Here is a 57,671-nt window from a genome sequence, read left to right as displayed (position 1 = left end):
AGCAACGATCGTTAGTTCATCAAGCACTTTCTTTACCTCAGGTGAGTTACTTTGACCAAGGTTTTTAAGAATGTTCAATAACGCGACAGTTCCTGTTTTTTCATTTCCATGAATTTCACTTTGAATAAGAACGACTTTGTCACCATGACCGACAGTCACTTTTTGAATGGAACGACCCTGATTCGTTTTTCCGGCCACTTCTACATTGACTTTCCCTGCACTCGCTTGCTCAAGTTGATTTAATTCTTTTACAAGTTCGTCATAATTTAGGAATGCTTCGGTAGAAAGATTCGTTCCGCCTGTCGGATTTGGTCCTCTTTCTGCTAAGCCGACATTTGGGCCAAGTAATGCTGCTGCCACTACTGTTGAACTTAAAACCTTTAAAAATTTCCTTTTCACATTCATTTTCCTATTCTGAAAATATATAATATTCAGAAATGTATTCTTCGCTTTCTAATCGTTTTCCTGTTAGATAAATTAAAACACCCAAAAAGACCTATGTATTTCAGATTCAAGTGATTACATATTTCTTCTGGACATAGTGAAGTCCCCATTAAGTGTGAGTGCATCATCTACGGATTATCCCGTAGCCTTTTACACTTTAAACATGAGTGGGGACTCTATCAATTTCAGCTTTTTTTGGTGTTATTAGCTTGATAATGAACTACATGTTCAACGAATTGTTTTGTGACCTTCCCCTGATATTCTAAATAATCCAAATGGCCGATGATTTCTGACATGACGAGCGGGAATTCTGTTATATACTTTTGTTTGTAAAACTCCTTTGCCAGATCATTGCCTGTAGAAATTCCGGATTCTATCAAGGTCAGGATCTTTTGTGATTTCCTCTCTATGCTGTTGAGTCTTTTTTCAATCGTATGACCAGGTTGTTCAATGATGTTGCCATGACCAGGAAAGAGGAGATTCACCCGTAATGCTAAACATCTTTTTAATGAATCGATATGATCTACAAGAGTCAGCATTCTATTACCGTTTTCATCAGGTTCGATCAAGGCATTGCTTGAGATATGTTCAATCAATAAATCACCGGCAAGAAGCCTTTTCCCGTCTTGGTCAAGGAAAGCAATTTGATCCGGGGCATGCCCGGGAAATTCGATCACTTCAAAATTCAGCCATTGTTTTTCCGTAATTGCGATGATGTTACCATTCAGTTTTTGATCTTTATTATTATCGACCGCGTTGAATAGGTAAGCCACTTGTTTATCTCCAAGTTCACCACAGCCCATCTCAAGGTAAAGCTGTTTATAAAATTCAATTCTCATATTTAAGAATTCAGGGTCCCTTTTTAAACGGGGAATGGATTTAGAATGGGCATAGACGGGAATCGGATGGAGTTCGGTAATCCGGTTGACCAAACCGACATGGTCTCCATGGTGATGGGTTAACAAAATTTCCGTGATGTCCCCAAGTGTAAATCCATTTTCGTTTAATGTTAGATGCAGTGCATTCCAACAAACGTCATCATTCATCCCTGCATCGACTAATGTTAAAGATTCATCCTGTTTAACTAAATAAAAGTTTATACTTTTTAAAGATAAAGCGCTTGGAGCTATAATTGGATAAATTTTAAATGTTGTATTCGTTTTCATGAACGTCCCATATCCTCCTAAATCGAGATAAACTTCATCTGGAAAATTGCGATATTACTAATGACCGAATAGATGTAAAGGGTTATTATTCTATGATTGGTTGAATGAACTGAAACTGTCAAGCGGAAGCTTCCAGGCAATCAAGAAATTTAATAGTAAGATTGATTGGAAATGGATGGTCTATTTATCTAGTTTATTTTAAAATTGAATAAACAAGCCAGCCATTTAGCCAATATTCTTTAAATTTAATTATTGTGTAATGAAAACTGAATGTGTTCCATGAAACGTAATGGTATGGGAGGTTATGGTTTGAAGCCAAAAATTTATATTACAAGGAAATTGCCAGAACAAATCATTAAGGGTCTTAGTCGGAATTATGATGTCAGGATGTGGGATCAAGAGGATATACCGGTCCCTAGAGAAGTCCTTGTAGAAGAAATGAAAGAAGTCGAGGGGCTGCTTTGCTTATTGACGGAACAAATCGATGAGTCACTGATTGAACAGGCACCTAATCTGAAAATCATCGCGAATATGGCAGTGGGCCATAATAATATTGATGTTCAAAGTGCAACAAAACGGGGCATCATGGTAACGAACACACCAGGGGTTTTAACGGAAACGACAGCTGATTTAACCTTCGGCTTACTGCTTGCAACGGCAAGGAGGATGATGGAGGCAGAAGACTATTTAAGGAGTGGAAAGTGGGAAACATGGTCACCCATGCAGCTGACAGGACAAGATGTACACGGTGCAACGCTGGGTATCATCGGGTTAGGCAGGATTGGGGAAGCCCTTGCAAAAAGAGCTAAGGGATTTGATATGAACTTAGTTTATTTTAATCGAAGCCGTAAATATGAACAGGAAAAAGAATTAGGAATCGAATATCAGCCCCTTGAAAAATTGCTCCAAATCTCGGATTTCGTTTGTGTCATGCTGCCGCTCACAGCGGAAACGGCTTATATGATTGGCAAGGAGCAGCTGGAATTGATGAAAGGGACGGCTGTGCTCATTAATACCGCAAGAGGCGGAATTATCGATGAAAAAGCGTTGTACCAGGCGCTGGAAAATCGAGAGATTTGGGCGGCTGGATTGGATGTATTCGAAGAAGAGCCCGTCCCTCTGGACCACCCGCTGCTAACTTTGCCCAATGTGGTTACATTACCGCATATCGGAAGTGCTAGCATTGCCACAAGAATGAAAATGGCAACTCTTGCTGTACAAAACTTGGTGGACGGATTATCTGGTGATACTCCCCGTAATTTAGTATTGTTGAATAAATCAAAATGACGCTAAAAATGGGGTTCGGATTGTTTCACCGTTTTTTACTCTCAGACTTTTCTCCAAGTTTGCTATAGTATGAATGACTCTGAAATGGGGTCATTTTTTTATGGGGAATGTTGGCCCTTTAATAGTTTTTCTTTGGTTCGTAGTATGCTCAAATGATATTTCCTGTAGAAGGTTTCGGAGTTTTGATGCACCTGTGCTTAACTGAGTGCCGAAAGGAAGAATCCCATTCAAGTGAAGCATACTTATCGTAAATTGATCCGATCTTTTGTAAAATAAAGAAAGTCGAGTTTTTTTTAGGAAAAACAATTAGTTGAAAGGGATAGGGGTAATAATGATTGAAATGAAAGAAACGATATCATCAGGCAACGAAATGACTAAATCCAAAAGGCTGTTGATGGCTCTTATGCTAGGGTCTTTTGCAGCGATTGGACCACTGTCACTTGATATGTATTTACCGGGTCTCCCCACACTGGCAGAGGATCTGAAAAGCGGTACGTCCTTAGCGCAGCTGAGCTTGACTGCCTGTTTGTTAGGATTGGCTTTGGGCCAAATTTATTTAGGGCCGCTAAGTGATGCAAAAGGAAGGCGTTCACCGTTAATCATATCCTTATCCATTTATTGCATTTCATCTCTGTTATGCGCTTTTGCTCCAACCATTGAATTGCTATTATTATTACGTTTTATCCAAGGTATTGCGGGAGCGGGAGGCATTGTCATTTCAAGGGCCATAGTTCGTGACCTTTTTTCAGGAACGGATTTGACCAAGTTCTTCTCATTGTTAATGCTGGTGAATGGGGCGGCACCGATATTGGCTCCGGTTTTTGGCGGTCAGCTTTTGCAGTTCACTTCTTGGCGGGGAGTTTTCATTGTCATTTCAGTATTAAGTATCATTATGGTTGCGGCTGCATTTTTTGGGATAAAGGAAACTTTATCGTTCAATCACAGGAGTGCCGGAGGGGTAAATGATACGATCAGGACTTTTGGGAACTTATTGAAGGATCGTGTGTTTATGGGCTATGCTTTTGCACAAGGATTCATAAGTGCCGCAATGTTCGCTTATATTTCCGGATCGCCTTTTGTTCTCCAGAACATTTATGGTGTTTCCCCACAGATCTTCAGCCTGATTTTTGCAATAAACGGGGTTGGGATCATCATCGCTTCACAAGTTGCCGGGAAGCTGGCAGGGAAAGTTAAAGAAGAAAGATTGCTTCAAATGGGGTTATGCCTAGCTTTGTTTGGGGGGATATTGCTTCTTGCCTCAGTCCTTCTCGAAATGGGCTTGGCAGGAACCTTGGCCGCTTTATTCCTCTCTGTCTCCAGCGTCGGTATTGTCGGTACAACGAGTTTTTCTTTAGCGATGCAAAATCAGAAAAAAACAGCAGGCAGTGCTTCGGCTTTAATTGGCTTGCTTCCCTTCATATTAGGATCACTAATGGCTCCCTTGGTGGGGTTAGGTTCAGGTGATTCGCCCTTGCCGATGGGAATTGTGATGGTAAGTTGTCATGTCATCGCGATGTGCGCTTATTTACTCCTTGCCCGTCGCGGGTTAAGGCGAATTGCTTAAAAAGGAAAAGCTGAAATCCTGATGTGGATTTCAGCTTTTTGCCTTTTTGGATCATAATAGTGATTCTGCTCCATCGATATAGACTTCCGTGCCCGTAACATGGGAGGACATGTCTGATGCTAGGAACAATACGAGATCACCAGCTTGTCCGGCAGTCCCCGCTTTCCTCGCCAGGGGCTGGGAGCCTTCAGGATATTCAATGGGAATCCTGATTTTTTTAAGGTTTTCTTCTTCCGGGAATGTGTTATCGTCAATGCTCGTATCGATGGAACCGGGACAAATGGTATTTACCCTGATCTTATATCTTGCCAATTCGAGTGCGGCCATTTTACCGAAAGCGACTTGACCGGCTTTGGATGAACTATAAGCGGAAAAACCAAAATTCTTGAAATAACGGTTTCCGTTGATGGAGCTGTTGATCACGATGCTGCCACCCGTTTCCTTCATGTAAGGAATGGCGTATTTGATGGTTAGAAAGGTGCCTTTGAGGTTGATGGTATGTGTCGTATCCCAATCTTCTGGCTTTATGTCTTCTATAGGGGCAATCACTCCGTTGATGCCTGCGTTTGCAAATACAAAATCAATTTTCCCAAAATGTTCATGGGCTGTTTTGTAGGCAAGTTCAACTTGCTCAGCCTTGGAAACATCCGTTTTAATGATTAATGCCTCTCGCCCAAGGTTTTCCACTTCTTCCTTCACTTTTTCGGCATTTTCGACTGTACGGTCAAAAAAGATGATGTTCGCGCCGTTTTCAGCTAGTTTCAGTGCGGCCCCCCGGCCAATTCCCGATCCTCCGCCGGTAATGATGGCAACTTTGTTTTTCATTAATTCTGTCATAAACTTCACACGCTCCTTTTTAGTCTTCTTTCCCATTTAGGGAGTATGTAGAAACATCATGGCAGTGGTAATATAGAAAAATTATAAACGAATATTGCCTAAAAAATCCAATTTAAACAGTTGCGAGTGTTCATAAAACTTTGTTTTTCAGTGAAATGTCTGTATATTGAGGACATGATTAAGTTAGCTTGAAAGGGGATAGGATGTTGATAAGATTAGGGGTAATAGGTACAAATTGGATCACGGAACGATTTTTGGAGGCTGCAAAGCATGTAGAGGGTTTATCGTTAACCGCCGTGTATTCACGTACAGAGGAGAAAGCGAAGGAATTTGCCAATAAATACGAAGTACATACGACCTTTACGAATTTAGAAGCAATGGCCAGCAGCGATGAAATCGACGCTGTATATATAGCAAGCCCTAACTCTCATCATAGCAGGCAAGCCGTGTTATTTTTACAAAACAAGAAACATGTATTATGTGAAAAACCAATGGCCTCGAATGCGGCTGAAGTAAGGGAAATGATTGAGGCGGCAAAACAAAATGATGTGCTATTGATGGAAGCGATGAAATCGACCATCATGCCGAATTTCGAAAGTATAAAGAACAATCTGGATAAAATCGGGAAGATAAGGCGTTTCTCAGGAAGTTTTTGTCAATACTCATCACGCTATGATTCATATAAACAAGGAACTGTGCTGAATGCATTCAATCCTGAATTCTCCAGTGGTTCTTTAATGGATCTAGGCATTTACGTCATCTATCCACTTGTTGTACTGTTCGGTAAACCGAATAAGGTGCAGGCATCAGGAACGATGCTCGAATCAGGAGTTGATGGGCAGGGTACGATTCTCCTTTCCTATGATGAAATGGAGGCAGTCGTCATGTTTTCCAAAATTACTGAATCCAATTTGCCATCGGAAATTCAAGGTGAACATGGAAGCATCATCATTCAGAAAATTTCAGGACCGCAAACGGTGGATATTCAGTATCGGGATGGAACCACTGAAAATATTTCCGTTAAACAGGATATGCCTTCCATGTATTATGAAGCGAAAGAATTTGTTGATTTGATACAGCAGGGGAAAATGGAATCAGATATAAATTCATATTCGAATTCACTGTTGACTATGGAAATCATGGATGAAGCAAGAAGGCAAATCGGCATCGTCTTTCCTTCAGACCGTGGACAAGGCCGGTCATGAAGGGGAAAAATGAAGGTTACTGATAACCCTTAATTGGGTAGAACTCAGTACAGGGAAAATTTTATTGTTGGGGGAATGGAAATGAAGTGCAAAATAAATCGCAATGCAGCAAAGGTCTTACAAAAGATGCTCAGCACTGAAGAAGCCGAAGGGAAAATGATCCGTGTTTATATCACACATATGCATGGCGATCATGCCCATTATGACATGAAGCTTGATACACCGGCAGAATATGATGAAATCGTCAAAACAGATAAAGATATCGATATTCTGCTTGATTCACGTGAAGAATTTCTGGATGGTGTCTGGATTAAATATTTTTATGTTCCTGAAGAAGGCTTTGAAATCACGAATCCTTCAAAAGAACCGCATGGACATCATCACCACTAATAGTAAAGGGGGAGGATTGGCATGAATCAAAAATACGAAAAAATCTTTCAACCATATATATTTCCATCAGGGGTAGAAGTGAAAAATCGTATCATGATGGCTCCTATGACCACTTATTCTTCGGATGACCAAGGCGTTGTAACCGATGATGAACTGGCCTATTACGCGGAGCGCTCGGCTGGTGTAGGTGCGGTGGTCACGGCATGTGCCTATGTATCTGCTGGAGGCAAGGGATTCCCAGGCCAACTTGGTGCAGATGACGATTTCTTTATCCCATCCTTGAGAAAACTAGCTGAATCGATTCAGTCCAACGGGTCAAAAGCGATCCTGCAAATATATCATGGAGGCCGGCAAAGTCCGCCGGAATTATTGCCTGATAACCAACCTGTTTCTGCAAGTGCCATTGCTTCCAGCGAGGAAGCACCTGTACCGCGGGAAATGAATGAAGATGAAATACAAGACGTTATTAAGGCATTTGGCGAAGCGACAAGAAGGGCCATCGAAGCAGGATTCGATGGTGTGGAAATCCATGGTGCCAATACTTACTTGCTTCAGCAATTCTTCTCGCCACACTCGAACCGCCGTACAGATAACTGGGGTGGAACACTGGGAAAACGGTTGATTTTCCCGCTTACCATTGTGAATGAAGTCGAGAGAACGGTTGCCGAGCATGCGAAAAAACCGTTTATCATCGGCTACCGCCTTTCTCCTGAAGAAGGCAGCAATCCTGGAATCACTTTAGATGATACGATCCAATTCGTTGATAGATTAGCGAATCAAAACCTGGATTATCTACATATATCGGTAGGTCACTTCTGGAATGGCTCATTCCGTGAGAGTGATAGGACAAAGTCGCGCATCGTTAAAATTTACGAAAAAGTAGGTAATCGTATCCCGGTGGTCGGTGTAGGTTCACTGCATACACCCGATGAAGTTGCAGAAGCCATGGAAACGGGTGTCCCTTTTATCGCCTTAGGCCGTGAACTTCTAATGGAACCGCATTGGATTGAAAAAATCAGGTCTGGAAAAGAAGCGGAAATACGGACTACCCTCTCAAAAAAAGATCAGTATGAACTGGTCATTCCTGATCCGCTTTGGGAAAAGCTGATTGGGATAAAAGGTTGGCTCCCTGTTGTGGAATGATTGCCTTAAATATATGTGTAACCCGTCCTCCTTAGGTGGACGGGTTTTTGCATAGGTTCATATTAAACTATAAAACAATCATCTTCAGCTAGAAAAAGAGAGGTTGTTTCAGCAGAATTTTCGATTTAATCATTCCCTGATAGTAAATACTATCTTTAAGGCTTATGTTATACGAGAATTAAAAATTTATATTTGTACCAATGAATAAAATATATTATTATCAATTTAATAAGCAGGTATGAAAAGGGAGGGTTTTTAATGAAATTTCCACACGATTTTTTATTCGGAGCAGCTTCTGCTTCTTTTCAAATAGAAGGAGCATGGGATGAAGATGGTAAAGGTATAACGAATTGGGATGTTTTTTCAAAGATTCCGGGGAAAACATTTGAAGGTACAAATGGGGATGTAGCGATAGACCATTATCATCGTTACAAAGAAGATATTAAATTAATGGCAGAGATGGGACTTGAATCATATCGCTTCTCCATTTCATGGGCCCGTATTTTGCCAACAGGTGATGGGGAAGTCAATGAAAAAGGCTTGGAATTTTATAATAATGTGATTAATGAGTGCTTAAAATATGGGATTGTCCCATTTGTTACGCTGTATCATTGGGATTTGCCTTTGACGCTTGAACAAGATGGGGGATGGACGAATAAGCGAACGGCTGAAGCATTCGTCAAGTATGCAGAGATTTGTTTTCGTGCATTCGGAGACCGTGTCAAACATTGGATCACGTTTAATGAAACGGTTATGTTTTGCGGTTTAGGGTATTTAAAAGGAGCGCACCCGCCTGGAATCCAAAACGATGAAAATAAATACTTTCAAGCGACACATTATGTTTTTTATGCACATGCGAAAGCGGTAGAGGTATACAAGGCACTGAATCATTACGGTGAAATTGGGATTACCCATGTATTCCTGCCAGCTTATAGTATTGATGACAAACATGAGAATGTATTAGCTGCTCGGCATGCCAATGAATATGAAACCTTTTGGTATTATGACCCAATTTTAAAAGGTGAATATCCAGCTTATGTGGTTGAGCAATTAAAGGAGAGAGGCTGGACACCAAGTTGGACAGAAGAGGAACTGGATACGCTAAAAAGGAATGCGGAGAAAAATGATTTTATTGGACTCAATTATTACCAGCCCATTCGGGTGGAAAAAAACCTGGAAGCCGTTTCAAACATGGAGCATTCAAGAGAAACCTCTACTCTGGCTCCGGGGAATCCGTCTTTTGATGGCTTTTATCGGACCGTGAAAATGGAAGATAAAACCTATACAAAATGGGGCTGGGAAATCTCACCTGAAGGATTTTTAGATGGGCTGCATATGTTAAAAGAACGTTACGGCGATATTAAAATGTATGTTACAGAAAACGGACTTGGTGATGAGGATCCGATTATCGATGGTGAAGTAGTAGATGTTCCGCGCATTAAGTATATTGAGGAACACTTAAAAGTGATTAAACGTGCAATCAAAGAAGGTATCCATTTAAAAGGATATTACGCATGGTCTGTCATTGACCTTTTAAGTTGGTTAAACGGGTATAAGAAGCAATACGGATTTATTTACGTGGATCATCATGATCAGTTAAAACGGAAAAAGAAGCTGTCGTTTCATTGGTATAAGCATATTATCGAGACGAGAGGAAAAGAGCTGTAAACTGAAAGGAAACCTCTTGATCTTAATCAAGAGGTTTTATCAGACCGTAGACAAACTCAATGAAAATCGAGCATGTCTACGATTTTTTATATTGTTTTTAGACTTTGGACGTTGATTTCCGTTCCAGGCACTCGCTTTCCGCTTGCAGTCCGTGAGCCTCCTCGGCTTTCGCCTGCGGGGTCTCCCAAGACGCGCTATTCCCGTAGGAGTCTCGCACCTTTCTCTCCAATCAACTTTGTTATAGCATATAATTAGAAACCAAACCTGAGGAGTTGAAGGTGTTGGTTTGGGAACATGATTTGATGAAAGATAAGTTTTCCGTCTACAAACCGTGGGTCCCGGTCTTCATGATTGGGCCTATAGTTTTTTTATGGCTTGCAAAATTTGGCGTTGATTTCCGCTCCAGGCACTCGCTTTCGCTTGCGGTCCGCCCTTGGCTTGCGCCTGTGGGGCCCTGTACACGCTTTTCCCGCAGGAGTCTCGCACACCCGCTCCAATCAACTTAACTTTAGATAGAACTACTTTTGTCTACAAACTCAGAAGACCTCTTTATTTTAATCAAGAGGTTTTGTGTATAGGGCAGAGCATGTTTTGAGCAATCTCAAAACATGCTTTTTTCATTGTTAATCAAGATTTCCGGTATGGGGAATTAGTCCAAAGTTCAAACCTCCTGATTCGTAGTCTGAATCTCCGGCTTCGAATTAACTAGACTGGAAAAATGGTCCCGGATTGTAATGTTAATGTAAAAATATGCAACAAGTTGTAAACAAATGTTAACGTTACTAACAATGTACAGTTTTACGTTTTACTGTATAATGTTGAAGCGTGGTCGAGACCATGTCAAATAACCTTACAAAAGGAGATTATAATATATGACGATTATTTCTTAATTTTGAAAAGTCCCCCGCTTGGTATGTCCCGTTGAAAAAAGCCTACAATAATTAGATTATTTCCGAACAAGTAACTCCCTCAAAAATGAAAGAATGTCATTTTCGTGATGATGCTAGATTCCAATCTTAAAAAACGACTAAGGATGTGAGTTTGAAAAAGATGATAAAAGATTCTAGATTTCAAGGATATAACATGAAGGGTTTTCAAAAAGACGTGACGGCAGGATTGGTCGTAGGGGTTGTAGCCATTCCTTTAGGGCTGGCTTTTGCAATTGCTTCAGGCGTCGAACCGATATATGGGTTATATACGACCATCATCGCTGGTATTCTCATTTCGATCTTGGGTGGATCCAAATATCAAATTGGAGGGCCGACCGGGGCGTTCGTTCCTTTATTATTTGGAATCGTTATGCAATATGGGTATGAAAGCCTGCTTATTGCCGGGTTTTTAGCGGGGATAATGTTAGTCCTGATGGGTCTTCTTAAGTTAGGCAATTTGATGAAGTTCATTCCCCGTCCCGTCATCATTGGATTTACAACAGGAATTGCGATAATAATCTTTTCAGGTCAAATTGCCAATTTCTTTGGTATGAAAGTGGAAAAACATGAAGCGTTCATGGATAACATGAAGGAGCTGGTGATTAAAGCAGACACGATCAATCTATACAGTGTGATCGTTGCGATCATATGCTTTGTCGTCATACTGCTGGCACCTAGGTTTGTGCCACGAGTGCCAGGACCGCTTCTGGGTCTGCTAATATCAACATTGGCAGCTTACCTTTTATTTCCCGATAAAGTGGCTACGATTGGTTCCACGTATGGAGCGATTCCGAGAGGTTTTCCGGAATTCCAAGTGCCGGAACTTTCAGTGGAAGTGATTATCACACTCCTTCCCGTTGCTTTTACAATTGCCTTGCTAGGCGGTGTCGAGTCATTGTTATCCGCTACCGTGGCGGATAACATGGGGGGTACCAAGCATGATAGTAACAAAGAGTTGGTTGGGCAAGGAATTGCGAACATCGCGACCCCATTTTTCGGCGGGATACCTGCAACAGGAGCAATCGCCAGGACCGCTACCAATATAAAAAGCGGGGCAGCCTCCCCGATGTCCGGAGTCATTCACGGAATTGTCGTTTTACTGGTTTTGCTGGTGCTTTCCCCATATGCAGCGCATATTCCTTTGGCTAGCATGGCACCCATATTGATGTTTGTTGCCTGGAATATGAGTGAAAGAAAGGAATTCGCTCATGTATTGAAAACGAAGACGGCGGATTCTGCGGTTTTGCTAGTCACCTTCCTCATCACTGTCTTCACTGATTTAATCATGGGAGTGGGAATCGGCTTATTGATTGCATTCATCACCTTCATTGCAAAAATGAGCCAAACGTTAAAGGTGAGGGAAAGAAGTCATGAAATTACCGAGATTGTTCCAATTGATAACTCGGATTCAAAGATCAATGTGTATAACTTGGAAGGACCCCTTTTCTTTGGTTCGATAGACGTCCTGGAGTCATCGATATTGGCTAACTTGGATAATAAGACGAAAGTGTTGGTATTAAGCATGCGCCGGGTAACATACATGGACACTTCAGCAGAGGCGGCACTATTGGCGATCGTTAACCGCATTCGGAAATATAAAGGGAAATTGATCATTTCCGGAATTCAGCAGCAACCAAAGGAATTGTTACTCAGCACTGGGTTGTATCATAAAATAGAAAAACAGCACTTTTTTAAATCGAAGGAAGATGCCCTGTATTTTGCCAAGAAGCAGCTGAAGGGCAATTCGGGTAAAGTAGTCTAATAGTTTCATCTCGAAGTCACCTTTTTGGATAGATATGTTATAGTAACGTTAACAGTAGATTTTTTAAAGAAGGTGACTATCTGGGTGAATGTATATCGGATTGGCCAGATTGCTGAACTTGCGAATGTTTCGAGAAGAACCATTGACTATTACACACAATTAGGAATGCTGAACTATGAAAAAATGGGGTCAAGATATCGGTATTACACAGAAGATGCTTTAAATCGTCTTCAAATGATTAATCGGTATAAAGAACAGAATATGCCTTTGACTGAAATCAAGGAACGGTTACAAGTCTTGTCTGAAACCACTGTTGATTCTGAGCAAGTGCTCTTGATGGTGGACAAGCTATCTACAGACCTTAAAGGACTGGAGAATGAATTGCTGGAATTAAAGCCTTTATTGGAACAGCTCGATGAACAGCAATTAACATATGCTGCACAGCAGCTTTCCGTCCGGGGCAGCTCTTTATTGAGCATCCTTGCCATGCTTGCCTAAGATTTTTGCCGAGTTCAACAAAAAAAGACCTGATTGGGTCTTTTTTTGTTGAACGGTTCATTGAAAACTATTATTTAAAATAACAATTCAAACTCCTGAGGATAACCGGAGCTTTATATACGATGGCATTCCTTTTTTTTGGATGAACGGACTCCATAGATCTTTTTTCGATAAAGATGAAGGATATAAGGGAATGGAAAAAGAAGAACTTACATATCTACTACTATATGAAGAGGTGAATGGGAATGATTGGATCGATAGTTACGACGGTAAAAGGACATCTTCAAGGTACAATGGAAAACGATATATGCGTTTGGCGTGGAGTCAGGTATGCGAAAGCGCCGACTGATGGTCTGCGTTTCCGTTCACCGGAGCCGGTTGATAAGTGGAGCGGTGTCCTGGATGCAGTGGATTTTGGCCCGATTCCCCCGCAGCCGATGGACCGGGCGGAAAGGACAGGAATGAACGGAAATGAAAAAATGGATGAGGATTGCTTGTTCCTGAATATTTGGTCGCCTAGAGCTGATGATAAAAAACGCCCGGTCATGGTGTGGATTCCTGGAGGAGCATATATAACGGGAGCTGGATCCCTTGATATGTACAATGGACACTTACTGGCTAAAAATGGAGATGTAGTCGTGGTAAGCATCAACTATAGGCTGGGGGCACTGGGATATCTGGATTTTACCGAGTTTGCAGGTGAAGGGGAAATATTTGAAAACAATTTAGGTTTACGTGATCAAGTTGCGTCTTTGAAATGGGTTAAAGAAAATATAGAAGCTTTTGGCGGCGACCCTGATAATGTTACGATTTTTGGTGAATCGGCTGGTGGTAATGCGGTGACGACTTTACTTACTGTACCTTCAGCGAGGGGTCTTTTTAAGCAGGCCATTGCAGAAAGTCCTGCTCCGACATCTGTTTACGGAAAAGGATTTGCGCGCCAATTCAGTGAAAGGTTCCTTGAGATATTGGGCATTAGAAAGGGTGAAATCCACCGGTTAAAAACACTTCCGGTTCAAGAGATTGTCGCTGCCTCCCACCAACTCTTACAGAAAAATTCACAGGAAATGCCGGGTTCACTAGCATTTGGACCAGTCGTAGATGGCGACTTCCTGCCCGATTATCCACTAGATTCGATTCGATCGGGAAGAGCAGATGGAATACCCTTGCTTATAGGAACAAATAGGGACGAAGCGACATTATTCGATCTGATGGACCCCCCGTTAATCCCAACTAATACGGCGATGATTCATAAAATGTTCGAAAATACTGATCCGAAGGCGAAAGAGCGAATTACGAATGCTTATTCAAACTACCCAGAAAAGGAAGCTTTACTAGGCATTGGCCGTGATGCGACTTTCCATATTCCATCGGTTTGGTATGCGGAGGCATACAGCCGCTTTGAAAAAACATGGATGTATCGTTTTGATTATAAAACGGCGGCCGTGCGCATAAGTAAATTAGGGACGACACATGGTATGGAAATCCCTTTTGCTTTCCAGACTTTCGACTCGGCATTCGGGAAACGGATTGTTTCATATGGTTCAAGGTCAGCTGCCCTAAAGGTTTCCCATAGAATGCAGGGCCATTGGGTCAACTTTGCGAAATATGGAAACCCCAACCCCCCGGAAGGTGAAATTTGGCCGAAATATGATGAAACCAACCACTACACAATGATTTTTGATAAAAAGGATTATATTGAAAAAGATCCTGACGGAATGATAAGGTTGGCATGGGAAGGGGTAGGGATTTACAAATGAAAAAAATGGATTGGAAGGAAGTGGGGATAGAACAAGTTCGGAAGAAATACTTGAGGCTGACTCAATGTCTTATGGATTTAATAAAATCGGAATTAACGGCATATGGATTTGAAATTGGGAGCCCAAGGCATGAATCAAAAAGGGGCGGTCATATCATCCTTGAACATCCAGAAGCTGCGAGAATATGTAAAGCATTGTAACAAGAGGCCATCATACCCGATTATCGTGAACCGAATATGATTCGTATAGCACCTGTCGCTCTGTATACCTCTTTTCAGGAAGCATATGAAACTGTACAAGTACTTAAGGAGGTAATGGACGGCAGAATATATGAAAACTATGAAAATAAAAGGGAAATCATTGCCTAGAATGGGAGAAACATATGGAGGAAAATAAGCTGCAACGTGAATTATCATCGAATCAAATCACTATGATAGCCATGGGGTGTGCAATTGGCACCGGGTTATTTTTGGGCAGCGGCCTTGCGATTTCAACGGCTGGTCCTAGTGTACTTATCAGCTATGCAATAGGTGCATTCATTGTCCTTCTGCTTATGGGATGTTTGGCGGAAATGACTGTAGCCTACCCAACATCGGGATCCTTTGGAACGATTGCGGAAAAATATATAAGTCCATTTGCGGGTTTTGTTGTGAGGTATTCCTATTGGATAGCGAATGTTCTTGCCATTGGTGTCGAAGTGAGTGCCATCGCTGTTTATATGAAATATTGGTTTCCGGATGTGCCTGGAAGCATTTGGATTTTCCTTTTTGCTGCACTGCTAATCTATGTAAATGCGACGAGTGTCAATACGTTCGGCAATTTTGAGTATGTATTTTCAATGATCAAGATAAGCGCCATTGTCATATTCATTCTACTGGGGGCCTATGTAGTGATTGGCGCCGAACCTCCAAGCGGGATCGGTGTAGAGAACTATGCCAATGATGGAGGTTTTATGCCTTTCGGATTTTGGGGGCTCTGGGTTGCCATATTCGTTTCGCTCTTCAGCTTTTTAGGAACTGAGCTGATTGCGGTGACGGCGGGGGAAGCAAAGGACCCGGATATAGCCGTACCTAAAGCTTTGAAGGCAACTGTCTTCAGGCTTGCCACTTTTTATGTACTGACTATCGGGATCATGTTAATGATTGTTCCCTGGCAAGCTGCCGGGATTGATAAGAGCCCATTTGTTAAGGTAATGGAAACCCTGAATGTTCCCGGGGCATCTGGGATAATGAATTTCATTATTTTAACCGCTGCTTTATCTGCAATGAATAGTCAATTATATGCCTCCACCAGAATGATATTTTCATTATCCGAGCAACATCAGGCTCCAGCCCTATTTCAAAAAGTGAGCAGGAAAGGTGTCCCGCTAAGGGCCCTTCTCATATCCACTTTAGGAATATTTCTTGCTGCAGGAGTAAAAGTCCTGCTTCCGGATACTTCATATGCATTCATGATGGGGATATCGATGTTCGGAGCGATTCTAACCTGGTTCATGGTGTTCATATCCCATTTATATTTCAGGAAGAGGTGGGAGAAATCTGGGGGCCGCAAATTACCGGTTAAAATGTATGGATTTCCATATCTAACGATTCTTGGTGCACTTCTTTTGTTGGCTTTGACGGTATCCACCTGGTTCACTGGCCCATTTAAAATCGTGCTACAGTTTGGGATTCCTTGGCTGTTCTTTCTTTGCATCGTTTATTTATTGATGTCGAAAGTCAGAAGAAAGTAAAGGGAAAGAGGGATAGTATGGATAAGGGTCCAGGAGATGAACATCGTTTGGAAGAAAGTATGGTAACTGATTTTAAAAAAGAAATGTCCTATGAGGACTACCTGCATTTAAATCAAATATTATCAAGTCAGCACCGGCTTTCCGGCCATCACGATGAAATGCTGTTCATCATCATTCACCAAACAAGTGAATTATGGATGAAATTGATCCTCCATGAATTGACTGCGGCAACTGATCATATTGTGACAGGTCATTTGGAGCCTTCCTTTAAGATGCTATCCAGAGTGGCCAGAATTCAACAGCAACTAGTTCAATCCTGGAATGTGCTTTCGACCTTGACGCCATCCGATTATATGGAATTCCGGGAGAAACTAGGAAAATCTTCAGGGTTTCAATCATTTCAGAACAGGTTGATAGAATTTGCGATGGGTCAAAAGAATTCGCAAATATTGGCCGTTTTCCGTCATCAGCCCGAGCTTTATGAGTCGATGATGGCAGCCTTGAATAAACCTAGTATTTATGATGCGGCTATAAGGGCTTTGGCTGCAAGGGGGCTACCCATTGATCAATCGGTATTGAACAGGGACTGTTCAGTAATTTATCAGGAAAATGCAAGTGTTGAAAACGCGTGGCTGACCGTTTACCGTGATGTAAATAACTACTGGGATTTGTATGAGCTGGCCGAAAAACTCGTTGATATTGGAAGTCAACAACAATTCTGGAGATTCAATCATATGAGCACCGTAGAACGTATCATCGGCAATAAAAAGGGAACTGGCGGATCGTCCGGTGTAAGTTATCTGAAGAAAGTGGTCGAACAGCCATTTTTTCCTGAGCTATGGACATTAAGGACCAAACTGTAAGGAAGGGTGAACACATGAATCAATGGTTAGATATTTCACAGCTTCTAAATGAAAATACGCATATTGGCCAGGAGATACGCAATATTCATATCGGCTGAATTCATCAATGGCTGAAGGGTCTTCCCTCGATATAGGAGAAATCCGGATGAGTACACATTTAGGAACTCATATTGATGCTCCCTATCATTTTGATGAGAATGGAAAAAAAATCATCGAACTCGATCTTGATTTATATATTGGCACTGCTTCCGTAGTAAAGGTGGATGAAGCTGAAAGCATTGGCATTAAAGCTTTTGAAGGCATCGAATTGACAGGGGTCCGGCGGTTGTTGGTGGCAACAGGTCAATGGAAGGACCTTAGCCGTTTTCCGGAATGGATTCCGCCGGTTGAACCAGATTTAGCTCCCTTCCTTGCAAATAAAGGGGTTAGGCTCCTTGGGCTTGATTTACCTTCAGTCGACTGTCTCGACAGCAAAGAATTGCCTGCCCACAATAAACTGTCAGGCTGTGGAATTCATATCCTCGAAGGGCTGGTCCTTGATGGACTGTTAGCCTGGGCTGTACGATTTGGCTGCATTGCCGCTGGGATTGGAAGCAGGGGACGGGAGCCCGGTCAGGGCCGTGGTGAAAAAGAAAGGCTGAGGAGGGGAATAATAGGATGGGTAAAATTGGGGTTTACGGATCTTCCTTCGATCCGGTAACGAATGTGCATTTATGGACAGCATCCACCATTGCGCATCGTGCTAAGCTGGACAAGGTGATTTTTTTACCTTGCGCAAATGGCCGTATCGATAAACAGATGAAAACAAGCAATGAACACCGTTGGCAAATGCTCAAGCTGGCAATAGGGGGCAACCCGATATTCGAAGTCAGTGATTATGAAATTAATGAACGTGCCGGAACGAGTAAACAATATACTTGGTATACGATGGAATATTTTAAATCACGATTTCCAAAAGACGAAGTTTACTTCATAATGGGTGCAGATTTACTTGAAGATATTGATAATCAGGAGTTGCCGGTACACTTACGATGGAAATTCAGGGAAAAATTGATTGCCAATCATAAATTCATCGTCATGGCTCGGGATGGAATCGATATGCTGAAAATCATATCCAAAAGTCCATTGCTAAGGAATTATGATGATGGCAATACATTTCACCTTATTGATAAAGGCCTTTCCATGGAAATCAGTTCTACATATATAAGGGATGAATTCGCAATGGGAGGGGAACCACGATATTTACTGCCTGATCAGTGTTATCAGTATATCGTGGAAAACAAGCTTTATCAAAAATCATCAAATGTATAGGTATTAAAAAGGGCTCGATCTCCCTGGTGGATCGAGCCCTTCGTGTTTAGGGGATTTTTTCAACCTGCAAAACATGAATGAATTTAATTAAAGGGACATGCAATACCTAGTTGACAACTTGGTAAACTTTGTTTTATGGTAAGGATATACAAAAAACAAAATACTTGCTGATCAGAGAACTGAAGGCATACTATCTCCCATAAAATAAATGAAGGGAAATAGTATGCCTTTTTTGCTGTAAAAAAAGGGGGAAGCTCATGAAAAAGTTGATGTTATTGACAAGTTTGATTTTAGCCTTCGGTGTACTTGCTGGATGCAACTCGGAAAAAACGAAAGGGGACGGAACATCGAAGTCAGTAGAGCTTTTGAACGTGTCATATGATCCGACAAGGGAATTGTACCAGGAATTCAATGAAGCGTTCGTGAAGCACTGGAAAGAAGAATCAGGTCAGGATGTAACGATACAACAATCACATGGCGGATCTGGTAAACAGGGCAGGGCTGTCATTGACGGATTGGAGGCGGATGTCGTTACATTGGCGTTAGCATATGATATTGATGCCATTTATGAAGCTAGTAACCTATTAGCGAAGGATTGGCAAAAACGTTTACCACAGAACTCGACACCATATACATCAACGATTGTGTTTTTGGTGAAAAAGGATAACCCTAGAGGCATTAAAGATTGGGATGATCTTACTAAAAAGGATGTATCTGTCATTACACCGAACCCAAAGACAAGCGGAGGGGCAAGATGGAATTACCTGGCTGCCTGGGCTTATGCGGAGAAAAATTTCGATAATGACGAAACAAAAGTGAAGGATTTCATGAAAAAACTTTATCAGAATGTTGAAGTCCTGGATTCAGGGGCCCGCGGTGCAACGACCACTTTTGTGGAAAGGGGAATCGGTGACGTACTGATCGCTTGGGAGAATGAAGCCTATTTAACACTGGAAGAATTCGGTGATGACAAATATGAAATCGTCAACCCTTCAATCAGTATATTAGCAGAGCCACCGGTAGCTGTTATCGATGAAGTGGTCGAGAAAAAAGGAACAAAGGAGGTGGCCGAAGCCTACCTGAAATATCTGTATACGGATGCCGGTCAGGAAATTGCCGCGAAAAACTTCTATCGTCCAAGGGATGAGAAGGTCCTCGCTGAATATGGAGACCAATTTGCCAATATCGATATGGTGACTGTTGATGATACATTTGGCGGTTGGAAAAGTGCCCAGGAAACACATTTTAATGATGGTGGCACATTCGACGAGATTTACCAACAGCAATAAGCATGAAGGAGAAGGTGTGGCTTTAGCATCTTCTCCTTCATAAATCAGAAAAAGGGTTGAGGCGAAGCGATGAATATAGTGACTGAAGGTAAACAAACGAAAAAGAGGACCATACCCGGTTTTGGATTGACGATGGGTTTTACGCTGCTGTATCTCACCATCATCGTTTTGATCCCGTTATCGATGGTTTTTCTAAACACATTTTCAATGGGGTTCCAGGATTTCTGGGCGACCATAACTGAACCGAGGGTTCTCGCTTCTTATAAATTGAGTTTCTTGACAGCGTTAACTGCGGCCATTGTTAACGCAGTTTTTGGTGTATTGATTGCCTGGGTGCTTACTCGTTATGAGTTTCCCGGCAAAAGGATCATCGATGGACTGGTTGATTTGCCTTTTGCCCTCCCGACTGCCGTTGCAGGGATTACGTTGACCACCTTGTATTCACCGAACGGATGGATCGGGCAATTCTTCAGCTTTAAAGTCGCTTTCACACCCGCAGGGATCATCATCGCCCTTATATTTATCGGTCTGCCATTCGTGGTGCGGATGGTTCAACCGGTGCTTGAAAATATCGAAAAAGGGATGGAAGAAGCGTCTGCCTCTTTAGGGGCGAATCGAATGCAGACATTCATTAAAATCATCTTCCCGGAATTGATCCCAGCGATATTGACGGGTTTTGCCCTTTCTTTTGCGAGGGCCCTTGGAGAATATGGATCCGTTGTCTTCATTGCCGGAAATATGCCATTTAAAACCGAAATTTCCCCGCTGATCATCATGACAAAGCTTGAACAGTATGATTATGAAGGTGCAACTGCTGTTGCAGCCGTCATGCTCATTATTACATTTATAATTTTGTTCACCATCAATATCTTACAATGGTGGACCGGCAAAAGATATTCAGGGAAGTAGGGGGGATATGATGGAACATGATAATTCAGTGGTTGCAAAAGCGAATCACCCAGTCATTATCACGAGAAACGCAACTAAAGAGCCTAAATCCATACAGTGGATCCTCATTTCCATTGTATTGCTATTTCTTACTTTGTTTTTAGTGGTACCATTAATCGCAATCTTTGTAAAAGCCTTTGAAAAAGGTGCCGAAGCGTATTTTGCGGCCATCGCCCATCCTGATGCCGTGGCTGCGATTAAGTTAACATTGATCGTTGTCCTCATCACCTTGCCGCTCAATGCCATATTTGGAGTGGTTGCCGCTTGGACCATAACAAAATATGATTTCAAGGGAAAAAACTTCTTAATTACATTGATAGATTTGCCTTTTTCCGTATCACCGGTCATTGCCGGGTTGATTTTTGTCCTTCTGTTCGGCTTACATGGAACACTTGGTCCACTGCTGCAATCACTTGACATTAAAGTGATCTTTTCAATACCAGGGATTGTCATTGCCTCCATTTTCATTACCTTCCCATTCATTGCACGCGAATTGATCCCGCTCATGCAAAGTCAGGGGACGTCTGAAGAAGAGGCCTCACTCACGCTGGGTGCGGGAGGGTTCAAGACATTTTGGTATGTGACGCTTCCCAATATAAAATGGGGACTTCTATATGGAATCATCCTTTGCAATGCCAGAATAATTGGGGAGTTTGGAGCTGTATCGGTCGTATCGGGACATATACGGGGCATGACCAATACGATGCCGCTTCACATTGAAATCTTATACAATGAATATCAATTTTCGGCCGCTTTTGCGGTTGCATCCCTGATGTCCATCTTTGCAATCATAACGTTGATCATTAAAAGCTTCATAGAGTGGAAAACGGACTTTAAATCAACCAAAGCGAGATAGGAGGAATGAAATGAGTATCATCATAGAAAATGTTACAAAATATTACGGGTCCTATCAAGCACTCCGGAACATCGATCTGGAAATAAAGAGCGGTGAACTCGTAGCCCTGCTTGGCCCTTCCGGATCGGGGAAAACGTCATTACTGCGTATCATCGCAGGCCTTGAGCAGGCTGAGAAAGGAAAAATCCTTTTTAATGAAGAGAATTATACGCACAAGCATGTAAAAGATCGAAATGTGGGTTTCGTCTTTCAGCATTATGCCCTTTTTCGTAATATGACGATTTTTGATAATATCGCCTATGGATTAAAGGTTCGCCCAAGAAAAACAAGGCCCAGTAAAGAAGTTATCGAACAAAAGGTTACCGAATTGCTTCAACTCGTCAAGTTGGAAGGATATAAAGAACGTTATCCATCGCAATTATCAGGCGGCCAGCGCCAACGTGTCGCATTGGCAAGGGCACTTGCCGTTGAACCGAATATCCTCTTGCTTGATGAACCATTCGGGGCATTGGATGCCAAGGTGCGCAAAGAACTTCGTCGTTGGCTAAGAAGACTTCATGATGAATTCAATGTTACAAGTGTGTTCGTGACTCATGATCAAGAAGAGGCGATGGATGTTGCTGATCGGGTCGTAATCATGAATGAAGGGAAAATTGAACAGATTGGAACCCCGGAAGAAGTATATGATCACCCTGAAAATCCCTTTGTTTATGATTTTCTAGGCAGTGTCAATCTATTCAAGGGCAACGTGCATAAAGGGAAATTGGTTACTGGCAATGTAGAAATGAATGCCCCAGGCAGTGAAGATGGAGCGGGCACTGGTTATGTAAGGGCCCATAACTTTATCATAGAAAGAGAACCAGCGGAAAAGGATTCGATCGCATCCATAGTTGACCACATCCATACAATTGGCCCCATCGTCCGGATAGAAGTCATTCGTCAGGATACAAACGAACCGCTGGAAATCGAACTGACGAAGGAACAATATTTGAATCTGGAAATAAGCAAAGGGGAAAAGGTATTCGTCCGACCGAAAGAATTGAAAGTTTTTGTCGACTTTATGGCTGGAATTTAAGGGTGGGTCGGATCTTGACGAAAAAACCGCTGAAAGCGGTTTTTTTTATGGGATTGTTAGTGGCCCTTCCTGTAGGAAGGGTAAATGGGCTGAAATCTGTTCCAAAAGGGCTACCGTACATTCATAGGTGGTGAGTTTTTGCCTGCCGATAGTCCATGGTCCCTTGGTGGTAAACACTAGATAGAAAGTCTTGCATCAAAATGCGAAGGTGATTATGTAAGATATTGGATGTTTTATCACGTAAAAAGTCGAATCTTTATGTTTAATGTTAAAATTGAAATATAATTGTAATATTATTATTACGTATTTGACAAAATCTGATGATATACTACGACTTAGATGAAAACATAGTAGAGTTTAAGCAATGTATTTAATATTATCTCAACCTTAGAAGATTACATAAATAGTAAAAAAATAGAGAAGAGTTCCCAGCAATTTATTTTGACTAATCATTTTTCATAGAGAAAAAGAAGTGGGTCGATGGAAATGCAAGGGGAGGAAAGCAGGGGAAATGAGTTTGAAGAAAAAACTTATCGTATTGAACACGACAATTATGCTTGGATTAGGAAGCGCTTTTGCCATACCGTCTGTAAAAGCTGAATCTATCACGGATATTCAATCGCAACGTACAGGAATACAATCAGATATTTCAGAGGCAGAACAAGTTATTCAGCAATTGAAAAAAGAACAATCGAAAATGAATGCCCAAATTGCCCAGATCGAATCGGCAATGAAAGAAAATGACGAAAAAATCAAAGATACTAAACTAGAAATTAAAGACACCGAAAAAGACATAGAATCTTTAAAGAAAGAAATTAAAGCGTTGGAAGAAAGAATCGCAAAACGCGAGGAAGTCTTGAAAGAGCGCGCACTTTCTTTCCAAGAGAGCGGCGGGGACGTTGAGTACCTAGAAGTTGTTTTAGGCTCTAAAAGCTTTGGTGAATTCGTTAATCGTGTTGGAGCGGTAGCCACTATCGTGGAAGCTGACCAACAGATTCTTAGCGAGCAGGAAGCGGATAAAGCTGACCTAGAGAAAAAACAAGCGACCGTTGAGAAGAAATTGCAAAGCCTTAAAGATATGGAAGTAGAGCTTAAAGGCATGCAATCGCAAATTGAAGATCAAAAAGCTGAAACTGTCAATATGAAGGCTAAGATCGAAAAGAAAGAATCGGAAACAGAAGCGCTTAAACAATCTTTAGAGAATAAAGATGCTGGTCTAGAAGCACAAATAGCTTCCATTCGTGAAAATATCAAAAAAGAGGAAGAACGTAAAGCATCGGAAAAAGCAGATCTTGACCGTGCTGCTGAAGAAGTGAATTCTTCTAATGCTTCCAGTGAAGAATCATCAAGTTCTTCTAGCGAAGAATCATCAAGTTCTTCCAAAGAAGAGGCTTCAGCAAAAAGTCCTTCTAAAGCTGAATCATCTTCAAATTCATCTAAAAACAGTTCTGCTGCTAAACCTGCAGCAAGTAAAACCGAAACATCAAGTAAGCCAAGCAGTGCAAATACAGGCTCTGCCATTACAGCAGGTTATAAATATATCGGTAACTCCACATATAAATTTGGAGGCGGAAGAACAGCATCCGATATCGCTAACGGTCTTTTCGATTGTTCAGGATTCGTTGCATGGGCTTATAAACAAGCTGGTGTGAACCTTCCAGCCAGTACGGATGCATTGAAAGGTGCAGGACGTCAAGTATCCAGCAGTCAAAAACAACCTGGAGATTTAGTGTTCTTCAATACCTATAAAACGGATGGGCATGTCGGTATTTATGTCGGCGGCGGCAAATTTATCGGTTCCCAAAGTTCAACAGGTGTTGCAATTGCCAATATGGATAGCGGATATTGGGCAAGTAAGTTCAACGGCCGTGTCGTTCGTGTAAACTAATAGTACAAAAATAAGCAGGGGAGAAAATCCCCTGCTTATTTTTTTGAAAAAAATCGAAAAAAATGAAACTTATTTTGAATTTCAACGTAAATACTATAAGATAAAACAAGGATAGGTGATGTGGACTTTCAATTAATCTGGGAAAAGATATAATGAAACAACATTCCATACTATTAAACGGAGGCAAAAAAACATGATGAAAAAATTTATGGCTGCATTACTTACAATTACACTAGCATTCTCGCCAGTCGGCACTTATGTATTCCAGGATCATGCGGAGTCAGTCGATGCTAGGGGTTACAAGTCCGGAAAAAGAAGCTTTAACAGCAACAACAATAATAATTCGAATTTCCAAAATAAAGAAACGAAAAAATCCGATGCCACTACTGCCAATAAAGCCAAGAGTGGAAACACATTCGCAAAAGGCGGATTAATGAAAGGACTTATGCTAGGAGGATTGGCAGGTTTACTTTTTGGTAGCCTATTTGCCAATATGGGAATGCTTGGTTCTATACTTGGTCTATTAATCAACGTGTTGGCGGTTGTAGTATTAATCGTTGTAATCCGTAAGATATTCACATACTTCAAAGATAAGAAGAAGAAAGAAGATCCAAACCCATGGAGAGGCTAAAGATTTCCGAACAAGATATCATCAATGCGGTTTGTGTTTACATTGCCCGTAAAAAGCAGGTACAACCTAATGAGGTGGAAGTGGAATTAATGTATGATGATGATTATGGCTTTTCGGCGGAAGCGTTTGTCGATGGCCGGAAACAAGTGTTAATCACCATCAACTTGATAGAAGCGCTTCGTTTATGGCTGGATGAATATATGAATAAAGATCCATACTCAGGTATTGAACTTGTTTTGGATGATGATGAAGGTATAGTGGCTTTGGTAAGTGAAAGTAATAGATAAGTAAAAAAGGATGCCGTAACGGCATCCTTTTTTTATTTAAAAAGTTACAAGTCGTCCGGGAGAAGGAAAAGGATAAAAGGAAAATAGAAAATAGCAAAGCAAATTAAGCAAAATTCTCGATTACACATACTATTTCAAACTTAGAAAGAGTAAGGATGAAATATATTTTCCATTTGTTGCAAAAAATGGTCTGTGGAAGTAGGATGGATATATGTTCAAGTCAAAGGAGGAGAAAAAGTGAAAGGGTATATAGAAGATATCACTTTTTTAAATGAAAAGGCCATAAAGTTCGGCAATGAAAAAGTGGAAGCGATACTTGTGCCATCTTTAGGAAGCAATCTGCTTTCATTGAAATACAAGCATAAGGATATTGATTTGCTGCGAACTCCGGATAGTGTGGAGGAGTATAAAAAAGCTTCCATTTTATACGGAATGCCAATCCTGTTTCCTCCTAATCGAATTGAAGATGGTCAATTTACATATAAGGGGACTTCGTATAAGTTTCCAATCAATGAAAAGGAAAAATCCAATCATATTCATGGGTTTTTGCATGACATGCCGTGGGAAGTCCGCAAAAAGGAAGTGAACGGGAAAGAAATCGTCATTAATACTGAATTTTCAAGCAGTGAATTTGATCTAAAAGAGAGTTTTCCACAAGATATCACTGTGAATATGTCTTTATCTTTAAGGGCTGAAACATTGGAAATAAAATTGGAAATCACCAACAAGGGCATTGAACCCTTTCCGTGGGGAGCAGGTTATCATACTGTATTCAATTTTCCATTTGGACCAGGGGGGAAATTGGAGGAGTGCAGAATATCTCTTCCCGTCAATAAACATTGGCAGTTGAATGCAAGGTCGTTGCCCACTGGTGTAATTCATGAAACGTCCAATACATTGGAAATCCAAAACGGTATGAGCTTGGACGGCCGGCAATTTGATGACTTATTTGGCTATGATAAGGAAAGAAATCCGGAAAACGAGTGCATTCTCACTGATCAAGAGGCTGGCATACAAGTCATCTATCAAGGCGATCAACATTTTAAGTTTTGGGTATTGTTCAATCAGGAGGGGTTCGTTTGTCCTGAACCATATACTTGGGTAACGAATGCTCCTAATTTGGATTTGCCTGCAAAATTGACTGGATTGAGGGAGTTATGCTCAGGGGAAACGGTACAGCTGAAAACCACGTTGATTGTGAAAGATATATAAAAAACACCTAGGCATTTAAAAATGCCTAGGTGTTCAAGGTTATGCTTTTTTTCTCATCCAGAGTGGGTATAGGATGATTCCGAATACATATAAGGCAATGCCAAGTATGAATGTATTCATATCGGCTGTACCTGTCTTGATGACCCAGATCGAGTAGATTAACGCCAAGATTGTAATAATGCCATCACGTACCCTTGAGCCTTTCATGATGTCATAGGTTTCCCCGGTCATGACCAGTTTCAATTGATACAGAACGGATGCAAGATACGGGATCAAGTAAGCAAGTGTAGCGACGATCATCGAAAATTTATAAGCCTCCAAAATCGTACCTGAAATAGTGGAGAATAAAAATATCTGTGTCATGATATTTGTTATTGTCATAGAACGAACCGGTGTGCCATTTTTGTTTGCTTTCGCAAAATAGGCCGGGAACAAATCCGATTTCGCTGCCTGGTAAGGAACTTCCGATGCAACGACAATCCATCCGATCGTCGATCCCAATAAGGAAATGACGGCAAGAGCAGCCATTATATACGTGCCGCTTGAACCAACTACTGCTTGTAGTGCGTCAACAAGCGGTTTTTGTGATATTTTCAACTCGTCTTGTGATATGGCACCCATCGTCAATAAAGTAATGCCGATATAAATGGCAACAGCGATAAGTAAACCAAGAATCGTCGCTTTCTTTACGTCATTTTGTGACTTGGCACGGTTAGAAAGCATGACGGCAGCTTCGATACCGATGAAGGCCCATAATGTTGAAATGGCAGCAGCGTTCACTTGATCGCCTAAAGAGATTGCAGTTCCCGCCTTATCATAAAATTCAGCTCCGTTTCCTAGATTGGAAGTATCAAAGATGAATATCGTGATAATGATGAAAAATAAGAATCCAAGCACTTTTGTAACTGTAGCAAAAAGATTCATTTTCCCAGCACTGTTAAAACTTCTTACCAAGATTGCCTGAATCCCCCAAAGGGCAGCGGAACATACCGCAAACGTTAATGCTTTACCTAGTTCAAGTTGAAACGACCCCGCTGTATAAATCACTTTTGCACTATGCATCACCGGGAAAAACGTTGATAGGTAACCAGCAAATGAAATGATGACAGAAGCTGTCGCAGCCCAATTCGCAGCCCAATAGCCCCAAGCCATGCTATACCCTGAAAGCCTTCCTTTAGCAGGAGATTTAAATAATGATTGAGCATAACTTTGCGGTCCAGCCTTCAAATCCGGTTTACGGACTGCCAGGTTACCAAACACCAAAGCTATTAGAAAAACTCCCAGTCCAGTTACGATCCATGCCAATGTGGCCCCTAACGGACTGGATACCTGTGCTAATTGAGCAGGGAGCATGAAAATTCCGCCGCCGACCATATTTCCAATTACGAAAGTGGTCAAAATCAATAAACCCCATTTTTTATTTACCATTTATATCGAACCTTTCTTAAATACAAAGTGTGTGTTAATACCGACAACTTATACTAAAATAGTATATCTCAAACAGTTTAGTTTGGTAAAGTGGTAAATAAGTAAAATGTAAAAGGCGGACTAATCAGAAAATTTAAACACAGGATTGACAATAGGGGGAAAATGGATTATATTAGTAAATACCAAGTTAGTTGGTAAGAATAATATGGTTTGTTGCTTGAATCGTATTTTTCTATAACATTTGCCATTTCCGAATATTGCCGATTAGTCAACTAAAGGCACCCTTACATCTAATCTGATTAGATGGCGGGTGCCTTTTATTTTTTATAGGGAAGGGAGGGAATATGGAGTTCCTATTAACTGGTTATTCTTATACGGAAAGTTAGATGAGGATATGATAGGTAAACCAAGTTCCCAAGAAAACATTGAAAGTGGGAAGCGCCTGCGCTTTTCATGCGATCACTTTAAACATTAGGCGTTAAACGAAGCTTTATTACCAGTAGTGAAGGGAGAGATATTATGGAAAAGATAGAAGAATTGAAAATCAGGCATATCATTTCAAGCTTGGAAGATCTGCAATATGGATCGGTTTTAATAACCGTACATGATGGTAAAATCACACAGGTGGATACCACCGAGAAGAAACGATTCCCATTAGTAAAGGGCCGTGCCGTTAAAGCTAGATGAATGACAGGTATTAAGGGAGCCTTCAATATGAAGGCTCTTTTTTTATATGAAAATTTATTCAATTTGGAATTTCTAATAGGATTGTACTGCTTTTAACATGGTAGAATAAGTTAGGGTATAAGGGAGTTTTTTATAGGGTTTTAAATGATATCTAAGGGAGGAGCAGGAAATAGATGACCTTACAAACTATAGAACATGATATCTTGGCATTAGTTGAAACATTTAATGGGAGAATCGCATATAAAATTGAAAATGGTCTTGGGGACACGATTGGATATCACGAGAATGAATCCTTTCAATCAGCGAGCTTGATCAAAATACCAATGATCATCGAAGGTTATCGTCAAAGTGAACAAAAGAAAATCTATTTGAACCAACCAGTGACCATCCCGCCAAGTGAAGTGACTGGGGGATCCGGGGTCCTGCATGTCTTATCGAATAAGGTATTTTTGACCGTAGAGGATTTATTGACATTGATGATAACCGTTTCCGACAATACATCCACGAATATGATGATGAACCTGCTCGGCTTTGAGGAAATCAATCAATGCATCAAGGAACTTGGTTTGAAAAATACTGTCCTTGAACGAAAAATGCAGGATTTTAAGGCATTAAAAGAAGGGCGCGACAATACCATATCGGCGGAAGATACGATTACCTGCTTAAAAGCCATACATACAGGCAACTTTTTAACGAAAGAAAGCCAGGAAAGAATCTTGCGTGTATTTGACAATCAGCAATTAAGGGACAAACTTCCATCACTGATGGGCAGAGGGGTCAAAGTCGCAAGCAAAACGGGCGGAATTCGGGGAGTGGCCCATGATTGTGCAATCATTCGGTCAGAAACACAAACTGTTTATGCTGCCGTCCTTACTGAAGATATGAAATCAGAGGAAGAAAGCCGTCAAGTAATCAGTAAAATTGGGAAAATGATATATGATGATATGGTCGCAGAATAAACTGTCGATTGAGAAGAGAGGGAAGTCTTTCATGATTTCCCTCTCTTCAATCTTAGTTATATAGGAGTTAATGGTAATGAAAGTCATATATGATAAGAAACTGAAGCGGGGAAAAATTTTGAAAAGGACGATGAAACTTTATTGTGTAGTAAGCTTCATTGCGGTACTGGGGTATTTTGGAATTTTGCACATGAAAATTCAGGAAAGCATTCACCAGCAAATTCCGGAAAATGCCGATTACCTCATTATTCTTGGAGCGAGGGTAAAAGGTTCGGTTCCATCATTATCCTTACAATACCGGATTGATAAAGCTGCAGAATATTTATCGGCGAATAAACACACAGTGGTCATTGTATCTGGCGGAAAAGGACCGGGTGAAGATATATCAGAAGCAAAAGCAATGCAACAGGGCCTAATCACCCAAGGAATTGAAGAAGCACGCATCATGATGGAAGACAAATCTACAACAACTCAAGAAAATATTGTTTTCTCAAAAGAACTGATTCCTGATACAGCAGCCTCAGGGTTGATCGTTAGCAATGACTTTCATATCTACCGGGCAGTCGAAATAGCAAAAAAAGAAGGCTTGGACATGAAGGGATTGCCGGCAAAGACACCAAAAGTGTCACTGTTGAAATCATATACCCGTGAATATCTGGCGATTACCAAATACTATTTGACCGGGTTGATTGGGAGGTAACTACGAAATCTCCTAAAAGGTGGATGCTTTCATTATTCGACTTCCACGACAACATTAGGAACTTGCCAAAAATCTTTCTCCTGATATAGCTCCTTAAGTGTCATATAAACGGGATAGCCGGTATAGGAAATCTCTACTCGATCATCAGCATCCACTTCTTCGACATCTACATCATCAACAAAACCAAGTTGATCATCGATTTCCATTAAATAATACCCGAGTGCCTCATACCCGCTATAGGCTACAATGACCTTACTGTCAAAACCGCTATTAGAAACTTTGTAATATTTCATTGAGTGTCCTCCTTGTTGATAATTCTTTAAGTAATCGTACTGTTTCTTATTACTCTGATATACCCATTAATTACTATCTGAATCATTAAATTGAATAAATAAAGAAAATGAGAAGGCAAAAAGAATGTGGACCATCTTTAAATTATCACTGGATAATTTGCTATCTGCGTCATTTCATGTTAATCTAATAAAGAATTGTTTTTGGTTGTGGAAGAGGATACTCGTTATTTTCCAAATGATTAAAAATAGTAATACAATGTGTGTTATGCACTAGGAGGCAACAACAATGGAACAAGGTACAGTTAAATGGTTTAATGCAGAAAAAGGTTTTGGATTTATCGAACGCGAAAACGGAGACGATGTATTCGTACATTTCTCAGCTATCCAAAGCGAAGGCTTCAAATCTTTAGACGAAGGTCAAAAAGTAACTTTCGAAGTTGAGCAAGGTGCACGTGGAGCTCAAGCTGCTAACGTTCAAAAAGCTTAATTTTAAAATTAAATCGTAACCTATATGAACAGACTTCCTCGGGAGTCTGTTTTTTATTGTGCTAAAAAATGAAAGCAAAAAAAAATCCCACTCTGAACTGAGTAGGTTTTTAGTGACTTGTCATTAAGCTTTTTTAAATTCTTCTTCAAAGAAAAAAGTAGTTGGATGTTCTTTAACAGTATAAGAATATCTCTTCATGTTTTTTACATATGCCCATTTATTAATGGTTACTGATTCATTAGTATCCTGAATGGTTACTGTTTCACCAGTATTATACTTATTGCTTTTCAATTTAGCCACCCTCTTTACTAATAGTATAACATATTTGGCGATGAAAGATGTGTTCAACATATTCCAATAACATATTACGTATAAAAAACAGACTATGCATATGGCACTGAGCCCAATAATATTGAATGATATAAAGAGGAAGTTAGTGGGTGATGTTTTAGAGCGATTGCAGAAGGAGAAGGGCGGATTGCGTTTTTTTGCTTGAACAAGGAATGGCTGTCACTGTTTGGGATTAAGTGGAGTCAGGCATGCTATAGCGAATGAACTTACTCGAAGCAAGGAGGCGATATTACTACGGGCTTGTCTCCCTTTTTGGGCATAAAAAACAGCCACATGTTCCCAGGTACTGCAGAAATCACGTGGCTGAAGGTTTTCAAGTGATGGAAGGGGCTTAAAGCCGGTTAATTAAAACGCCCAGTCCCCATTACGGAAGACAGGTTCTGAAGTGCCGTCCTGTTTGATGCCGTCGATGTGGGCTGGAAATGTTGATATATAAGGGTTTTGTGATTTTTTAACAAAAGGTAAAAAATGGATAATAGCTAAAACCAAAGCTTTTTTGTGACTACATGTGACCATTTCTGTGACCACTGCGTGACCAGGAAAATTAAGTTTATCAACCTAAACAGTTAATAAAGTTCCCTTAGAATGAGCCTTCCTTAAAGTATTAAGGGAAGCTGAATTGTGTAGATAACTAGTGAAAACATGTTAGTGGTCTTTTCAATTTGCAAAAGCTTGTTGACTATTTTGACATTAAAACGATTCATATTCATATATAAATACACATTGAGTAAAAGTAAGGGTATATCAATAAGTGGAATAATAAGTACAATGCCAGCACGGAGTGTTTAATTCTGTGATAAGAAACATTTGGGAGCGGTCATTATGGCTGCTCTTTTTTGTTGTAAAGATAAGGGAGATATACATTCTATCGTTAATGTAAGATACCTTTTCTTTTGATTGAAATTATTTAATTGAAGTATTGTAATATATTTTTGGTTTGCATATTAACGTAGTGAAAACCATTGTAAAAATATAAATAGCATAATATAATAAGTATAAATCCTAAATGTATTACAACGTTTACGTACGTATTACAACGGAGGGGGAAGGTTTATGGAAAAAAATTCGACAGTGAAAAGTATTAGACTTACTGACGATACGTTAAATAAGATAGAAAAAATAAGTAAAAAAATATTTGAAAATGAAGGGAAGGAGTTAAATACTTCTGATGTAATGCGATACGCTATAGACTTTACATTTAGTAATCAATATAAGCCAAATTTGGATGGGGAAGAAATCCTTGAACTAATGAAAGACTATATTAAAGTTGCCTATTTTCGTAATTACTCTCCCTACGTAAACGCAAATACTTACACATTAAATAAAGCAAATGTTGAGGTACTAGAGGAAACGCTCTCTGCTGTAGAGGATGTGTATAGTGAATTTGAATACGGAGAGGTAAAAGAATTGGGATTACTTTTTAGTGAAGATGAGCCGATTACCCTAGCCGAATTACTCCGTTTTGAATATAGATTAATGCCTGAGACCTTTTTGAAGTTTATGGGAGTAGAAGAGGAAGAATACATGCTTTTATCAGATAAAGAACTGGCGAACCTTATTGCAAGGAAGATAAAAAATGAAGAGTTTAAAAATCGTGCTAAAACGATGTTTACTATAGATTTATAAATATGTTGATTTCCTATATCAAAGATGAAACAACCAGTAGTACTCAGAAATTTATGTATAAAAGCATACATTGATTTCTGAAATACTTGAAGTCTATGTATAAAAACATACACACATTCTTCAAATCTCAGAAAAAAGTGTATGAAAACATACACGGAGTGGGGGTGTTATAAAGAGAAACTATTATAAAGAAAAACTAGATTAAAAAGAGATATATAAGCGCCCCACAAGGGGGACGCTTATAATTTGAGCTTTTTAAAATTTCAAATTGAAGGGAGAGAGTTAACATGGCTACTATTATCAATAGTTAAACTTAGTCATGAGAAAGAAGATATAAATTGTCAACAAAGAATACAGATAAGCCATACATCATGATTCCAAATGCAATCGTTCGTAATAATGGAATCTCAAACATGAGCAAGATGATTTACACATCATTAGCAATGAGCCGTAACATAAATCAAACTCGATTATTTCAGCAAACAAGCATTAACGGATTGTTAGGTTTGGTAGGTTTCAAGCAGCGTACCGAAAATCAAAACATGGCAAAGCAAGGACTTATAGAACTTGAAGAACTAAACATTATTAGTATCTATTCAGACCTAGCCTTATCAAAAGAGATTAAACCAATTTATTTAAAAGGAAGTACAATGTTCTTCGTCAAGTTTAATAATGACTTTGTGTATAGCGAAGAGTTCCTGAGCAGATTTGAAGACGAAGAAATAGACAAAGAGTTGATTAATTCTGGATTCACCTACACTACTGTCTATATAGATGATGCAGTTGAACTTTTTACATTTGAATCAAAACACAGTAGAGTCAATATAATATCATTTTATCTAATGGCAGTTTCTAGAGCGTTGATTGGAGATAAAGGTGACAAGTATTCAACAGAGAAAATTGAGAGTATTACTAAATACGCAAACATAAATGAGAAAACAGTTTCAACATATATTTCAGCCTTGTTTGATTCTAAACTGTTATTCAAGTTAACTCTGCGTGAAATCACAAAAACAGGAGAAATTAGAGACCATAATGTATATTCGAGATGGTGCGAAAGAGATAATATCACTTGGAAAATTGAATCTAATGATTGGTTTATGAATAAGACATTATTCAAGATAGGCGATAAAGAATTATCAGAAACAGAACGTAATTATCTTAAAAATAAATCAAGAAAACTACACGGTTTGTCGGAGATATACTAATATGTAATATTCACAGGAGTGTCTCTCGATTGAGGCTCTCCTTTTTCGTGTGTCGGGGCGAATGATTGTACCTAGATAGGAATGCAAAACAGATTTACACAAACTAATAAAATTCTTCTTTTATTGTGTAACATTAATTTGATTGTGAGTTTGTGAAAGAATTTACTTAAAGTAATGGGCAGAAGAGTTGAAGAAACACCTGGCTCTTTATATTTGAGTGATATAATTAGAAAAAGTAGTGATAAAGGAGTGGGATTAATAATGAAGGTAGATTATGAAGTTCACAATATAACAGGGGTGGAAAGTGGTTTTGAATACATTAAGCTTCCGAAACATTTTTCAGAGGATGCTTTAAGGAGATATGCAGAACGTCAAAAGCAGAAAGCTGTTACTATTTCTAAGAATTGGTCAAAAGAAAAGCAAGTTGAATGGATACTTCGAAATTATTTATCACTGAAAATGACATTAGCATCCACTATGCTATTAAATAGTGCTGTGTTTTCAAACGAAAATAATTTACAAATTGTAGTCCCTTATTTGTATTATTACTCACTTCTAAACACAAGTAGAGCATTGTTATTCTCAAACCCTTTTATTGAATGGAAGCAAGGTGGATTAATATCCTCAACTCATCAAAACACCGTCAATCAAGTTTATAATGAATTAAGAGCATTATCTGACGATGTAGCTGATTCAATAAAGAAGTTATTGCTTTCTACTAAAGGATACAGAGAGTTATATTCGTATCGTTTTCCTGCTAATGGTTTAGAGCGTTATTCCTCTAATGGTGAGTCTGTTATCAAGGAAGAAGTAGCAATTAATAATGCACGTTTGTTAACTGAGATAGCACAATTTAACAGTGAAATAATGCAGGTTACGGGTGATAAACACATTCAAGAAACTTTTGAATTAACAAATAAGGATTTAGAGGAAGGGTATAAATACAAAGGATATTTGGTAGATGAAAATGAAAAGCCAGTCGATTTAAGAGATGGTGAAGATTGGTATAGGTTAACATATTTTGTTCGAAAAAAAATTTATACTCCTACAAACTTATTATGGATTGCAAGAGAGGGTTTGATAGAAGATTTCTTTGGAGCTTGGACGCACGATAGATTTGAGGATGATGAGGGTGCATTTGACCCTGATAGGGATAATAATATATTATTATCCCCACTCTAAGTTCAATTATTAAAGAGTTATTTGATTGATAAACACATTGTTTATCTAGTGAAGGAAAGTTGTTTTACTAAAGTTGTTTAGATAGTTGCGTCCATTCATGATAGTGGTTTTTATATTGATGTGATTAAAATAACTACAAAAACAAGTTAGTTACTGCAGAGTACAATGATACTTCGTATTCAAACAACATCTGGTTTATACTAACTATGTGAAAAAATGTACTTAAAGTAACGGGTGCGATTGTTACACAACAATGTAAAGAACTTGGGGAAACTCCAAGTTCTTTTAGTGTCTATTACAAAGTGGTTTGTGTTGTATTTCTCCGCTCTATTTCTAGTTTTCTCCTAAACTCTGAACACATTAATTGAAAGCAGAGAAGTGAGTTTAGTGTCCCCCACATCCTACTGACGCTTAGAATGGCTTAAATAGACTCCACAAGGCTCACTAAGTAAGTTCTCCTAAGGATTCAATCAATTGTCACTGCTAAGCTTTCTAATATTTGTATCACTCCCCACCGCTTGCATCACTCTTCTTCTGCTTTCTCTCTCTTCTTAAAGTACCACCGAGTAACTTCCAATGTGGTCTGAATTCAAGACTTGGTTACCAACCTTTAGTAAAACTGTGATTTTAATAAGTATTTACTAGCCTATTCTTGCTTTGATTTAAGTTGTTAGTCCTAAGCTAACCTTTCAAAATATCCAATTTGCCTAGATGTTTTTTTAATAAAATTTTCATCATATGGAGGATTTTGTAAAAACATGTCGAATGAGTTAAAAAAGGGAGGAGATATTATGAAGTTAGTGAAATTTACAATTCGAAATTTTAAAGGAATTAAAGAACTTACGATGGATGTGGAGAATATCTCTATTATTATCGGACCAAATAACTGTAGTAAAAGCACTATCTTGCAGGCACTAAATCAATTTGGAAGTAAAGAACTTCAACTTAGCAAGCATTTATACCATAAACATAATATGTCAGAACCTATTAGTTTTCATGCGACATTCACTGATTTGACTGATGAAGAGATTGAGATGCACGGTATCAGAAATTCTATTCACAGAGATACAGGTAATTTTATTGTACGAGCCGTATATAAGGAAGGTGTAAACGTTGAGCGTGCTTCCAAGACATCTGGAGCAGAATCCCATGACCTAGAACAGGAAGGCTGGGAAGGAAGACTTGGGGGTGGAAGAAATGGAACGCACTTCCTAAATGTCTTTCCAGAAATCATATATATACCTGCGGTCAAAGATGCTAACGATGAACTAAAAAATAATTCGGCTCATATGAAAACACTTTTCACCCTTTATAAGAATGTAGTTGCAGGTTTACCTGAATATCAAGAAGCATATGAGAAAACTCAATTACTTCAACAAAGAATCAATGAGCATAATGATGAGAAAATAAGATACTTTGAAGGTGAAGTAAAAGCTTTTTTAAATGATGTAACTTCAACAGATGTAAAGTTTAAAGTAAATGTAAGTCCATTAGATGATATTGTAAGTACATCCGTTGCTACAAATTTTAATTATAATGGTTTAGATACAGAGTTAATACATCAAGGGAATGGTGTGCAAAGAACATTTATTTTGTCAGTTTTCAAAGGTTTTAGGAAATACAAGAGACGCTTTGAGACAGAAAATGTTGAAAACAAAAGACCTTTAATTGTTGCTCTTGAAGAACCCGAACTCTACTTACATCCCCATTTGGCAAGAGTGTTCAAAGATACTTTGTACAGTTTAGCAGACGATGGATTCTTTCAAGTAATTGCGACATCACATTCGCCTAATTTTGTGGATTTGTCCAAACCGAATAGAACACTCGCAAAAGTATTTATAAATGAGGACAATGAAGTTGGTTTAAATCAAGTTAATTCAGATGTTTATGGCTTACCAACGCATGAAAAAGAACGACTTCAAGCTCTTTTACGGTTTAATCCTTATGTAAACGAGGTCTTTTTTGCTGACAGAGTAATACTGGTTGAAGGGGATACGGAGGTAATTGCTTTGAAAGTGTTAGGAGAAAAGTTAGTAAATAGCAATCTCTTGAACCCTGAAGATTATCATAAAACTTCTGTAGTTAACTGTAATGGAAAGGGAACTATGTATGTTTTACTAAATATGTTAAATAATTTTGGTATAAAATATACTGTAATTCATGATTACGACATAACAGAACTTGATAGAAAAGGGAACAGAAGAAGTACCAGTTCTTTAAAAGCTACTTTGACATTAAATCACAAATTAGAAAGATTAGCTTTTTCTAGAGGAAACAAAAAGTTTGTTATGCGTCACACATTTGAGGCTGAGATGCCGCATGATTATGAGAAGGGGTCTTCAAAGTCTTTTTCGGCATATGAGTATCTAAATACAAAAGAACTTCATGAGTTACCGATTGGACTATTAGATATTGTGAAGTCTTCCTATGGAGTAGCAGAAATTGAACCAGACCATAGAAACGAAACTTTAGTATCACATTACGACTGGACTGAAATGAATCAAGCCTTAGAAGAATGGAATGAACCGAGAGAAGAAGAATTTCTAATAAGGTTATGGATGTAGAACAAGAAGTAACAACCATTTAAGATTTCAATTAAGCAATTAACACCCGAGTGGAAGAAACACAATCAAATTATTGAAAGCAGTATTAAGAACAAATTAAGTAGTTGTGAAAAGGCATCCAATAGTTGGATGTCTTTTTTGGGATTGTCCTAATAATTTACTGCACTGGATAGTCGTAAAAGCCATAGAGTCACGCCCGCAGACGCTCAGAATGGTTCATTGTGGTGTTTAAGATGTCGCTCACCCTATTTCTTAGACTGTAAAAGAGGAGCAGTAACTGCAAACCATTACCTACTGTATGGAGAAGGAGAAATCTCCAGTCTAATTGAATTATCATACAAAGGGAGGGATTTTGATTTGGAAAGTGTTCCGAATGTACAGGAAATTTTACTTGATAAAGAAATAGATGAACAGGAGTTTTTTGGTATAATCAATAGCATTTACAAGCAAGATTGTTATATTTATGCGATTATTCCTGGATGGGAACCAAGGAAAATTTGGACAATTACAAAATATTTGAATTAAATAGAATTCCTCATATAACTATTGGTCCAGATGGTCATTGGTTTAATGTAGTTGAGTATTAAGTTAGGTTCTTCTCCGACCGATAGCTGCGTTTCTGTATTAAGCAGGAACGCTTTTTTTTGTATTAGTGTAGGACAGTTGAATAATAACCCTAAAATACAAATAGTGTATTATTACTAATAGAATATAAATTAGGGCAAAAAAACAGGAGGATTCCTATTGAGTTTATTTGAAGAAATACAGAACACGAATATTGAAGATTCGACCGATTATCCAAACCTTAATACATTAAGTAAATCAATACAAGCTGGGCAACAAATTTTAGAATTGTCCGCAAGTAAAGAGAATTTAAAGCACCATGATGTAATCATAATTTCGATATATAGAAAGGTATTAGAGCAAGCAGATGGCTTATTTATTCTTTTAGACCATGATTCAAACAGTGCAGCCAGGTCAACATTTAGAACATTGTATGAAACATCTATTGGCATGCAATTCATTTTTGAAAAAGAGAATTTACTGGAAAATCGAGCAAATTCATACTATGTTTCTTACATGCATGAACAGTTGACTTGGGCAAAAGAAGCAATGAAAACTGAAGAATTATCTGGTATATACACGAAAGAAGAACTAAAAGAAAAAGTAGCAAAATTCAAATCATCTTTATCATATGAGCCATTGAAATCAGTAAATAAAGCATGGCATAAAGAAAAAGCAAAGTTAGAAAGGAAAAACAAACATTTTCCGCCTAAATGGTATAGTCTTTATGAAGGTGCAGGTAATTTTACACACTTAGCATCAAGGTTTGAAGCCACCCATCGTTTATTGTATGCGGGTTATTCATTAGAAACCCATGGATTTACAGCACTCCAAAATATAGTAAATGATGAGGGAACAAAAAAACAATTACTTACTCCACTTAGGAATTGTCATTCTGGATATGATACCCTCTGCCAACTTGGCAGGAGTATTTTAAATTTGTGTTCTTCTCTCATGGTAATTCGTTATTGTCCAGAGGTTAAACATGAGTTTTCAGAATTTCTCGATAGTGGAGACCAGTAACTGTAGAGTTAACTTAACAAGAAGGTAAGCCACAATTGTGGTTTACCTTTTTACGTTCAAGTACCAATAATTGAGTGTTAAGGCATTTGCTTTAAGTAAGTTATGAAAAGACATTCACAATTGTTGGATGTCTTTTACATTATAATACCTGTCAATAGTGTGATAAAGAAACCACTCTCATACACAAACTAGCTTTTGATAAAATTTCCGATACGACTCAAATAAAGGCTACGTTTTAGTCCGGTGAAGAGATTAAACAAATAATGATAAACTGATGTTGTTCGAGACGAATGTTGAAATGAATTATGTAACACAAGTCAATACAACTAGTGCTCCCCTTGGTATAACGTGTTCTATTTGATATGACTTTGTTTAGAGTTCAACTTATTGTTGATTATCCTTTTTGGTGCAAATACTTGAAAGTTATTGCACCATTTTATCGACCTTGCTATAATAGGCTTCACAATGTGCATTAACTTAGTGCAATAAATGGATGATGAAAAGTGAGGAAATAATATGAAATATGGATATGCAAGGGTATCAACACTATCACAAGATTTGGATGTTCAAATCCAAGCGTTACAATCGGAAGCATGCGAGGTTATATATAAAGAGAAGTTCACAGGTACTAAAACAGATAGACCAGAGTTCAACAAGGTACTTGAGGCATTACAAGAAGGCGATACATTGGTGGTAACGAAATTAGACCGTCTTGCCCGTAACACAAGAGAAGGCATTGAAGTAATTGAGAACCTATTCAATCGAGGTATTAAAGTTCATGTGTTAAATGTTGGTTTATTGGAGAATACAACAATGGGAAGGTTCTTCTTGACTACACTGCTCGCTGTGGCTGAAATGGAACGTAACTTAATTGTGGAACGAACTCAAGAAGGTAAAGCATTGGCTAAGCAACGTGATGATTTCAGAGAAGGCAGACCTAGAAAACACTCCAAGCAACAAGTACTACATGCTTTAGAATTGCTTAAGAGTCATACATACAAAGAAGTTGAAGAAATGACGGGAATAAAGAAACGAACACTAATTAACAGAAAGAATGAACTAGAAGCAAAGCAATTATAAGAGACTCCCGAACCAAGTAGTCTCTTTCTTTATTTTGAGGATGTGGGGGGGGGCATATTTCCACAATCACCATCGGGTCTTGGGCGGGATAAACCCATAGTCGGTTCATCCACACACCATGAAAAATCACAAGTCGTTTACGCATGTATTTAAGATATGTATGATAAAGGTACAAAAATTCACTGAAGAGAGTAGGTTAGGGGATGGATGATATTAAAATTTTTATGTTAGTTGTTTCGACTGGTGGAGTAATTATAACTGCTATTCTAACTCATTTCTTTACTACAAAAAGAGAGAAATTCTCTAAGGTATTTGAGTATAAGCTTAAAATTCTTAAAGATGTTTACACACCAGTTTATAGAATCCTTTTAGAAGGTGTAAATCCCTTTGATGGTTATGAGGGAATCAGTATTAAGCAGTTTGAAAGTATTGATGAAATCATACAAGTAAATTTAGAACTAGTAGACCCACAACTGGAGTCAATAATATGGATTCTTAAAGAAGAGAAATACGCTCTTTATTCCCATTCTAATATTGACATTGACTATGTGTCCCTTGATGAGGACAGAAGGTTAGTTGATTATGTTGATTTTCAATATAACTACATTAGAAAACAATTGGGTTTGCCTCATGATTCAGGAAAGATAACCTTTGTTGAGCGTTTTGAAATTTTTAAGCAAAGGTATAAGGGTAAGCAAAACACTAAAAGAGCTAAAAGTGTAATTCGAAAGCAGAAAAGTAGTTTAAAAGATAAGTAAACGTCGAAATTATTACAACTATAAATGATACTCTAAAGATTCGGTGTGCATTCGATATTTTTTGATAGCGATTATTGAAGAAATGAGACTCTCTATTCTAGAAACCACTTTACAGTTGTTATCACTACTTTATAATTTGAAATGAGCTTTATCATGAGAAGAGGTTAGTGTTAATCGAATATAAATAATACATGATTATATCAAGGTTTTCTGTTTCTGTTGCTGCTAAGCAAGAAGAAAGTGCAGCGGATAAACAATGAAATATTAATATTTTGTCGTGGCTGAAAGGGGGACCGGTGTCCTTCAAAATACCTAAAACCTAAAAGACCAAAGACAGTGAGCAAACTAAAAAGCTCTCTGTTCTTGGTCTTTTATTTTTACTCAATTCTTCTTAATGAAATATTGATTTTATTATGTGAAATTCATAATTGAAAGGATTAATTTGTTGAAATTTTGACAAAAATGTATAAAACTAATAAAATATATCTATGTATATTGGATGTTTTTAACATAAAAATAGTCTTTTTGCCTACTAGTTGGGGAGGTTGAGGTTTATGGCAAGTGTTGATGAAGTAATTTATCGTTCTGGTACTAATGAAGTAAAAGTCAATGTAGAATCTATGTCAGCAAAAGATTACGAGGAGAAGTACAGAGAGAATTTGTATTGCGCTTTTACAGGGTGTGAGGCAAAAATGAGTTATGTATATGATAGTAAATTAAATCGTGGCTATTTTAGGAACTGGAGGCATGAACAACATTCAGCCGATTGTGATTATTTTACTGCTAATGTAAAAAGCAAATCCGGGTCGTATAAAGAGGGAGAAGTATTTGGTATTTTATCAAAGAAGCAAAAATATGCATCTTTGGATAGAGCATTTGACTTGTTATTAATGACAGAGGAAGAAAAAAAGAAGAAAAGAGATGAAAGAAGAAAAAAACCAAAAAAAGAGAAAACTATCGAAACTAGTCCGAAGCCTGATACCAAAATAGTACTTGATTTAAGTGATGAAAGTACATTGGCGAAGGTTGATGATGAAGTCAAACCAAGATTGGGGAGCAGTAAAACAGCTGATAGATTAAACGATACAGATTTAAGGAAAACCAAAACTGTATATGGTTTTTTAGAATCAGTAAGTCTTGAAAATGGAAAGTTTGCAATCACAATAATTCATCAAAATGTTATAGTAGATGTGATTTTTGAAGAAGTATTTACTGCTAACAGTCCAGGTGCATCCGGGTATTTTCATCACATCAAAAAGTACTTTGAAGAATATGAGAAAGTTCCATTTGCTGTGCTTGGTGAAATAAGAAAAAATAGAACTACTGGTAGATTTGAAGTTAGAGTATATGATAGTGAGAGCTTAAAAATAGATAGAATGACTTTGTTATCCCTAGCTGCATTTTATTCTCTCGGTGAGTCTTCTTAAACCATTGCGTTATAAATATTATGAGGAAATGCTTATATTTGAGCGTTTCCTTTTTTTGCTTGTATAGAAATTTAATATAGGAGTATTTGATTTATTGTTGATATGTATTTGATACAATATATTTAAGGGACTTATTTTCTGTTAGGAAATCAAGGAGGTTCTTAACAGTGAAAGGTAGTATCAAGAAAGACAAGAAAACAGGTAAGTATTTTTATGTAATCGATATGGGGATTGACCCATTAACAGGGAAACGAACACAAAAAAAGAAGAGGGGTTTCAATAATAAGAAGGAAGCGGAGCATGCTCTTAGTGAGTTTCTAAATGATGTTAGACTGGGTAACTATGTTGAACCAGATAAAATGACACTAGGTGATTTCATTCAAGACTGGTTAAAGGAAATGAAACTGAATGTAGCGGTGAGTACCTATCAAAACTACATTAGCTTTAATAAGTGCCATATCAATCCCAGACTAGGTCATTTTAGAATCCAAAAAATAGAACCTTTGATAGTCCAAAGATTTATTTATGATTTGGTAGAAGAAACTGCTCTAAGTTCTAATACGATTAAGAAAATTATTGATATGTTGAAGGTTGTTTTTAGAAAGGCTGTTAGTTTAAAGCTAGTAAATGAAAATCCAGTTTTAAATGTGACGTTGCCAAAGAGAAATAATCTTGAAATGACTGCTTGGGATACTGAACAAGTTGAGCATTTCATACAGCACTCAAGGAAGCATCGGTTTTATACGGTCTTTTTAATTGCTCTATTAACTGGTATGAGAAAAGGTGAAATAACTGGATTGCGTTGGAAGGATATTGATTTTGAACAAAAAATTATTTATATCAGACAAATCTATGATATAAACGCGAAGCAGTTCAAAGTTGGTGCTAAAACGAGTGCTGGTGTCCGTTCGATTCATATCCCTGACGTGTTGATAGAACAACTGAAAAGGGAGAGAATCGTTGTTATAGGGCATAAGTTGAAGCAGGGTCAAAACTTCAATGATTATGATTTAGTTGTTTGTACACGCTACGGTAATCCGCTCGATTCTGCAACGCTTTCCAAACGACTTAAAGCTCAAGCTATAAAGCTAGGATTACCTACAATCCGTTTTCATGATTTAAGACATACACATGTAACGATGCTAATCAAACAAAATGTGAATGTAAAGGTTATTTCGGAGAGGGTGGGACATACATCCATTCAAATTACGCTAGATAAGTATAGCCACGTGCTTCCTAGTATGCAGAAACACGTGGCTGATGAACTTGATAATTTGTTTAAATCTAAAGAAATGTGACCAATTCTGTGACCACTCAAGGTTTTAGCCCTTCAAAACCCCTCTATATCAACACTTTAATTAAAACGCCCAATCCCCATTACGGAAGACAGGTTCGGAGGTGCCGTCCTGTTTGATGCCGTCGATGTTCATTTTCTCCGATCCAATCATGAAATCGACATGTGTTAGGCTTTCATTCAGTCCATTTTCTGCAAGCTCTTCTGGGCTCATGTTTTTGCCGCCTTCAATACAGAAAGCGTAGGAGCTGCCGATAGCAAGATGGTTTGATGCATTTTCATCGAATAATGTGTTGAAGAATAAAACATTCGATTGGGAAATCGGTGAGTTGAATGGAACAAGCGCGACTTCACCAAGGTAGTGTGAACCTTCATCCGTTTCAACCAATTGCTTTAGGATTTCTTCCCCTTCTTCTGCTTTTACTTCAATGATCCGTCCTTCCTTAAAGGTCACGGAAAAATTATTGATGATGTTTCCTCCGTAACTAAGTGGTTTCGTACTGGAAACCGTACCGTTAACCCCTGTTTTCAATGGAACTGTAAACACTTCTTCGGTTGGCATATTAGCCATGAATTCATGACCCTGTACGTTCACGCTTCCTGCCCCGACCCATAGATGTTTTTCGGGTAATTCGATTGTCAAGTCGGTTCCAGGAGCCGTATAATGCAACTTTTGGTAATGCTTATCATTTAGATAATCAACCTTTTCATGCAGGGTATCATCGTGTCTTTTCCAGGCTTCCACAGGATCTTTCACATCAACACGAACTGCTTTGAAAATGGCTTCCCATAGCAGGTCAACCCGTTTTCCTTCTGCTTCTTCAGGGAATACTTTATCAGCCCAAGCCTTTGAAGGGACAGCAACTATGGACCAGCTCACTTTATCGGATTGCATATACTGACGCCACTTCTTCAGTGCTTCCCCGGATGCTTTTTGGTAGTTGGCAATCCTTTCAGGCTTCACACCTTTTAATAAGTCAGGGCTGGAGGAGATAACGGATAGATAAGCAGCTCCGTTTTCTGCGAGTTCGATCGTTTCTTCTGCGCGCCACTTTGGATATTCGTGGAACACCTCATCCGGAGCCAATTCATATTTGGTACGTGAAACGATATCGTCATTCCAATTAACGATGACATTGCGCGCACCGTTCTCATATGCCTTTTTTACAATGAGACGCACAAGGTCAGCACCCTCTAATGTTGTGTTTACGACCAAGGTTTGATCTTGTTGGATGTTTACGCCGACTTTTACGGCAAGTTCTGCATATTTTTCTAAATTCGTTTGAAAATCACTCATCATTTAAAACTCCTCTTTTCCATTTTCTACATTTTTAATTGTAATTTTTGTTCTATAAAAAAGAAACTTTTTACATTGTTTGTGAAAACTACTCGTATACGAAGGAGATCATTATACCGGCAGGGAGATGATGCTCCAGCAGCTATTGTGTCTATCTTGCATTTTACCAAAACATGAGAAAGAAAGACTATTGAAAAGGTTTGAATAGTTGAATAATTTGGTACATTGAATCAATGGACTGAAAGAAAGAGGGTCTCTTTGAGACCCTCTTCCTTAATAGTCAGTAAATCATTTACCCAAATTAATCCAGACGCTTTTCACTTCAGAATAGTTGTCAAGTGCATAAGATCCCATTTCACGTCCGATTCCGGATTGTTTGTAGCCGCCAAACGGAGAAGCTGCGTCGAACGCGTTATAACAGTTCACCCATACGGTACCGGCACGGAGTTTTCCTGCAACATAATGGGCATTGGCTATATCGCTTGTCCATAAGCCGGCAGCCAAACCATATTCACTGGCATTTGCACGGTTAATGACATCATCTAAATCCTCGAATGGCATTGCCGCTATGACCGGTCCGAAAATCTCTTCTTTAGCAATTGTCATATCCTCTTCAACACCAGCGAATATAGTAGGAGAAACAAAGTAGCCCTGTTCACCCGGTTTATTTCCGCCGACAAGAACTTCCGCACCCTCGTTTTTCCCTTTTTCAATATAGCCCATTACCCGATTTTGCTGTTCCTCGGAAACAAGCGGCCCAATTTGGGTACTTGGATCCAGGCCTATCCCTTGTTTGATGTTTTTTGCATGGCTGGCCATATCGGCAACAACATTATCATAATGTTTCTTTTGGATATAAACCCTTGAACCGGCACAGCATACCTGGCCTTGGTTAAACATGACCCCATTCAAAGCTCCAGGGATGGCTTTTGAGAAATCCGCATCAGGCAGGATGATGTTTGGCGATTTCCCTCCAAGTTCCAATGTGACGCGTTTCAATGAATATGAAGCGGAACGCATGATCAATTTTCCAACTTCAGTCGAGCCGGTAAATGCAATTTTATTTACTTGCGGATGGTCGACAAGCGCTTGTCCAGCCGTTTCACCAAAACCGGGAACTATATTGACGACCCCGTCAGGGAAACCGGCTTCAGCCAATAATTCAGCCAGGTAAAGAGCGGAAAGCGGTGTTTGCTCAGCGGGCTTTAATATGACCGTACAACCTGTAGCAAGTGCCGCTCCCAGTTTCCACATCGCCATAAGCAGCGGAAAGTTCCATGGGATGATTTGGCCGACAACACCAACAGCCTCGTGTTTTGTGTAGTTAAAGTAATTTCCGCTTACCGGGATGGTCTGTCCAACAATCTTGGTGGACCAGCCAGCAAAATATCTCATATGTTCAATTGCTAAAGGAATGTCGGCATTTGTAGTTTCACTGATTGGTTTCCCATTATCCAACGTTTCCAATTGAGCAAGTTCAGTTTTATTTTCTTCCATTAAATCGGCTAGTTTATACATCAGTCTACTGCGTGCAGCTGCGCTCATTCTTGACCAAGGACCTTCATCGAATGCTTTGCGTGCAGCTTTGACGGCTAAGTCGATATCTTCTTTATCAGCTTCATAAACATCGGCAAGTTTTTGTCCTGTAGCAGGATTAGGAGTGGAGAAGGTTTTTTTTGAAGCACTTTCTACAAACTGACCATTAATATAGAGCTTTTTTGGTCCTGTTAAAAATTTTTGCAGCTTTCCACTTACTTCTAACGTTAGATTTGTCATTAATTACCCTCCTGAATAAAATGTTTATCTTGGGCAAAACATGATGACTTATTGTTAACGCTATGATTGCCAATTTTTATGATAAATGAAAAAAAGGGAATATTCAATCTATAACATTCGACAGAATATCCAAGATTTCTTCATCTATTAAAAAAATGTAGTAATATTTTGTCATGACATGTGTAATTACTATAGCAAAAATGAAAGTAAATAGTTAAAATGAAAAAGGATAAAATAACAAGAAGGTCTAAAGTTCTTCAGGAGGAATATATGGGAAATAATGCGAAAATGATATCGCAGCGTAAGTTACTTGGTGTTGCGGGTCTTGGATGGATGTTCGATGCACTTGATGTCGGTATGCTTTCTTTCATCATTGTTGTATTAAAGCAGGATTGGAACTTAACCAGTGAGCAGGTTGGGTGGATTGGGAGCATAAACTCCATAGGAATGGCTGTTGGCGCCGTATTTTTTGGTGCGATGGCCGACAGGGTCGGACGAAAGAATGTCTTTATCATTACACTATTATTGTTTTCGATTGCAAGTGGCCTGTCTGCAGCAGTCAGTACACTCAGCCTGTTCTTGATATTGCGTTTTTTGATTGGAATGGGACTTGGGGGAGAACTCCCGGTTGCCTCGACATTGGTCTCTGAAAGTGTTGAAGCGAGTAAAAGGGGAAGGGTCGTCGTCCTTCTTGAAAGCTTTTGGGCGGTTGGCTGGATTTTGGCAGCACTCATATCCTATTTCATCATACCGGCTTATGGTTGGCGGGTTGCATTATTATTGAGCGCAGTTCCAGCTTTATATGCGCTGTATCTACGCTTGAAACTGCCGGATTCACCAAAGTATACGGAACTTGAAAAAAAGCAAAGACCATCTGTATTAAGCAATATGAAAAGTGTCTGGAAAAAGGAATACTCCCGTCAGACCCTTGTATTGTGGATTTTATGGTTTTGCGTGGTCTTTTCCTATTATGGGATGTTTTTATGGCTGCCAAGCGTGATGGTCCTAAAAGGCTTCAGCATGATTCAAAGCTTTGAATATGTTTTGATCATGACGCTTGCACAGCTTCCGGGCTATTTTTCAGCTGCATGGCTGATAGAGAAGATGGGACGTAAATTCGTTTTGATCACATACTTAATTGGGACGGCCGTCAGTGCCTTTTTCTTTGGCTCGGCAGAAGGGCTGGCACTGCTGATAGTTTCCGGAATGTTCCTCTCTTTCTTCAACCTAGGGGCATGGGGTGCACTTTATGCGTATACACCTGAACAGTATCCAACATCAGTTCGCGGTACAGGGGCTGGGTTAGCTGCAGGGATCGGGAGGGTTGGCGGTGTTCTTGGACCTTTGCTTGTAGGGTATTTAGTTGCCGCAGATACCCCGATTTCATCGATTTTCACCATTTTTACAATTGCTATTTTAGTGGGGGCAGTTGCCGTGGCTTTTGGGAAGGAAACAAAGAATACCGTTTTGACATAAACAAAGGATGGGGACTGCATGCAGTCCCCATCCTTTTGTTATTTAAAGTCTTTTATGATTTTTAAAAGGGATTCGGAGGCAGTCTTCGGATTATCTGCATTCATGATGGCCGATACGACTGCGGTACCTGATAGTCCGATATCAGAAAGAGCGGAAATGTTATCGGCAGTGATACCCCCGATGGCTACTGCGGGAATGGATACGCTGCGGCAAATTTCCCCCAGATTCTCAAGTGCCATTAGGGTTGCATCTTGTTTGGTCTTGGTGGGGAAAACGGAACCGACTCCGATATAATCCGCTCCATTTCGTTCGGCTTCGAGAGCTTCTTCAAGAGTGGAGACAGATACACCGACAATCATATCTTCAGGAACCATTTTTTTGACGACAGGCAATGGAAGGTCATCTTGCCCAATATGAATTCCGTCCGCTCCAACCGCAAGTGCTATATCCACCCGGTCATTGATGATAAGGGGAATGGAAAGCTCATTCAATAACTGTTTTAATGCAGATGATTTTTCATAAAAGGAAAGGGAGGAATTGTTTTTCTCTCTAAGTTGTACGATCGAGACTCCTCCTGAAACCGATTCTGCAATGATTTTGGTCAATTCTTCTATTGCTATGGACTCTTCCGTAACTAAATACAGGCTTAAATCAATTTGGGACTTCTTCATTTATTTTCACCTCATGCATCCAAATTTCCTTATCCATTCTTGATATGGCATCGATTAAGCGCACACGGAAAGTACCTGTTCCTTCATCCTTTTGAAGTGTTGCGGCTGCTAGTTCCCCTGAAATGCTCATTGTTGAGATACCGGCAATTGCTGCAGAATAGAAATCATCGGTGACTCCGGAAAAAGTTCCGATAAGTGCAGTGGACATGCAACCGGTACCTGTAACATTAGTTAAAAGGAGGTTCCCGTTATCGATGATGGCCGTATGTTTTCCATCGCTGACCGCATCCTTAGCTCCGCTGACCACGATGATGCAATTCAGTTCATTTGCCGCTCGTGCAGCCAGCTCTGCATTGCTAATCGCAAGTTCCCCCGAATCCACCCCGCGTGTAACGGTATCCCCACCCATCAATGACAGGATTTCACTCGCATTTCCGCGAATGATTTGGAAAGTAACCTTACTTAGGAGCTCTTTGACTTGCTCTGTACGATAGGAGGTGGCACCAACTCCCACCGGGTCCAAAATGACCGGGATGTCCAGGGCATTTGCCGTTTTACCAGCAATCTCCATTGCCTCCAAGGCTTTATCATCGATCGTACCGAAATTCAGGACCAATGCATCTGCTAATTTGACCATATCCGCCACTTCTTTTGAGCTCGATGTCATTACTGGTGAACCTCCGATGGCAAGGGTGGCATTTGCACAGTCATTGACCGTAACAAAGTTGGTGATTTGGTGAACGAGTGGTTTCCTTTCTCTTACCTTCATAAATAAATCGGCTGAAGAAACCTTCATAACAAATCACTCCGTTCTATTTTTGAATATGAATGAAAATGATGGACAGGTCCATGACCTTTACCGATTGAAAAGCTATTGCGTATCGCTTCGGAAATATAGGTCTTGGCATGTTCGATCGACACTTGCAATGGCAGTCCATTTGCCAGGTTAGATGTAATGGCGGATGATAGGGTGCAGCCCGTACCATGAGTGTTTTTTGTATGAATGCGCTCTCCCTTGATCCAGTGGAAGTCAGTCCCATCATAAAAAAGATCATTTGGATTTCCTGCTGCATGGCCGCCTTTAAGTAAAACGGCTTTAGGACCCATTTCTTGTATCGAAATGCATGCCCTGTAGAAATCTTGTTTCGTCCGAATCGGGAAGCCAGTAAGTACTTCCGCTTCTGGTACATTGGGTGTTACAAGAGTTGCAAGCGGAAGCAATTCCATTTTTAAGGCAGAGACGGCCTTTTCGTCGAGCAAATGGTGGCCGCTTTTGGAAATCATGACAGGGTCAAGGATAACGATGGCAGGCATGAAGGTTTTAAGGGACGCAGCGACCGTTTCCACGATTTCTTTTGATCCAAGCATGCCTATTTTTACTGCATCGACAGGAATATCTTCAAAAATAGCTGCAATTTGATCCGATATGATAGCAGTTTCAATGGGCTGTACAGAACGGACTTCCATTGTATTTTGGGCGGTTACGGCTGTGATGGCAGACATTCCAAATACACCATGTGCAGAAAATGTTTTTAAATCCGCTTGTATTCCAGCACCGCCCCCTGAATCAGAGCCTGCGATCGTTAATGCTGTTTTCATAAAAAAACCCCTTCATATAATTATTTTTTAACAGTATTTTAAGTAATACGAAAGCTAAAATCGCCCCTGCGAATGAACTGAACATAAAAGCCGGTAAAAAACCAAAAAGAGCAGCTTTTTCTCCCAATAGGAGGGTGGCAAGTGGATAGCAGGCAAGGGAACCGAGAATGCCGGTCCCGATCACTTCCCCTAAGCAGGCGAATTTTAAGCTTTGTGTTTTTCGGTAAAGGATGGCGGCCAAAAGTGCACCAATCATGCTGCCAGGAAAGGCGAAAATTGAACCGGTACCAGACATGTTTCTAATGATGGAAACTAAAAAAGCTTGTGTCACAGCATATGCAGGCCCCAACAGCACCGCCGTCAGGACATTTGCCAGATGTTGAATAGGAAAGATTTTTGCAAATCCTGCAGGGATGAAAATAAATGAACTGGTGAGCGTCGTTAAAGCCGTGATCATGGCAGTCAATGTCAGTTTCTTGATAGGGTTCATCCTCATGTCAACCACCTACAGAGGCCAATCCTGCTCATTTTGAACCATGTCCCAGAATAAATATTCATATCGGGAAGTAACCAAAAAGTGCTTTTCTAATCTAAGAAGTTCCTTTTCAGGCATGCCTTCCGTCAATTCTTCCAACAAAGCGATCAGCCACTTGTGTGCTTCCCCGAATTCAGGAGATGAATAGGACCTTATCCAATCTGCGTAGCGATTGTTTTCCAATGCTGCTCCATTTTGTTCTTTTAACAGCAAACCGATTTCATAATAATCCCAGGCACAGGGCAGGAGACAGGCGATCAAGTCTGCCAATGTACCATGCTGAGCTGCATTTAGCATGTAACCTGTATAGGCTAGAGTGGTTGGAGTAGGTTCCGTATTTTCCAATTCCTTGGAGCTGATCCCGAATTCGGAAGCATAATGCCGATGAATATCCATTTCCACTTGAAGGGTTTCATTTAAAATGCTCGCAAACTTTGCCATGGTTTCGATGTTATGGGCTTTGATGACACCTAAAGCAAAGAGCTTGGAATAATCCATGAGATAGATATAGTCCTGCTTCAGGTAATAGGCGAATTTCTTTTCAGGAAGTGTACCGTTTCCAATTGCCTGGACAAAGGGATGTGAATGGTTCCTTTTCCAAATGTCTTTTGCCCGTGCATGCAGTCTATCACTGAATGTTTCTAATTTTGTATTCTCCATTGTTCATCCTCCTATAGAATGGCTCCCTTTGTTAAATAAAAAAACCCGTTCCTGAATACGGAACGGGGTAGATGGATATAGTCTGTAAATGGACGATATCATCCACTTCCCTCCGCCGGTATGAGCCGGTTCAGGTTCAAAGGGTCCGGAACTAATTCCATCTCAGTCTTAAAAAAGACTCCCCTAGTGGTGTGAATTGTATGTAATTACTGACATCATATCAGAAAGACAAGAAAATGCAACCCGTATTTGAAAGAGGAATCACTTTATGTCCAGGAAAAAAGGGAGAACCAGGTAATTGACTTTTGAAGATTATTAGGATAGAATCATTTCTACATCATTATATATCGAATTCTTATCCAGAGAGGTGGAGGGACTTGGCCCTAAGAAACCTCGGCAGCGGACCCGTTTTGGGAACTGTGCTAAATCCAACAAGCATATGCTTGGAAGATAAGAAGAGCCGTACGGACACTGTCAGCCTCTTCTTAAATTGGAAGGGGCTTTTATTTTTGGGAAATAACGTTTAGTGACATACTATAAAAGGTATATATAATTTGGTGAAATCAAACAAGTTGATGAAGTTTAGCTAACTAGAAGCAGGCTCGATGACTAGGAAAGGAGCCATTTACATGGCAGAATTATTTAAGAGGATTGAACAGAGGAAGGCAAAACTCATTGAAGAGCTTTTGGCCAATGGAGTATACAAAACCTCTGATGAAAGGCACCTTTATGATGCCCCATTAAAAGTACTTGAAGATGAATATAAGATTGTTATAAATAGACCAAATAACGAGTCACCTTCTGAATGGATGACATAGTAAATGAAATACAATATTTGGGTTTTTGGATAAGGGATATGATGTAAGCATTCGCAGTCTACACTAGTGGATGCTTTTTTTTGCGTTTATTAGAAAATGACACAAAATATACATAATTAAATAACAAAATAGGTGTTTTGTCACATTTATTCTATAAAATAACACATTTAATTGCTGGAAAATAGTTGATTTTAACTAGTGATTTCATTATGATGAAAGTGTAAAAATATTGAATAAATGGGAGGTTACTATAATGACTTGCCGTAAGGTTACTATAGAAAAAGTAGAAGAAAAGAGACAGGAAATGATAAAGTTGGGGGCGATTTACGGCTTAACAAATCTGCTGACTGTTCAAGCCAGTCAAGAATTGGATACGCTTTTAAATGCGTTAGCAAGTAAAAGAGATTCTGATTTTTCCCTTCAAAAAGCATATAGGTATTTTTAAATTAGCCAATTCGACCTGTATAAATTTGAAAAAGCTACTGCTCAAGGCAATAGCTCTAAAGAATTATACATTAAATATCGACACGTTTACCAAGAATGATCAAATCCCGCTCAATACCATCAAGTTCGGCAACTTGAGGTAAATGTGCCCATTCTTCAAACCCAAATTTGGAAAAAAGCTTAAGGCTTGGTGTATTATGGGCAAAAATGAAACCCAATAAAGTCTTAACACCCAATTTTGGACTCAATTCAATTGCCTTTCGAATCGAAATTTGTCCGATTCCTTTTCCCCGGAAATAATCATCAATGTAAATGCTGATTTCGGCAGTGGAATTATATGCCGGTCGGCCATAGAAGGATTGAAAGCTCATCCATCCAGCGGTTTTCCCTTCTATAGTAATGATGTATAGCGGTCTACCTTCTGAATGATGTTCCTCAAACCATTTAACCCTCGATTGGACGGATACAGGTTCCGTATCTGCCGTGACCATCCTTGAAGCAATTGTCGAATTATATATTTCAACAATTCTGGGTAGATCAGATAGTTCTGCCTCTCTAAACTCTATGTGTTCTTCCATGATTTAACTCCTAACTATCATTTATTCAATCTCCAGAATGAAGGGTAATCCCGTTTTTGGTTTCAGGACGTTGAATGACACCCAATCCATTGAAAGTTTTATATTATCATACACTCTTTACTCTTTATCTGACAATTCTTTTTTAAGTTAGTACTGCAGATTTTGTGGGTATGAAAAAGATTAAATACTTCTATTAAAAAGACAAGAGGAGAACCAAATGAAAAAATTGGCAGGTATATTGATTATCATACTGGTTATATGTTTTGCTGCATATGAATTTCATGCCTCGGAGTCGGAAGATGTGCAAAGGGTCATGGCTTTTGGAGATTCGTTAACCTATGGAAAAGGGGATAAGGATGGGGAAGGATATATAGAAGGCCTTGAGGATGAATTGAATAATCCGGAATCGGAACAAAAAGTGAGTTTTTGGAATTACGGTATAAAAGGCCAGGAAACGGATGGGGTGATGAAACAGCTTGATGATTACCGCATTAAAACGAAACTGGATGAAGCCGATACTTTCATTGTTTTTATTGGAACGAATGACTTGATCAATAGTAACGGCGGGGACTTGGAGAAAATAAGTGACCGAAAAATCAACGAGGGTAAACGGGAGTATATCAACCATCTGAAGAAGATTACATCAACACTGATAGAGGCAAACGATAAAGCGGATATCCTGGTAGTGGGACTATATAACCCAATCAAAGACAATCATAAACTTGAAAAGCATATTCGAGATTATAACGAGTCAATAAAGGAAATAGCGGATAAAGATAAAAGGATGTTATTCATTCCTACGAATGATCTTTTTGAAGATAAAAAGAAAACAGTGTATTTCAGTGATAAATTACATCCGAATGAAAAAGGGTATCAGCTCATTGCGAATCGGGTTTTGGAAAGATATGATTTCAAATGAAAGCAAACATGCACAGAAAGGACTTTCTGTGCATGTTTGCCTGCTAAGTTGCTAGGTATTTGATATCGCTTAGTTGAGGGAACTGTAAGTCATGGATCTGCTTGTATCTGCCGTTGTTTTGCAATAACTGGTCATGTGTTCCTTTTTCAAGAACCTGCCCATTTCCAGAACAATGATTTGATCGGCGTCATGAATGGTCGATAAACGATGTGCAATGACTATTGAAGTCCGTTTTTTCATTAAACGTGACAAGGCTTGCTGGATCAAATGTTCAGATTCTGTATCCAAGGCCGCCGTTGCTTCATCGAGAATGATGATTTGCGGATTTTTCAAAAGTGCCCTGGCAATGGCAATGCGCTGTTTTTGTCCGCCTGAAAGCTTGACTCCGCGCTCTCCGATCTGAGAATCATAACCATCAGGAAAGGCACTGATAAAGTCATGTGCATTTGCCGCTTTGGCGGATTCGATGATTTCATCATCTGTAGCATTAAGTTTGCCATACACGATGTTATCACGGATGGAACCATTGAATAGAATGATATCCTGAGAAACAATTCCCATTTGTCCCCGAAAATGAAATCCTGATGCGTTTCCCGAATAACCTTGTGATATAGAACATGAAAGGGAATGTAATAAGAAGGACAATGGTAAGCTTCCAGTTAATGAAAAGCATATATACCGATACGGCAATGAAGGTCACCGTATCAGTCAAGACTTGAAGCATGCTCGAAGAGATGAGCTGCTGCAGTAAATTGACATCATTGGTCAACCGAGACATTAAGTCACCAGTCCGGTTTTTATCAAAGAATTTCATATCCAGTGTTTGAATATGTTCATACATGCTATTACGTATATCCATGATGGCCTTTTGACCGACCTTGGAAACGATATAGCTGTTAAAGTAGTTCAGTTTAGCCAATAAGATTGCAGCACAAAGAATGCCTGCACCAATCCAGATGAACGAGCCATATCTTTTTTCGGGAATGATTTTATCAATCGTAAACTGTGTCAATTGGGGGATGGAGAACTCAAGCAATGAAATGAAAAGCATGATACATAAAACCAAAGAGCAAAACTTCCATTTCGATGGGTCCCGATTGAACATTTGTTTAAGCATCAACCATATGCTTCCTTTTGAGGGTATTGCATGTATAGTACTGCGGCTTTGTGGCTGAATGGAATATGTCCTCCACTCATGGCAATCACTCCTAATTTACTGTCCTAGATGATTTGTGCCTTTATGACTATCATAGAGCTTTTTAAAAAATAGATAACTTTTAATCGGTTCGTATTGGCAAAAAGTATTATTATTTTACACTTTCCTATAGGACATGGAATAATTAAGGGAGATTAGCGAGGCTGATAAGAGGAGATGCTAAAATGAATGAAAATGAAAAAATCAGGGAAGAACTTTTAAATGCTGTCAACGGACTATCGGATGAACAGCTGAACGCCCAACCTGAAACAGGAAGATGGAGCATCATCCAGGTTTTGGATCATTTATATTTAATGGAGAGGGCCATAACAAAGAGCATTTCCGATAAATTGAAAAGCGATGAAAGCATTCCTGCTGTGGATAAACCGATAGAACTTACGTTAAATCGTGTAGTGAAGGTCGAGGCCCCGCCATTTGTCACTCCGTCAGAATCATACCAATCCTTGAGTGAAGTTAAGGAGAAGTTGTCCGAATCCCGAAAAGCTTTTATACAGGTCGTTGACCATGCGAAGGAAATTGATCTCGAACAAAAGTCTTTTCCACATCCTTTGTTCAAAGATTTAAGCCTGAAGCAATGGATTCCGTTCGTGGGACTGCATGAAAAACGGCATTTATTGCAAATTGAAGAATTAAAAGCAAAGTTATAATAGAAGAAAAACTCATCCCTCTTTGGTTGAGTTTTTCATTTTCAGACAGATATTCGTAAAGGAAGGATTTTTTAAGTGAAAGCCACTTGGGTAAGGACATGTTTGGTATTGGGCTTTTTCGGATTGCTGCTGTGGCTCTTGTTCAAGTATATGCTTCCGCCTGATCTAGACGAAATCGAACTGACTGAAGAGCTGAATCCGATCGTCGCCGAAAAAAAAGATGAGCTCATCAAACAGTCTAAGGACAAAGGCATCCCGGTAATCATTACGGCCGGATACCGGTCTATAGCCGAGCAAAATGAACTCTATGAAAAGGGCCGATCAGACCCGGGCAACATCGTAACGAATGCAAGAGGTGGCGAGTCGCTGCATAATTTCGGTTTGGCGATAGATTTTGCCCTCCTTAACAAACAAGGCGAGGCCATTTGGGATATGAGTTATGACGGCAACGATAATGGAAAGTCGGATTGGATGGAAGTCGTAACAATCGCTAAAGGGTTAGGTTTCGATTGGGGAGGGGATTGGGCAGGGTTCAAGGATTATCCCCATTTACAAATGACATTTGGCTTAAGCCTGCGTGAGCTGCAGCAAGGCAAGCAGCCAAAAGGGCAGTGAAAGTGGTTGGCTTCATTATAAGCCGCATAATTTTGATTAATAGC

Annotated in this window: 57 protein-coding genes, 1 pseudogene and 2 riboswitches (1 of these 60 only partly in view); of the genes and pseudogenes, 42 read left to right on the top strand and 16 right to left on the bottom strand. The window is 39.4% G+C overall.

Annotated elements, in window-relative coordinates; all coding sequences use genetic code 11:
* Positions 1-399 carry the start of a M14 family metallopeptidase gene (locus J7I96_RS03290; RefSeq protein WP_311315175.1) on the bottom strand. The gene continues 798 nt to the left of window position 1, outside the view, so the window shows 399 of its 1,197 coding nt (coding positions 1-399); the start codon lies at positions 397-399; its stop codon lies off the left edge, out of view.
* A 230-nt stretch (positions 400-629) separates the two neighbouring features.
* On the bottom strand, positions 630-1,610 hold the full coding sequence (locus J7I96_RS03285) for an MBL fold metallo-hydrolase (RefSeq protein WP_214922858.1): 981 nt from the start codon (positions 1,608-1,610) through the stop codon (positions 630-632).
* Positions 1,611-1,919: 309 nt separating this feature from the next.
* On the opposite strand from J7I96_RS03285, the gene J7I96_RS03280 reads away from it, so the two are divergent.
* Positions 1,920-2,897: a 2-hydroxyacid dehydrogenase gene (locus J7I96_RS03280; protein ID WP_214922859.1), complete on the top strand. Its 978-nt coding sequence runs from the start codon at positions 1,920-1,922 to the stop codon at positions 2,895-2,897.
* 331 nt (positions 2,898-3,228) lie between these two features.
* Complete coding sequence (locus J7I96_RS03275; protein ID WP_396020047.1) at positions 3,229-4,461, top strand: multidrug effflux MFS transporter; 1,233 nt, start codon at positions 3,229-3,231, stop codon at positions 4,459-4,461.
* 51 nt (positions 4,462-4,512) lie between these two features.
* Here J7I96_RS03275 and J7I96_RS03270 read toward each other — a convergent pair whose 3' ends face one another.
* Positions 4,513-5,298, bottom strand: coding sequence for an SDR family oxidoreductase (locus J7I96_RS03270; RefSeq protein ID WP_214922860.1), 786 nt, complete (start codon positions 5,296-5,298; stop codon positions 4,513-4,515).
* A 206-nt stretch (positions 5,299-5,504) separates the two neighbouring features.
* On the opposite strand from J7I96_RS03270, the gene J7I96_RS03265 reads away from it, so the two are divergent.
* From J7I96_RS03265 to J7I96_RS03170, 20 genes and pseudogenes are all read left to right on the top strand, one after another.
* Positions 5,505-6,503, top strand: coding sequence for a Gfo/Idh/MocA family protein (locus J7I96_RS03265; RefSeq protein ID WP_214922861.1), 999 nt, complete (start codon positions 5,505-5,507; stop codon positions 6,501-6,503).
* Positions 6,504-6,584: 81 nt separating this feature from the next.
* Positions 6,585-6,893 (top strand): iron-sulfur cluster assembly accessory protein, encoded by a 309-nt coding sequence (locus J7I96_RS03260; RefSeq protein ID WP_063591787.1) that lies wholly within the window; start codon positions 6,585-6,587, stop codon positions 6,891-6,893.
* A 21-nt stretch (positions 6,894-6,914) separates the two neighbouring features.
* Positions 6,915-8,036: an NADH-dependent flavin oxidoreductase gene (locus J7I96_RS03255; protein ID WP_214922862.1), complete on the top strand. Its 1,122-nt coding sequence runs from the start codon at positions 6,915-6,917 to the stop codon at positions 8,034-8,036.
* Positions 8,037-8,294: 258 nt separating this feature from the next.
* Positions 8,295-9,704, top strand: coding sequence for a GH1 family beta-glucosidase (locus tag J7I96_RS03250; RefSeq protein ID WP_214922863.1), 1,410 nt, complete (start codon positions 8,295-8,297; stop codon positions 9,702-9,704).
* A 1,050-nt stretch (positions 9,705-10,754) separates the two neighbouring features.
* Complete coding sequence (locus J7I96_RS03245) at positions 10,755-12,395, top strand: SulP family inorganic anion transporter (protein ID WP_214923003.1); 1,641 nt, start codon at positions 10,755-10,757, stop codon at positions 12,393-12,395.
* Positions 12,396-12,479: 84 nt separating this feature from the next.
* The gene (locus J7I96_RS03240) at positions 12,480-12,893 is read left to right on the top strand and encodes a MerR family transcriptional regulator (protein ID WP_214922865.1); all 414 of its coding nucleotides are present in this window, start codon (positions 12,480-12,482) and stop codon (positions 12,891-12,893) included.
* Between the two features lie 245 nt (positions 12,894-13,138).
* On the top strand, positions 13,139-14,653 hold the full coding sequence (locus J7I96_RS03235; protein ID WP_214922867.1) for a carboxylesterase/lipase family protein: 1,515 nt from the start codon (positions 13,139-13,141) through the stop codon (positions 14,651-14,653).
* Positions 14,626-15,021: pseudogene (locus J7I96_RS28730) on the top strand (kynureninase/PvdN C-terminal domain-containing protein). Before J7I96_RS03235 ends, J7I96_RS28730 begins: the two are co-directional and overlap by 28 nt.
* Positions 15,022-15,035: 14 nt before the next feature.
* Positions 15,036-16,385, top strand: coding sequence for an amino acid permease (locus J7I96_RS03225; RefSeq protein WP_214922869.1), 1,350 nt, complete (start codon positions 15,036-15,038; stop codon positions 16,383-16,385).
* A 17-nt stretch (positions 16,386-16,402) separates the two neighbouring features.
* Positions 16,403-17,248: a tryptophan 2,3-dioxygenase gene (gene kynA, locus J7I96_RS03220; RefSeq protein ID WP_214922870.1), complete on the top strand. Its 846-nt coding sequence runs from the start codon at positions 16,403-16,405 to the stop codon at positions 17,246-17,248.
* 145 nt (positions 17,249-17,393) lie between these two features.
* Positions 17,394-17,948 carry a cyclase family protein gene (locus tag J7I96_RS03215; RefSeq protein ID WP_311315176.1) on the top strand — a complete coding sequence of 185 codons (555 nt, stop codon included), beginning with the start codon at positions 17,394-17,396 and terminating at the stop codon, positions 17,946-17,948.
* Positions 17,906-18,559 (top strand): nicotinate (nicotinamide) nucleotide adenylyltransferase, encoded by a 654-nt coding sequence (gene nadD, locus J7I96_RS03210; RefSeq protein ID WP_214769018.1) that lies wholly within the window; start codon positions 17,906-17,908, stop codon positions 18,557-18,559. The genes J7I96_RS03215 and nadD overlap by 43 nt, the downstream gene beginning before the upstream one ends.
* A 257-nt stretch (positions 18,560-18,816) precedes the next feature.
* The gene (locus tag J7I96_RS03205) at positions 18,817-19,848 is read left to right on the top strand and encodes a sulfate ABC transporter substrate-binding protein (protein WP_214769016.1); all 1,032 of its coding nucleotides are present in this window, start codon (positions 18,817-18,819) and stop codon (positions 19,846-19,848) included.
* Between the two features lie 69 nt (positions 19,849-19,917).
* The gene (gene cysT / locus J7I96_RS03200) at positions 19,918-20,757 is read left to right on the top strand and encodes a sulfate ABC transporter permease subunit CysT (RefSeq protein ID WP_214769014.1); all 840 of its coding nucleotides are present in this window, start codon (positions 19,918-19,920) and stop codon (positions 20,755-20,757) included.
* 10 nt (positions 20,758-20,767) lie between these two features.
* On the top strand, positions 20,768-21,652 hold the full coding sequence (gene cysW, locus J7I96_RS03195) for a sulfate ABC transporter permease subunit CysW (RefSeq protein ID WP_098184765.1): 885 nt from the start codon (positions 20,768-20,770) through the stop codon (positions 21,650-21,652).
* A 10-nt stretch (positions 21,653-21,662) separates the two neighbouring features.
* Positions 21,663-22,727 (top strand): sulfate/molybdate ABC transporter ATP-binding protein, encoded by a 1,065-nt coding sequence (locus J7I96_RS03190; protein WP_214769012.1) that lies wholly within the window; start codon positions 21,663-21,665, stop codon positions 22,725-22,727.
* 511 nt (positions 22,728-23,238) lie between these two features.
* Positions 23,239-24,615: a C40 family peptidase gene (locus J7I96_RS03185; protein WP_311315177.1), complete on the top strand. Its 1,377-nt coding sequence runs from the start codon at positions 23,239-23,241 to the stop codon at positions 24,613-24,615.
* Between the two features lie 196 nt (positions 24,616-24,811).
* Entirely contained in the window at positions 24,812-25,246 is a 435-nt protein-coding gene (locus J7I96_RS03180) for a hypothetical protein (protein WP_214770118.1), read from the top strand.
* Positions 25,234-25,533, top strand: coding sequence for a YxcD family protein (locus tag J7I96_RS03175; protein ID WP_034314323.1), 300 nt, complete (start codon positions 25,234-25,236; stop codon positions 25,531-25,533). The genes J7I96_RS03180 and J7I96_RS03175 overlap by 13 nt, the downstream gene beginning before the upstream one ends.
* Before the next feature lie 237 nt (positions 25,534-25,770).
* Complete coding sequence (locus J7I96_RS03170) at positions 25,771-26,745, top strand: aldose 1-epimerase (protein WP_214768995.1); 975 nt, start codon at positions 25,771-25,773, stop codon at positions 26,743-26,745.
* 39 nt (positions 26,746-26,784) lie between these two features.
* Here J7I96_RS03170 and J7I96_RS03165 read toward each other — a convergent pair whose 3' ends face one another.
* Positions 26,785-28,173 (bottom strand): amino acid permease, encoded by a 1,389-nt coding sequence (locus J7I96_RS03165; protein WP_214922871.1) that lies wholly within the window; start codon positions 28,171-28,173, stop codon positions 26,785-26,787.
* A 519-nt stretch (positions 28,174-28,692) separates the two neighbouring features.
* Between J7I96_RS03165 and J7I96_RS03160 the strand changes: the two genes are divergently transcribed.
* The 3 genes from J7I96_RS03160 (at position 28,693) to J7I96_RS03150 (ending at position 30,519) form a co-directional block, all read left to right on the top strand.
* Positions 28,693-28,860: a YezD family protein gene (locus J7I96_RS03160; RefSeq protein WP_214768989.1), complete on the top strand. Its 168-nt coding sequence runs from the start codon at positions 28,693-28,695 to the stop codon at positions 28,858-28,860.
* Between the two features lie 173 nt (positions 28,861-29,033).
* On the top strand, positions 29,034-29,819 hold the full coding sequence (locus tag J7I96_RS03155; RefSeq protein ID WP_214768988.1) for a serine hydrolase: 786 nt from the start codon (positions 29,034-29,036) through the stop codon (positions 29,817-29,819).
* A gap of 100 nt (positions 29,820-29,919) precedes the next feature.
* Positions 29,920-30,519 carry a YdcF family protein gene (locus tag J7I96_RS03150; protein WP_396020059.1) on the top strand — a complete coding sequence of 200 codons (600 nt, stop codon included), beginning with the start codon at positions 29,920-29,922 and terminating at the stop codon, positions 30,517-30,519.
* Positions 30,520-30,551: 32 nt separating this feature from the next.
* Here J7I96_RS03150 and J7I96_RS03145 read toward each other — a convergent pair whose 3' ends face one another.
* Positions 30,552-30,812, bottom strand: a complete 261-nt coding sequence (locus tag J7I96_RS03145) for a hypothetical protein (protein ID WP_214768985.1) — start codon at positions 30,810-30,812, stop codon at positions 30,552-30,554.
* A 286-nt stretch (positions 30,813-31,098) separates the two neighbouring features.
* Between J7I96_RS03145 and cspC the strand changes: the two genes are divergently transcribed.
* Positions 31,099-31,299 (top strand): cold shock protein CspC, encoded by a 201-nt coding sequence (gene cspC, locus J7I96_RS03140; RefSeq protein WP_034314312.1) that lies wholly within the window; start codon positions 31,099-31,101, stop codon positions 31,297-31,299.
* A 123-nt stretch (positions 31,300-31,422) separates the two neighbouring features.
* On the opposite strand, the gene J7I96_RS03135 is transcribed toward cspC, so the two are convergent.
* The gene (locus tag J7I96_RS03135) at positions 31,423-31,590 is read right to left on the bottom strand and encodes a hypothetical protein (protein ID WP_164468809.1); all 168 of its coding nucleotides are present in this window, start codon (positions 31,588-31,590) and stop codon (positions 31,423-31,425) included.
* A gap of 1,113 nt (positions 31,591-32,703) precedes the next feature.
* On the opposite strand from J7I96_RS03135, the gene J7I96_RS03130 reads away from it, so the two are divergent.
* The 10 genes from J7I96_RS03130 (at position 32,704) to J7I96_RS03085 (ending at position 44,380) form a co-directional block, all read left to right on the top strand.
* The gene (locus J7I96_RS03130; RefSeq protein ID WP_214922872.1) at positions 32,704-33,276 is read left to right on the top strand and encodes a hypothetical protein; all 573 of its coding nucleotides are present in this window, start codon (positions 32,704-32,706) and stop codon (positions 33,274-33,276) included.
* A gap of 338 nt (positions 33,277-33,614) precedes the next feature.
* Positions 33,615-34,484, top strand: coding sequence for a hypothetical protein (locus J7I96_RS03125; RefSeq protein ID WP_214922873.1), 870 nt, complete (start codon positions 33,615-33,617; stop codon positions 34,482-34,484).
* A 261-nt stretch (positions 34,485-34,745) separates the two neighbouring features.
* Entirely contained in the window at positions 34,746-35,666 is a 921-nt protein-coding gene (locus J7I96_RS03120) for a hypothetical protein (RefSeq protein ID WP_214922876.1), read from the top strand.
* A gap of 791 nt (positions 35,667-36,457) precedes the next feature.
* Positions 36,458-38,230, top strand: coding sequence for an ATP-dependent nuclease (locus J7I96_RS03115; RefSeq protein WP_214922878.1), 1,773 nt, complete (start codon positions 36,458-36,460; stop codon positions 38,228-38,230).
* Between the two features lie 357 nt (positions 38,231-38,587).
* The gene (locus J7I96_RS03110) at positions 38,588-38,755 is read left to right on the top strand and encodes a hypothetical protein (RefSeq protein ID WP_214922880.1); all 168 of its coding nucleotides are present in this window, start codon (positions 38,588-38,590) and stop codon (positions 38,753-38,755) included.
* A gap of 219 nt (positions 38,756-38,974) precedes the next feature.
* Entirely contained in the window at positions 38,975-39,817 is an 843-nt protein-coding gene (locus J7I96_RS03105) for a DUF5677 domain-containing protein (protein ID WP_214922881.1), read from the top strand.
* A gap of 516 nt (positions 39,818-40,333) precedes the next feature.
* Positions 40,334-40,897 (top strand): recombinase family protein, encoded by a 564-nt coding sequence (locus J7I96_RS03100; protein ID WP_214922882.1) that lies wholly within the window; start codon positions 40,334-40,336, stop codon positions 40,895-40,897.
* 203 nt (positions 40,898-41,100) lie between these two features.
* Positions 41,101-41,655 carry a hypothetical protein gene (locus tag J7I96_RS03095; protein WP_214922883.1) on the top strand — a complete coding sequence of 185 codons (555 nt, stop codon included), beginning with the start codon at positions 41,101-41,103 and terminating at the stop codon, positions 41,653-41,655.
* Positions 41,656-42,209: 554 nt separating this feature from the next.
* The gene (locus J7I96_RS03090) at positions 42,210-43,082 is read left to right on the top strand and encodes a hypothetical protein (protein ID WP_214922884.1); all 873 of its coding nucleotides are present in this window, start codon (positions 42,210-42,212) and stop codon (positions 43,080-43,082) included.
* Between the two features lie 167 nt (positions 43,083-43,249).
* A complete protein-coding gene (locus J7I96_RS03085; protein WP_214922885.1) occupies positions 43,250-44,380 on the top strand; it encodes a site-specific integrase in 1,131 nt (376 codons plus the stop codon).
* Positions 44,381-44,440: 60 nt separating this feature from the next.
* On the opposite strand, the gene J7I96_RS03080 is transcribed toward J7I96_RS03085, so the two are convergent.
* Complete coding sequence (locus tag J7I96_RS03080) at positions 44,441-45,673, bottom strand: aminopeptidase (protein WP_214768918.1); 1,233 nt, start codon at positions 45,671-45,673, stop codon at positions 44,441-44,443.
* A gap of 288 nt (positions 45,674-45,961) precedes the next feature.
* Positions 45,962-47,449: an aldehyde dehydrogenase family protein gene (locus tag J7I96_RS03075; RefSeq protein ID WP_034314306.1), complete on the bottom strand. Its 1,488-nt coding sequence runs from the start codon at positions 47,447-47,449 to the stop codon at positions 45,962-45,964.
* 270 nt (positions 47,450-47,719) lie between these two features.
* On the opposite strand from J7I96_RS03075, the gene J7I96_RS03070 reads away from it, so the two are divergent.
* The gene (locus tag J7I96_RS03070; protein ID WP_214768916.1) at positions 47,720-48,925 is read left to right on the top strand and encodes an MFS transporter; all 1,206 of its coding nucleotides are present in this window, start codon (positions 47,720-47,722) and stop codon (positions 48,923-48,925) included.
* Positions 48,926-48,963: 38 nt separating this feature from the next.
* On the opposite strand, the gene thiE is transcribed toward J7I96_RS03070, so the two are convergent.
* From thiE to tenA, 5 genes are read right to left on the bottom strand one after another with little or no spacing between them, the layout of a single operon-like run.
* Positions 48,964-49,596 (bottom strand): thiamine phosphate synthase, encoded by a 633-nt coding sequence (gene thiE / locus J7I96_RS03065; protein WP_214922887.1) that lies wholly within the window; start codon positions 49,594-49,596, stop codon positions 48,964-48,966.
* Positions 49,577-50,392: a hydroxyethylthiazole kinase gene (thiM, locus tag J7I96_RS03060; RefSeq protein WP_214768899.1), complete on the bottom strand. Its 816-nt coding sequence runs from the start codon at positions 50,390-50,392 to the stop codon at positions 49,577-49,579. The genes thiE and thiM overlap by 20 nt, the downstream gene beginning before the upstream one ends.
* On the bottom strand, positions 50,389-51,195 hold the full coding sequence (gene thiD, locus J7I96_RS03055; protein ID WP_214768896.1) for a bifunctional hydroxymethylpyrimidine kinase/phosphomethylpyrimidine kinase: 807 nt from the start codon (positions 51,193-51,195) through the stop codon (positions 50,389-50,391). Before thiD ends, thiM begins: the two co-directional genes overlap by 4 nt.
* The gene (thiW, locus tag J7I96_RS03050; RefSeq protein WP_214770108.1) at positions 51,164-51,685 is read right to left on the bottom strand and encodes an energy coupling factor transporter S component ThiW; all 522 of its coding nucleotides are present in this window, start codon (positions 51,683-51,685) and stop codon (positions 51,164-51,166) included. Before thiW ends, thiD begins: the two co-directional genes overlap by 32 nt.
* A 15-nt stretch (positions 51,686-51,700) precedes the next feature.
* Positions 51,701-52,390 (bottom strand): thiaminase II, encoded by a 690-nt coding sequence (tenA, locus tag J7I96_RS03045; RefSeq protein WP_214922889.1) that lies wholly within the window; start codon positions 52,388-52,390, stop codon positions 51,701-51,703.
* A gap of 90 nt (positions 52,391-52,480) precedes the next feature.
* Positions 52,481-52,585, bottom strand: a riboswitch (TPP riboswitch).
* A 157-nt stretch (positions 52,586-52,742) separates the two neighbouring features.
* A riboswitch (SAM riboswitch) is annotated at positions 52,743-52,847 on the top strand.
* Positions 52,848-53,019: 172 nt separating this feature from the next.
* Here tenA and J7I96_RS03040 point away from each other — a divergent pair.
* A complete protein-coding gene (locus J7I96_RS03040; RefSeq protein ID WP_034314291.1) occupies positions 53,020-53,208 on the top strand; it encodes a Fur-regulated basic protein FbpA in 189 nt (62 codons plus the stop codon).
* 253 nt (positions 53,209-53,461) lie between these two features.
* Positions 53,462-53,653: an aspartyl-phosphate phosphatase Spo0E family protein gene (locus J7I96_RS03035; RefSeq protein WP_214768887.1), complete on the top strand. Its 192-nt coding sequence runs from the start codon at positions 53,462-53,464 to the stop codon at positions 53,651-53,653.
* Between the two features lie 70 nt (positions 53,654-53,723).
* Here J7I96_RS03035 and J7I96_RS03030 read toward each other — a convergent pair whose 3' ends face one another.
* Positions 53,724-54,230, bottom strand: a complete 507-nt coding sequence (locus tag J7I96_RS03030) for a GNAT family N-acetyltransferase (protein WP_214768884.1) — start codon at positions 54,228-54,230, stop codon at positions 53,724-53,726.
* A gap of 217 nt (positions 54,231-54,447) precedes the next feature.
* Between J7I96_RS03030 and J7I96_RS03025 the strand changes: the two genes are divergently transcribed.
* The gene (locus J7I96_RS03025; protein ID WP_214768881.1) at positions 54,448-55,149 is read left to right on the top strand and encodes a DUF459 domain-containing protein; all 702 of its coding nucleotides are present in this window, start codon (positions 54,448-54,450) and stop codon (positions 55,147-55,149) included.
* A 69-nt stretch (positions 55,150-55,218) separates the two neighbouring features.
* Here the strand turns inward: J7I96_RS03025 and J7I96_RS27860 are convergent, their stop codons facing one another.
* On the bottom strand, positions 55,219-55,710 hold the full coding sequence (locus tag J7I96_RS27860; protein ID WP_251025107.1) for an ATP-binding cassette domain-containing protein: 492 nt from the start codon (positions 55,708-55,710) through the stop codon (positions 55,219-55,221).
* Positions 55,661-56,266: an ABC transporter ATP-binding protein gene (locus J7I96_RS27855; protein ID WP_251025106.1), complete on the bottom strand. Its 606-nt coding sequence runs from the start codon at positions 56,264-56,266 to the stop codon at positions 55,661-55,663. The genes J7I96_RS27860 and J7I96_RS27855 overlap by 50 nt, the downstream gene beginning before the upstream one ends.
* 263 nt (positions 56,267-56,529) lie before the next feature.
* Here J7I96_RS27855 and J7I96_RS03015 point away from each other — a divergent pair, with 263 nt between their 5' ends.
* Both J7I96_RS03015 and J7I96_RS03010 read left to right on the top strand, forming a co-directional pair.
* On the top strand, positions 56,530-57,012 hold the full coding sequence (locus tag J7I96_RS03015) for a DinB family protein (RefSeq protein WP_214768878.1): 483 nt from the start codon (positions 56,530-56,532) through the stop codon (positions 57,010-57,012).
* A 138-nt stretch (positions 57,013-57,150) separates the two neighbouring features.
* Positions 57,151-57,627 (top strand): M15 family metallopeptidase, encoded by a 477-nt coding sequence (locus J7I96_RS03010; RefSeq protein ID WP_396020058.1) that lies wholly within the window; start codon positions 57,151-57,153, stop codon positions 57,625-57,627.
* Positions 57,628-57,671: the final 44 nt, after the last annotated feature.

The organism is Bacillus sp. ISL-78 (genome assembly GCF_018613455.1).
Classification (GTDB): Bacteria; Bacillota; Bacilli; order Bacillales; family DSM-1321; genus Peribacillus; species Peribacillus frigoritolerans.
Note: the sequence above shows the minus strand (reverse complement) of the source record. Positions and strands in the feature narration are given on the sequence as shown.

What these genes read in the sequence shown, in the direction of transcription:
- J7I96_RS03215 (WP_311315176.1), top strand. Translation starts at nt 17,394, where the DNA reads ATGAGTACACATTTAGGAACTCATATTGATGCTCCCTATCATTTTGAT.
- nadD (WP_214769018.1), top strand. Translation starts at nt 17,906, where the DNA reads ATGGGTAAAATTGGGGTTTACGGATCTTCCTTCGATCCGGTAACGAAT.
- kynA (WP_214922870.1), top strand. Translation starts at nt 16,403, where the DNA reads ATGGATAAGGGTCCAGGAGATGAACATCGTTTGGAAGAAAGTATGGTA.
- J7I96_RS03160 (WP_214768989.1), top strand. Translation starts at nt 28,693, where the DNA reads ATGGAAAAGATAGAAGAATTGAAAATCAGGCATATCATTTCAAGCTTG.
- J7I96_RS03155 (WP_214768988.1), top strand. Translation starts at nt 29,034, where the DNA reads ATGACCTTACAAACTATAGAACATGATATCTTGGCATTAGTTGAAACA.
- J7I96_RS03255 (WP_214922862.1), top strand. Translation starts at nt 6,915, where the DNA reads ATGAATCAAAAATACGAAAAAATCTTTCAACCATATATATTTCCATCA.
- J7I96_RS03285 (WP_214922858.1), bottom strand. Translation starts at nt 1,610, where the DNA reads ATGAAAACGAATACAACATTTAAAATTTATCCAATTATAGCTCCAAGC.
- J7I96_RS03035 (WP_214768887.1), top strand. Translation starts at nt 53,462, where the DNA reads ATGACTTGCCGTAAGGTTACTATAGAAAAAGTAGAAGAAAAGAGACAG.
- J7I96_RS03130 (WP_214922872.1), top strand. Translation starts at nt 32,704, where the DNA reads ATGGAAAAAAATTCGACAGTGAAAAGTATTAGACTTACTGACGATACG.
- J7I96_RS03090 (WP_214922884.1), top strand. Translation starts at nt 42,210, where the DNA reads ATGGCAAGTGTTGATGAAGTAATTTATCGTTCTGGTACTAATGAAGTA.
- J7I96_RS03080 (WP_214768918.1), bottom strand. Translation starts at nt 45,673, where the DNA reads ATGAGTGATTTTCAAACGAATTTAGAAAAATATGCAGAACTTGCCGTA.
- thiD (WP_214768896.1), bottom strand. Translation starts at nt 51,195, where the DNA reads ATGAAAACAGCATTAACGATCGCAGGCTCTGATTCAGGGGGCGGTGCT.
- thiW (WP_214770108.1), bottom strand. Translation starts at nt 51,685, where the DNA reads ATGAACCCTATCAAGAAACTGACATTGACTGCCATGATCACGGCTTTA.
- J7I96_RS03235 (WP_214922867.1), top strand. Translation starts at nt 13,139, where the DNA reads ATGATTGGATCGATAGTTACGACGGTAAAAGGACATCTTCAAGGTACA.
- J7I96_RS03175 (WP_034314323.1), top strand. Translation starts at nt 25,234, where the DNA reads ATGGAGAGGCTAAAGATTTCCGAACAAGATATCATCAATGCGGTTTGT.
- tenA (WP_214922889.1), bottom strand. Translation starts at nt 52,390, where the DNA reads ATGGAGAATACAAAATTAGAAACATTCAGTGATAGACTGCATGCACGG.
- J7I96_RS03245 (WP_214923003.1), top strand. Translation starts at nt 10,755, where the DNA reads ATGATAAAAGATTCTAGATTTCAAGGATATAACATGAAGGGTTTTCAA.
- J7I96_RS03040 (WP_034314291.1), top strand. Translation starts at nt 53,020, where the DNA reads ATGGCAGAATTATTTAAGAGGATTGAACAGAGGAAGGCAAAACTCATT.
- J7I96_RS27860 (WP_251025107.1), bottom strand. Translation starts at nt 55,710, where the DNA reads ATGGGAATTGTTTCTCAGGATATCATTCTATTCAATGGTTCCATCCGT.
- J7I96_RS03015 (WP_214768878.1), top strand. Translation starts at nt 56,530, where the DNA reads ATGAATGAAAATGAAAAAATCAGGGAAGAACTTTTAAATGCTGTCAAC.
- J7I96_RS03070 (WP_214768916.1), top strand. Translation starts at nt 47,720, where the DNA reads ATGGGAAATAATGCGAAAATGATATCGCAGCGTAAGTTACTTGGTGTT.
- cspC (WP_034314312.1), top strand. Translation starts at nt 31,099, where the DNA reads ATGGAACAAGGTACAGTTAAATGGTTTAATGCAGAAAAAGGTTTTGGA.
- J7I96_RS27855 (WP_251025106.1), bottom strand. Translation starts at nt 56,266, where the DNA reads ATGCTTAAACAAATGTTCAATCGGGACCCATCGAAATGGAAGTTTTGC.
- thiM (WP_214768899.1), bottom strand. Translation starts at nt 50,392, where the DNA reads ATGAAGGTTTCTTCAGCCGATTTATTTATGAAGGTAAGAGAAAGGAAA.
- J7I96_RS03270 (WP_214922860.1), bottom strand. Translation starts at nt 5,298, where the DNA reads ATGACAGAATTAATGAAAAACAAAGTTGCCATCATTACCGGCGGAGGA.
- J7I96_RS03260 (WP_063591787.1), top strand. Translation starts at nt 6,585, where the DNA reads ATGAAGTGCAAAATAAATCGCAATGCAGCAAAGGTCTTACAAAAGATG.
- J7I96_RS03030 (WP_214768884.1), bottom strand. Translation starts at nt 54,230, where the DNA reads ATGGAAGAACACATAGAGTTTAGAGAGGCAGAACTATCTGATCTACCC.
- J7I96_RS03100 (WP_214922882.1), top strand. Translation starts at nt 40,334, where the DNA reads ATGAAATATGGATATGCAAGGGTATCAACACTATCACAAGATTTGGAT.
- J7I96_RS03075 (WP_034314306.1), bottom strand. Translation starts at nt 47,449, where the DNA reads ATGACAAATCTAACGTTAGAAGTAAGTGGAAAGCTGCAAAAATTTTTA.
- J7I96_RS03095 (WP_214922883.1), top strand. Translation starts at nt 41,101, where the DNA reads ATGGATGATATTAAAATTTTTATGTTAGTTGTTTCGACTGGTGGAGTA.
- J7I96_RS03190 (WP_214769012.1), top strand. Translation starts at nt 21,663, where the DNA reads ATGAGTATCATCATAGAAAATGTTACAAAATATTACGGGTCCTATCAA.
- cysT (WP_214769014.1), top strand. Translation starts at nt 19,918, where the DNA reads ATGAATATAGTGACTGAAGGTAAACAAACGAAAAAGAGGACCATACCC.
- J7I96_RS03145 (WP_214768985.1), bottom strand. Translation starts at nt 30,812, where the DNA reads ATGAAATATTACAAAGTTTCTAATAGCGGTTTTGACAGTAAGGTCATT.
- J7I96_RS03225 (WP_214922869.1), top strand. Translation starts at nt 15,036, where the DNA reads ATGGAGGAAAATAAGCTGCAACGTGAATTATCATCGAATCAAATCACT.
- J7I96_RS03275 (WP_396020047.1), top strand. Translation starts at nt 3,229, where the DNA reads ATGATTGAAATGAAAGAAACGATATCATCAGGCAACGAAATGACTAAA.
- thiE (WP_214922887.1), bottom strand. Translation starts at nt 49,596, where the DNA reads ATGAAGAAGTCCCAAATTGATTTAAGCCTGTATTTAGTTACGGAAGAG.
- J7I96_RS03180 (WP_214770118.1), top strand. Translation starts at nt 24,812, where the DNA reads ATGAAAAAATTTATGGCTGCATTACTTACAATTACACTAGCATTCTCG.
- J7I96_RS03025 (WP_214768881.1), top strand. Translation starts at nt 54,448, where the DNA reads ATGAAAAAATTGGCAGGTATATTGATTATCATACTGGTTATATGTTTT.
- J7I96_RS03250 (WP_214922863.1), top strand. Translation starts at nt 8,295, where the DNA reads ATGAAATTTCCACACGATTTTTTATTCGGAGCAGCTTCTGCTTCTTTT.
- J7I96_RS03120 (WP_214922876.1), top strand. Translation starts at nt 34,746, where the DNA reads ATGAAGGTAGATTATGAAGTTCACAATATAACAGGGGTGGAAAGTGGT.
- J7I96_RS03165 (WP_214922871.1), bottom strand. Translation starts at nt 28,173, where the DNA reads ATGGTAAATAAAAAATGGGGTTTATTGATTTTGACCACTTTCGTAATT.
- J7I96_RS03205 (WP_214769016.1), top strand. Translation starts at nt 18,817, where the DNA reads ATGAAAAAGTTGATGTTATTGACAAGTTTGATTTTAGCCTTCGGTGTA.
- cysW (WP_098184765.1), top strand. Translation starts at nt 20,768, where the DNA reads ATGGAACATGATAATTCAGTGGTTGCAAAAGCGAATCACCCAGTCATT.
- J7I96_RS03115 (WP_214922878.1), top strand. Translation starts at nt 36,458, where the DNA reads ATGAAGTTAGTGAAATTTACAATTCGAAATTTTAAAGGAATTAAAGAA.
- J7I96_RS03185 (WP_311315177.1), top strand. Translation starts at nt 23,239, where the DNA reads ATGAGTTTGAAGAAAAAACTTATCGTATTGAACACGACAATTATGCTT.